Here is a 55751-nt window from a genome sequence, read left to right as displayed (position 1 = left end):
GCAGGTGGTGCAGCATCCGGGCCAGATCGAGCGCACGGCCGGTGAGATCCTCGCGCACGAGGTTCTCGCCGGAGTAGGCGGTGTGCCCGGACGAGTAGAGCAGGTGGATGGTGGTGAGCACCCCGTCCACGCGGTCGGGCAGCTCGGCCGGCGACGGCACGACGTAGGGAATGCGCGCGACCGCGATCTTCTTCTTGGCGCGGGTGAGACGGGCGGCCATCGTGGTGGGCGTGACCAGGAATGCCCGGGCGATGTCGGGTGTCGACATTCCGCACACCAGCCGCAGGGTGAGGGCGACCTGCGCCTCCAGCGCGAGCGCGGGGTGACAGCAGGTGAAGATCAGTCGCAGCCGGTCGTCATCGATGACGTCGGCCGCCGGATCGGCCTCGGGCGAGCCGCTGTCGGCGAGGTCCGCGAGCAGGGGCAGTGCGGTGTGCAGCGTCCGCCCGCGGCGAAGGGTGTTGAGCGCGGCGCGGCGGGCGACGGTGGTCAGCCATGCCCCCGGCCGCTCGGGCACCCCGTCGTCACCCCAGGTCCGCAACGCCTGGACATAGGCGTCCTGGACGGCCTCTTCGGCGGCGTCCAGGTCATGGGTCACCCGCACCGTCGCGGCGAGCACGAATGCCCATTCGCGACGGTGCGCTGCGGCGACTGCCTCGGTGACGGTGTTCAGCTGGTCTCCGAGATCTGGAGACCGGCCAGCGGGCGGACCTCGACGCCGCCGTCGAGGATCGGTGTCAGCCGGGCCAGAGCCAGGGCGTGATCGAGGTCGCGGGCCTCGATCACGAAGACTCCGGCCAGGGCTTCCTTGGTCTCGATGAACGGGCCGTCGGTCACCAGGCCACCACGGATCGCCGTCGCGGTCTCGGCCGCTTCCAGTGCCATACCGGCCACGATCCGGCCGCCGTGCTCGGAGATCCGTTCCGGCAGCCGCGTGTGGGCCTCCAGCAGCTCCGGCGGCAGTTCGCTGTTGCGACGCTCGAAGATCAGCACCGCGTACTGAGCCATCACTGTTCCTCCCGTCCGGCCGCATCCGCGGCGAACACCTCATCCAACCAGGCACGCCACGCCAGGGTGCCCGCCCGCTCCTCGGCGCCCTCGGCGAACAGGTGATGGGCGAGACCGACCGGCATGCCCCACGCGTCACGGCCGTAGAAGCGATACAGCGCGTCCGCACCGCGCAGACCCAGGAAATGCGCGGTGGCGTAGTCGACGACAGCGTCGATCGGCGCCAGTCCCGCGGGCGTGAGCCGAACCCGGTCACCGACCGTGATGTCCGCTTGCACCCCCAGCGCGTCACGCAGCCGCGCGAAGCCGCCGTCGACGGACCGGGCGGGCGCCTCGGCGCGGATGTACCCGGCGTCGCGCCCACCGAAGTGCCGTAGGTATTCGCCGAGCGAGTGGTAGTAGAACGCCGTGTGCTGCCGGCACGAATCCAGCAGCCGGTCGTAGTCGGCCCCGAACACGCCGATATGCGTGAAGCGCAAGTGGGTTCCCGTGCCCCGGGGCTCCAGCAGGTAGTCCAGTTCGTTGAAACCGTCTCCCCCACTCTCGGCCCGCGTCACGAAATGCCGTGGCGGGTCCCACGTGATCACCGACCCGCCTCCGCCGGGCGTGAGGCCCCGCTCGGTCCCACCCTGCCACGGCTGGTATTCGATCTTCCAATACCAGCCGGTCTGATGGCGGGTGAACGCCTCCCACACCTCCTGCGGGCCGGCGGGCAGCTCGCCCTCCCACGCCACTTCGAACCGCTGTCCCATGGTCTCTCCTTCCGCGCGAGCCATCGAAATACGGCTCGTCACAAGGACGACACACGGCACCCGCCGAAATCGACAGGATGTATCCGTGAATTCGCCCGGACGAGATCGGCGGATATGGTTGACACATGACTGGACAGATGTCTAGCTCGAGGCCCGGGGTCTGCGCTCCCCGACCTGCCTGCCCTGGAGGAGAGACCGGCCATGACGAAGATCCCCTCGCGTGAAGTGCGGCTGGCCCACGCGGCCAAGCATGCCGAACTCTGGAACTCCGGCAGGAAGGAGGAATGGATCGCGTCGTGGCGCACCATCGTTCCCGGCCACGTCCGGATGTTCGACCCGGTGGGGACGGAGGAGAAGGTCGGGTTCGACGCGGCCACCACGCACGCCTGGGATCTGTTCCAGCAACTGCTGCGGATCACGATGATCACCGTGCAGGTCAACGGCGACGAGATGGCCTGGGTATGCGAAAACCGTTTCGGCGCCGGGGACAACGTCGGGGTGGCGCACAGCATCGAGACCTTCGCCTGGGACGCCGCCGGTGATCTGCTGATCAAAACCTACTATCCGATGCCCGAACACATCGGCGCCGACCAGGACCCCTACGCCCACCTGCTCGGGACCCCGAACATCGAATCCTGAACCGAGGGCGGCGCTTTCGGTCCTCGCCGGACACTCGATCGGACCGTGCCGGGCACACACGGTGGGCGAACTCCCACGGCACGCGCGTCCTCGACGCGCTATGCTCGGCGGCGACCGATCGACGAATCGCGGGGAGGTGGTGCCGAATGTCGTTGTCGCGTAACGAATATGCGGCTCATGGAAGGCGATGCCGATGGTGACCGAGGGCGGTGACGGCCGGCCCACGGTCCCCGCACCGGCGCCGGAGGGAGCGCGTTCGCGCCGCGCGATGGTCAACGGCGTGCCGATACATTACGTGATCGCCGGCAGCGGCGATCCGGTACTGCTCCTCCACGGCTGGCCCGAGACCTGGTACGCATGGCGCAATGTCATCCCGGTCCTGGCGGATCGGTTCACCGTGGTCGCGCCCGATATGCGTGGCTACGGCGATTCCGGGCGTCCCGCCGACGGCTACGACAAGGTGACGGTGGCGACCGACCTGCACGAGCTGATGCGATCGCTCGGGTTCGGTCGGATTCACCTTGTCGTCCAGGACATGGGCGGGCCGGTCGGCTTTGCCTATGCGGCAAGCTTTCCGGCGGATGTGCGCGACTTCGTCTTCATCGAGAGCGCCGTGCCGGGGTTCGGTTTGGAAGCGGCGATGGACGTGGCCCACGGCGGCAGCTGGCACATGGGTTTCAACATGGCGGAGGGGATCAGCGAACTGCTGGTCGCCGGGCGCGAGCGGCCGTTCATCGAATATTTCTACCGCCGCGGCACCCTGCGCCCGGATGCGCTGACACAGGCCGACATCGACGAATACGCGCGCACCTACGCGGCGGGCGGCCTCCTGGCGAGCTTCGGCTACTACCGGACTTTGCTCGACGACGCGAAAGTCAACCGCGAGCGGCTCGCCGTGAAAAAGCTGACCCTCCCGGTACTCTCGCTCGCCGCCGAAGCGGGGTTCGGCGACTTCTCGCACGCCTCGATCGCGCAGGTCGCCGAACATGTCGAGCGGCAGACCATCGCGGGAGCGAAGCACTTCCTGGTCCAGGATCAGCCGCAGGCGGCGGCCGCGGCGATCCTGGACTTCCTGACGCGGACCCGATAGGCGCGTCGTGAGGATGGCTGCGGCGGAGCATTTTTCCGTGTGGCCGTTCGCGACGCCACCCGACCGCCCTCAGGCCGTCCGGGACAGGGTGTCACCGGCCGGAACCCGGTAGGCGGTGAGCAGGACACCGGCGGCGACCACCGCGAACGCTCCGGTGAGGGGTCGGCTGGGTGCCGGCGGTTTCGTGCGGGAGCCGACCAGTCCGGGCCCGCCGCACTGCCAAATGGTAGCCGTCAAGTAGCTATATCGGCTCTGGTCGCGACCTTGCTGGCGGCAGCGCCGATCGGTTCGACTCGGTTCGGGCCGGTAATCCGACTGCCTTGCGTGTCGGATGAGTGGCCACCGGCGTGTTACGCCCTATTTTCCGGAAGATTGCCACAAAGTTGCCAACGGTCGGTGATTGGCGTGCGAGGATGACCCGGTCGTGCAAGCTCGTCCACGTTCGGAATCCGATCCAACACTCCACACTTTCGGAAGGGAGCTCGGAATGGCAGTGCAGGACGCGAGTACGGAGAACCGGTCCATGTCGTCGCAGGGCCAGCGCGGGGATATGGCAGAGGTGCGGGGTGAGATCGAGATGCTGCGGATGCGCATGGACGAGGCGCGGCAGGAGGCCCAGAGCGCACGCCAGTACGCGATGCAGGCTGCCGGGCTGGCCCGCCAGGCCCAATCCCAGGCCCGCCAGGTGCAGAATCAGGCTCAGGCCGTGCAGCAGAACGCCAATCAGGCCAATCAGCAGGCGCAGCAGGCCCGCCAGGCCGCGATGCAGGCGTCGAACCAGGCCCAGCAGGCCCAGGGCGAAGCGGACCGTGCCCAGTCCCAGGCACAGCAGGCTCAAGGGGAAGCCAATCAGTCCCAGCAGCGTGCGTCCTCGGCGGCCGATCAGGCCGATCAGGCCACCCAGCTCGCGCAGCAGGCCGAGGACCAGGCCACCCGTGCCCAGGACCGGGCCGGGCAGTGGGAAATGCAACTGCATCAGATCCGTCAGCAGGCCCGTCACCTGCAGGGCAACTGACCGCGGTGAGCAGGGGCATGTGCCGTAGGTGACCAACGGCGCCGGTGCGGCGGTCGTGCCGGGAAACCGGTGCGACCGCCGCACCGCGCCGCCGTCGCAGACAACCGGGGAACGGAGGACGCACGGCCGTGAGCGATGACCCGGGCCTGCCCGGCCCCCACGACGGTGACATCGACGTCGAGGTGATCGTGCCCGACAGCCTGAATGCGGGGGTGTACGCCAACGGGTTCACCTGCTGGTACAACCGGACCGACTTCACCTTGGACTTTCTGGTCTACCTGCCCGCCGAACCCGCCGCCGCGGCAGAGCACGGGCCGGTGATGCGGCAACCGGTGCAGGTCACCGCTCGGGTGAAGTTCGCCCCCTCGTTGATCTTCCGGTTGATGCGCACCCTCGACGAAGCCATGAGCAACTACGAACACCAATTCGGCCAGATCACCTCCCTCGGTGATTGACCCGACCGAGCCGCGCAACGCGAGGACACAGTGATGATCAGCGCCACCGGACCGATCACCCTCATCGCAAGCCCCCACGACGTCACGATCGTGCCGGACCCGAAGGTGCGCTACCGGCCGGCGACCATCGGCGGCCGCCGCTACCGGCCCACACCTGTCGCCCCACGCCCACGACACGCCACCTGAACCAACCGGCGACGGGTTCTCGAACAGTCCGGCCCGGACACCGAATCCGCCACGCCTGTGGCCTGATCCGCATCCGTATCCCACTCGCCGGACCGGCCGAGACAAGGTTCGATCTCGTCATCGTTCCCTCGGACCCCGAACGCGGGGCGGTGACGGTCAGCCGCGGCCGAGCTGGATCGCTTTGACCAGCAACAGGATCGCCCCGACGACGAGGTAGCCACGGAGGGCGAGCATGCCGAGTTTCGTTCCGGCCGACCAGGTTACGGGCTCCAGCAGGGTCAGTGGCGGCATTCGCCAGTGGTCCTTGGCGGAGGCGTCGATGCGCGGGGGTGGTGGTGGCGCGGGGGTGCGGCGTTGCAGCCATTTCAGGACGGCGGCGGCGAGCACCACGAGCACGATCATCGCGACCGCGAGCCAGGCGGCGAGGGCGGTGACGTCGAGATCGGGGAACAAGGTGGTGGCCATCAGGATTCCCGACAGCAGCAGCAGGACGGCGACGATGAATCCGGCGACGATGTTGAGCCAGAGGCGATTCACCCACGGGCCGAGCACCTGCGGGTCGTTGCACAGCAGCAGCAGGAACACGCTCGCGCTGGGCAGCAGCAGGCCGGCCAGCGCCTGCACCGCGGTGGTGATCAAACCCAGTGGCGCACCGGGGATGAGCACGATGATCGCGGCCGCCAGCACCATCGCGATGTAGGAGACGTAGAACTGCTTGGCGTCCTGGAAACCGCGATGCAGCGAGTGTTTGATGCCGAAGACGTCGCCGAAGGCGTAGCTGGTGGCGAGGGTGACCGCCGCGGCGCCGATGATCGAGGCGTCCAGCAGCACGATCGCGAAGATCGGCCCCAGCCAGGAATGGACGCGGCCCAGTAGGTGCGCGATCGCCCCGGCGTCGCTGAACGTGCCGACGGCCCCGGTGGCGCGCGCCGCGTAGTCGGCGGTCATCATCAGCGCTGCCGCGCCGATAACCACCACGAAGGCGCCCAGGGTGGTGTCGGCGCGCTCGTAGCCGATGAACCGGGGGGTGATGCGTTTGTCGACGATGTTGGACTGCTGGAAGAACAGCTGCCAGGGGGCGACGGTGGTGCCGACGATCGCGATGATCAGCAGCACCGCGTCGGACGTCACGCCGCCGGAGATGCCGGGCACGACGAAACGGGTGGCCGCGCGGCCCCAATCGGGGTGCGACAGCAGCAGCATCGGGAGCTGCAACAGGGTAACGAGAATGAACAGCATCATCGCGCGCTCCCAGCGGCGGAAGCTGCCGCTGGCCATGATCGCCACCAGCGCGATCGCCGCGACCGGCACCACGATGTACTTCGAGATGCCGAAGTAGTCCGCTGCCAGGGAGACACCGATGAATTCGGTGACGATGGTCAGAAAGTTCAGGATGAACAGGTCGCCGACGGAGAACCAGCCCCAGCCGCGGCCGAAGCGCTCGTTGATCAGGCGCGCATGTCCGACGCCGGTGACCGCGCCGAGCCGCACGACCATTTCCTGGTTGACGATCAGCACCGGGATCAGCAACAGCAGCACCCACAGCAGGCTGTAGCCGTAGTTCTGCCCGGCCTGGGCGTAGGTTGCGACGCCACCGGCGTCGTTGTCGCCGACCATCACGATCAGGCCCGGTCCGACGATCGCGGCGAGCGTCGCCAGCCGGGTGCGCAGGGTGTGCGGGTGCTCGGTGTCGGTGACGCTGATCCGGCCGAACGCACCCTCGATATCGCCGAGATGCGCCGAGTCCAGCACCGCCGAGGCCCGCGGTGAAGGTGCCCGCTGGGGCGGATCGGGTTGCGGCCGTGCGGGTTCGGGGGTCGCGTCGTGCGCGGGGGTGGCGTGGTCTCCTCCGATGTTCGTCATGGCTACGCCGTACCGCTCGCGGTCTCGTCGTCGGTGGTCGCGGTGGGTTCCGAATCCCGCACCGGTCGCGGGGCGGGTTCGCGGCGCCGCCAGTCCTCGGGAATGGTGGCCTCGAGGGTGTCGTCGACGGTGACGACGCCGAGCACCTGGTCGGTGTCGTCGACGACCGGGATCGTGTAGAGGTTGTAATCGGCCATCAGCAGCGCGATGTCGGTGAGGTCGGCGTCGGGGGCCACCCGCACCGGATCGCCGTCCATGATGTCGGCGACGGCGGTGCCCGGATCCGCTTGCAGCAGTTGGATGACCGACACCACGCCGATCAGCCGCCCGGCCTCGGCCAGCACGTGCACCTTCAGCAGGGCCTCGGGTTGCAGGGTGCGGGCTCCAGAGATCACCGAGAGTGCCTGTGCCGCAGTATCGTCCGCTGTACACGAGGCGAAATCGACGTTCATCAGACCACCGGCGCTGTCGGGATTGAAACCCAGCAGGGTGATCACCTTGGTGCGCTGCCCGGCCGGCATCAGATCCAGCACCCGCCGACGGCGGGACTGGCGCAGATCGGTCACCGCGTCGGCGGCGTCGTCGGGCCGCATCCGACCCAGCAGCGCGGCCACCTCGTCGTCGGGCATGTCGTCGAGCAGGCGGCTGGCCTTGTCCGGGTCCAGTTCCTCGAAGACGTCGGCCTCCAGTTCGGGATCGCCGCGCACCCGGTCGAGGATCTCGCCCTGCTCGTGCTTGTTCGCATCCTCGAGCAGGTCCGCGATCTGGGCGGGCTTCAATCCGCTGACCCGGCCGCCGACCCGCCGCACCGCGATCGAGCCGCTGTGCCCGATCAACGGCTCGAACGCCTTCCAGTCCCGCGAGGCATGCCCGCCCTCGGACTTGATCAGACCGAAGAACCGCGCCGGCCGCCGGGTGTCCAGCCGCGCCAGCACCCAGCCCGAACCGGTGTCATCGAGTTCGACATCGTAGGCGCGGATCAGTTCGGCGGTCGCGACGTCGATGAGCCGGTGGCCGAGGATGTCGGCGCGCAGCAGCACCTCCCCCTCGCGGCGCTCGAACCCGCGCAGGTTCAGCTTGTCGACCGCCAGCACCACCCGATCCGGGGTGAACTCCTCGATATGGTCGGCGGCCACGAAGACCACGCGACCGCCGACACCCACGACCACACCGGTCACCGGCGGGTAGGCGTCGCCGCCGCTCAGGCGCACGATCAGATCGTCGACGCGGCCGATCGACTCACCGGAGCGGGCGTCCACCGGAGATTTCAGCAGCCGTGACAGATGGATCGTCGTCGCCGACGTCTGCGGTGATGTCGAGTTGGTCATCTGCGCTCCTGGGTCGATATCCGGCCGATCCCGACCGGCCACACCTTGCACGGTCGTCGGCACCACCACTCCAACTGCCGTCGAACAACAGACGGCCGGGAGGTCAACGGCGAACCACGCGGCCGGGAGCGGGCCGTCGAGCCGGAGTGCGGATCGCCGCCCGAGCGTTCCATTTCGATAGCCGGTAAGTAGCTGTTCCTGTCGATGCTGCCGCTCCCCTTCGCATTGTGGTGCGGGACCGCGGCGGCGCGCGAGTTCTTTCTCCCGTTGGGTGCCGATTCGGGATCGAGAAATTCACCCTGGGCATTCCGCAAAATTGAACATTCGCGGGTGTTTCCGCTGTTGGTCTCGCTGGGTAGCGTGCGAAATGTACCGGTGAAATCGACGCCTGGGAGGTCCCCGACCGTGACGAATCATCTCGTCCGTACCCACCGATCCGCGGGGTTTTTCCTCGCGAGGAGCACCTCGCCTGGCGGATCGCCGAGGTTGCTGGGGATGCCGTGGAGCTCACGCTGAACGGCGGTGAGGTGATCGTGGACGAACTCGCGGTCGCCGACGCGCATCCGCTGGGCGCGCGGTCCCGACCAAGCTTTCATCGGGACCGTCCCAGAATATGGGCGTGCGAGGGGTACCGGGATTGACCGGTTCAGGCAACCGCTCGTATCGTAATTCAGACGATACGTGTGGAATCCGGTGCAATCCCGGAGCGGTCGCGCCACTGTGAGCATCCCGGCAAGGCGGGTGCGAGTCAGACCCGCCGCGTCGTCGGTTTGCCCATGGGGACGCGAAATCCCCCGCTCAAAGGAGTCAACTGTGGCTACTTCCTACGCTCCCCGCTCCGGCCTCCGCGTCGGTTCCCTCTCCATCCCGACGCCTGTCCGGCTGATCGGCACCACGCTGCTGGCCCTGCTGGCCCTCTACTTCATCGGCGTGGACCAGGGCGCTGTCTCGATCTTCGGCAGCGACATGCACGTGCACGAGTTCGTGCACGACGGCCGTCACTTCCTCGGTTTCCCCTGCCACTAGCCGCGGGAGACGAGTCACCGATGGAGAAAAAGATCATCGGCCGAGGCGTCCTGCTGGGCGCGCTCGGCGGATCAATCGCGTTCATCTTCGCCCGGATCATGGCCGAGCCCATCATCGATCGGGCCATCGACTACGAGTCGGGCCGCGACGATGCGCAGATGGCGCTGGACAAGGCCGCCGGTAAACCCATGCCCGACATGGGACCGGACATCTTCACCCGCCACCAGCAACAGAACCTCGGCCTGCCCTTCGGCATGATCGTGTTCGGCGCGGCGATGGGTGCACTGTTCGCGGTTGTCTACTACCTGGCCATCCGCCGGGCCGGGAAGATCACCACGCGTAACCTGGCACTGCTGGTGTCCGGCGGCATGTTCCTGACCCTGTACGCCGTGCCGTTCCTGAAGTACCCGGCCAACCCGCCGTCGATCGGGCACCCGGACACCATCAAGGCGCGTACGGCCCTGTACGTGGGCATGATCGTGATCAGCGTGGTCGTACTGCTGGCGGCCGTCTGGCTCGGCCGCAAACTGGCTGCACGGCTGGACAATTGGACTGCCACCATCGCAGCATCAGTCTCGTTCGTCGTGGTGATGGCCGTCGTGATGGTGATCCTGCCGCCGCTGGGGCACCTCTCGGCCGACAGGTCCGCCTTCGGCAACTTCGACACCGAGACACCGCAACCGCTGAAGGATCCGTCGGGCACGATCGTCTATCCGGGCTTCCCGGCCGACGACCTGTTCCACTTCCGGCTGTATTCGTTTGCCGCACAGCTGATCCTGTGGGTGATCATCGGCGTCGGCTTCGCCTGGCTGGCCCCGCGCCTGCTCGGCGACCGGTCCTCCGAGGCGATCGCCGCCGAGGTGGCCGCATGAGGAGTGGGGTGCCCACCCCACCCCGCTGAAACACGCGATCCCGCAGGCCGCCCGGCTCCTTTCCGCCGACCCGATCCCCTCCGGGGCGAGGTTCGCACGAAGAAGTCCGGCGGCCTGCCGGTATCCGGTCTGGTACGAATGGCAGCACTCCCTCGCCGAGATCAGCACCGCCGTCGCCGACGCCGGCCCGCGCATCGACTTCGTCCACGAATTCCCTTGGGCGACATACCAACGCCTCCCGCAGATGCGGCCGGAACCCGACGGCCGCCGGCGCCTACCGGGAGACCCTCTCCCCCTGGCCTTCTCGATCCGAGCGACCAAACCCCGCCTTCAGGGGGCGATCAGTGCGGCAGATCCGGCGGGCCCGTGCGGCGGGACGGGCCGCGGGTCCGGCGGCGGCTGGGTGCCGGGGGTTTCGTGTAGAGGATCTCGACCGGTTCGGGCGGGTGGTTCGAGCCTGCGGCGGACAGTGCGCGGGCCTTGAAGGCCCGTGCCGCGAGGCTGGGGGCGTAGTCCACCGGTGCGGTCACGGCGCTGAGTTCGCCGGGCTGGGACCGGCCCCAGAACATCAGGTCGGAGCGGCCGCTGGTGAACGTGGCCAGGGCGCCTTTGTGGATCTGCGGGTTGTGCTCGAACAGGTCGATCGCGACCGCGACCGCATGGGGGCGGTCCGTCGGCGGTGGTGGCGGTGCGCCACAGGACAACTCGGCCGTGTAGGCGCCGGGGATGGCCAGCGGACGTGGGTCCGCGGCCTCGGTGAGGAATACGGTGACGTTCCAGCCGGCCATCACCTGGTCGAACACCCAGCCTCCGACGTGCTGGACCACGGCCGCCGGTGAGGGGCGACGATCGCCAGCCGGTATCGCAGCTCCGATTCGTATGCGATCATCCGTCAGTCCGATGCCGGCAGGGCTTTCGCCGCTTTCTGTGCCATCGGCTCCCCGTCGCAGCTCAACGTTCCCGAACCTGGAGCGACACAGAGCAATTCGACGGTTCCGGCGGCGTCGACATAGCGTTTGCCGACCAGTGTCGCCGTTGCCGCGCCGGGCGCCGGTGCGGTCGGCTTGCCGGGAGCCGCGGGCGCCATCGGCGCCCCGCCGCATTCGATCAGCGGCTGCCGATCGGCCGGGACCCGGACCACGACCACGCGAACCGAACACGTGGTGCTCGCGAGCTGGTCGCCGACGCGCAACGAAATCGCCATTGTGTCGAAACTCCTTTTCGCCCTGCCGTTCTCGGCATCGGACGATTCGATCGGAAGGGTGTAGTCAATTGATTACTTCGGAGGTATGGAGAGTGTGACGGATAAGTCAACGATCGACGACATTCACGGTTTGCGATGCCGGTCCCGACTCGTGGGTGTTCAGGCGCCGGTGACGGCCGAGGCCAGCCGGGTGGCGGGTGTGAGGGCGGTGCGGACGGCGGCGTTGCACAGGGTGGCGTTGCCGACCCCGGCGTACGAGCTGACCAGCAAGGGGATTTCGTCGAGCTGGGCGGGGGTGAATTCGTTGTTGGCCAGGGCGCCGTGGAGCTGGACGTCGAGCAGGTCGGTGCGGCCGAGGGTGGCGGTGATGCCGAGGACGAGCAGGCGGCGGTCGCGGACGGTGAGGTGGCCGCGGGCCCAGACGTCGGCGAACAGATGGGTCACGATGTCCTCGGTCAGCGGGCTGTTGCCGGTGGCGGGGATCCGCGCGCCGAAGCCGGGCCCGTAGACGCGGTCCATCATCGCCCGCCCACGCACGTCGCGGTCCCGCGGTGGCGGCGCGGCGACCGTGCCCGCATAGACCTCACCGACCTTCGCGCGGGTGATGTCGGTGAGCGGGACCTCCAGTCCGAGGTCGCCGGCGAAGTCCTGCACGGCGGCGAGGTCGTCGCGGGCGCGGTCGGTGACGCGGTCGAGCCGCTCGGTGGTGGCCGTGTCGGCCGTGGTCTGGGCTTTCAGCAGGCGCAGCGGGTCGGTGTCGCCGCCGGTGAGGGCTTGGACCAAGTGCTCGTCGGAGATGCCCGCGGCGGTGGCGAGGGACCGGGCCTCGTGGACCGCGGACTGGGTGACGTGGCGAATCATGGTGCGCGCCAAGCGGATCACCGTGGCGGTGCCCACCGGCCCGCAGTGCACGACCGAGGCGGCGACGTCGTCGAGTATCGGTGCGATCGCGCGCACCGCCTCGTCGGGGCCGCCGACGGCCAGGGCGAGCCCGGTCGGCGCGTCGGTGATGTCGGTGTCGAGCAGGGTGGCGTCGTGCTGCCGGCACAGCGCGGCCAGAGCGTGGACGTCCCGGACCGGCATGGTCGTCAGCAACACGACCACCAGGCCGGGGCGGTCGCCGGTGAGCAGGCCGTCGGCGCCGGTGAGCACGGCCCGCGCCTGGTCGGCGTCGCCGACGGCCAGCATCACCACGTCGCTGTCGGCGGCTACCAGGGCCGGTGACGTCGCATGCTCGGCGACCTCCGGCAGGCCGTGGTAGGCGGATCGGCGGACGTCGTACACGATCGGGGTGCGGCCGTGGCGCGCGAGGCAGGCGGCCACGCGCGCCCCGATCTCCCCCAGTCCGACGACTCCGCACCGCACAGCGCCGGTCATCGCGGAGCCGCTTCGGGGTCGATGCCGGTATCGACCGGCGACCCGGCACGAGCTTCGACGGGTGCGATGTTCACGGGCAGCCTCCCTCCGGAGAAATGGATATGCATAGTGCATATACCTATAGTATGCATAGTACATACGATTGGGATCGTGGCAAGCGAACGAGGTGAAGAGGCATGGACGAGGAGGCCGAGGTGTCGCCGAGCATGCGGCTGGCCACGGCGTTGAGCCGGTTGCAGCAACATCGCCGGTTCCAGGAACAGGAGCAGCGCCCGATTCTGGGGTCCGCGGAGATACGGTTGCTGTGGCTGTTGCGCGACGGCACCGCGCGCACGCAACGCCAGATCATCACCGAACTCGGGCTGGACCAATCGACAGTGAACCGGCAGGTCAACGCGGCGCTGGCCACGGGAATCCTGCGTCGGCACCGGCCCGAAGGCGCCACCGCGCACCTCGTCGAGGTCACCGAACACGGTTTCCGGACCCTGGAACAGGGCATCGGGGACATGCTGCGCTCCTACGATCTCGCACTGGCCGACTTCGACGACACCGACCGCGGCCGGTTGCTGGACCTGTTCGACCGGTTCGTCGACACCTACAGCCGGATCGTCCGCGCCGACACCGCCACAGTGCCTCCGACGACCGCCGGTGGTGTGTGATCCGGCATCGACCTCCGCCCCGGCACCGCCGCCGACGGCATCGGGAAAGGTATTGCGACACATGACCGATCGACACGGAACGACCGCGGTGATCACCGGTGGCGGGCGAGGATTCGGCGAATCATCACCGCGGCCGGTCTGGCGAGGACATGGCTGGGCCGGGATTCGGTCCGCCGCGCGATGGACAGTCTCACCGACCACGGCCCTGCACGTCGACGCCCTCCTCGGCGCCGCCGACCTCAGCCTCTACCGCGCGAAATCCAGTGGGAGACCTCAATGGGCCCTATGGCCCCGTCGAAATGTCAACCGAGACACCCATGAAGCCAGGTTATTCTGTTTCCGCGTCCGACTGTCCGGCCAACGCCGCGCGCGATCCGAGTTAGCACTTCGTGACGACGGGCCAGGCTTGGGTTGTGATCGAGTTGGTGATCTTTACCGGTACTCCACGAGTGCCCCCACCACCGGCCCGTTGATGTCCGATATCTCCGGGTGTAGCCCGAGGTAGCCGCAGGCAACCTTGAGTAGGTCCACCCGCCCGTCGCTGAAGTCCTCGGGTGCCGGGTCGTTCTCGTTCCAGGGGCCGAGGGCCTCGAAGGTCAGCTCGATCAGCCGTCCTGCCATTTCCGCGTCGCCGCTCTCGATAACCTCCGGTTCGTCGCCGGAGATGGATGCGACTCTTTTGCCGTCCTGGTAGATGCTCAGCTCCTCTACCTGGCTGGTGGGGCTGAGGTAGACGTTGAGGGTTTCGGTGCCCCTGGATACCGGCTCGGCCCACTCCGGTAGGCGACCCCAGTATCCGATGTCCTCGACCAGGACAACGTATTCACCCATGACGAACGCGGCGGCAACACCGGGGGTGAGGCGCCGCATCTCACGCTGAAGGTTCTGGGCCACGAACTCGGCCCATGTGGCGGTTCGGATGGCCGCATCGTCGACTCCCAGGCGCCGTAGCACCTCACGTGGTCCCACTCCTCGTACGAAGGTGACGCAATAGCCGGTGTCGAGGTCCAGCCCGGCCTCGTCGACCCAGTCCGAGGTGTAGCCGGCACCTGCCGAATCCGCCACCGTGTCTCCTTGACGATCTGCCCGATCCCGCGAGCAATTGTAGATGCCTGCGAATTAGTCGATGTCGAACGCTTTCACCGCCAGTTGCGCCTTGTCGATATCCTCGGCCATGTAGTGCGTCCGAAAGTTGCAGTCCGACAGAGAAGTTGAATTCGTCGCGGGCCAGCATCGCCTCGTCGGCGCCGCCGCGAGTTCCGACCGAGAACAAGGGCTCGGCGAGCTGCGGATTCGCGAGCACGACGCGACGGATGTGGGACAGAAACGTTCGTTGTCGACCCGTACAGGGGTCGGCTGTCAGGACCTGTCCGGGATGGTTTCGGTGTGTCCGGCGGTCGGGGTGTGGGCGTTCCAGCTGGCGAGCAGGCGGATCGCGTCGTGTTCGGGTGAGCCCGGTTGTGGGGTGAACACGGTCATGACCTGGTCCGAGGAGTTGTCGATGGTGAGGTTCTCGAAGGGCAGGGTGAGCGTTCCGATCAGGGGATGGCGGAAGACCTTGGTTCCCGCGCGGTGTGTTTTGACGTCGTGGGCGGCCCAGCGGGTGCGGAACGCGGAGCTGCGGGTGGACAGGTGACCGATGAGGGCTATCAGTTCCGGGTCGTCGGGGTGGCGGCCTGCCTCGATGCGCAGGATCGACACCGCGTCCGCGGCGACGCGTTCCCATTCGGGGAACAGGTTCCGGGCCGCGTGCTCGTCGAGGAACAGGAAACGCGCCGAGTTCACCGGGCCGTCGGTGTCGAGCATCGCCGCGTAGAGGGCGCGGGCGAGGTCGTTGGCGGCGAGCAGGTCCAGGCGGGGGTTGCACACCACGGCGGGCAGGTGGTCGATCGAGTCGAGCAGTACCCGGATTCCGGGGCTGATCGTGGCGGTGGCCGTGGGTGTGCGGTGCTTGCGGGCGTCGGGGGTCAGTGCGGAGAGCAGCCGGTCGAGGTGGGCGCGTTCGTCGTCGTCGAGTCGCAGCACCGCGGCGATGGATTCCACGACGCCTGGGGAGGGGCCGGTGGCCCGGCCTCGTTCGAGGCGAATGTAGTACTCCGGGCTGATCCCGGCCAGTAGAGCCACCTCTTCGCGTCGCAGGCCCTGCACGCGTCGCCGGGTCCCGGCCGGGGGCAGGCCCGCGTCGGCGGGGGAAATCCGGTCACGGCGGCTGCGCAGGAATTCCCGGACCGCCGCGCGCGCTGCCTGCTTCTCGTCCATGGTTTCGAGCGTAGCTACTGGTAGGGCGGGTAGCGGGACACTGTGAGTACCCCTCTCGCCAGAGCCTGTCGCGCGGTCCGGCCACGGTGTTGGCTGAAGCCGGGGGAAACACCGCGACGGTGATGCCGCGCCCGGCGGGGCGTCCCGTGTGCCGGCCACCGGCGAAACGACGAAGGAGTAATTCGATGAAACCTGCTCTACTCGGCACTCTCGAGGTGTCACGGATCGGCCTGGGTGCCATGACCATGGCCGGCACCTACACCTCCGGCGGTGGCCTGGACGACGACGAGTCGATCCGTGCCATCCACCGTGCACTGGAACTGGGTGTCACCCACATCGACACCGCCGAGATCTACGGTCCCTTCCACAGCGAGGAGATCGTCGGCCGCGCCATCGCCGGGCGACGCGACGAAGTCGTGGTCGCCACCAAGTTCGGGCTGGTCTCGCATTCCGGTGGCGGGCCCGGCACCGTCGACAGCAGCGCCGCGAACGTGAAAGCCGCGGTCGAGGGTTCGCTGCGGCGGCTGGGCACCGACCGGATCGATCTCTACTACCAGCATCGCGTCGACCCGAACACTCCCATCGAGGAAACAGCCGGCGCGCTCGCCGATCTGGTCGCCGAGGGCAAGGTCCTGCACATCGGGCTCTCGGAAGCGTCCCCGGAGACGATTCGCCGTGCCCACGCGGTGCACCCGCTGGCGGCGTTGCAGACCGAATACTCCCTGTGGACACGTGACCCCGAAGACGAACTGCTGCCTCTGCTGCGAGACCTGCGCGTCGGGTTCGTGCCCTACTCCCCGCTCGGGCACGGATTCCTCACCGGGCAGCTCCGTTCGCCCGCTGACATCCCCGACGACGACTGGCGCAAGACCAACCCGCGGTTCGTCGGAGCAGCCTTCACCCGGAACCTGCGCCTGGTCGACGAGGTCCGCGCCGTCGCCGACGAGGCCGGTGCCACCCCCGCGCAGGTAGCGATCGCGTGGCTGCTGGCCCAGGGCAACGACATAGCACCCATCCCCGGCACCCGCCGCGTCGCCCGCGTCGAGGAGAACACCGCCGCCGACACCGTCGAACTCACCACCGGCCAACTCGCGCGCCTGGACCGGCTCACACCCGCGGTCGGAGCCCGCCACGACGACGCGAACATGGCCAGCATCGACCGCTGACAGGGCCGCGACCTCACCACGCAGGGGATCTCCGGCCCGGTGGTCAGTCAGAACAAGGTGTCGCGCACGCGCAACGGCCGGGACCCGGTAGGGGCCGAGTTCGGCGTCGATGTCGACTTCGATCGCGCCGAAGAAATTGATGTTGTGCGCCGGGGAAATGTGGGCGAGCACGTCGTCGATGCGGCGACCGGTCCGGCGCATCTGCTCGACCGTGAGCCCGTAATACTCTGTGGTCCAAGCGATCACCGCGTTGGTGGCGAGGGTCGAACAGCCCGAAAACTCAGCCCTGCCGGCGAGTTACGGCATATCCGCCCGAAATTCGGCTGATGCTGCGGCTTACCCCGAGCTGCTGGGTCATCCGCTCACCGAGCGCCGACCGGACATCGAAGTGGCTCTGCCGGCCCGCGCGCAGTTGGGCCTACCCCCGCCCCTGAGCGGCGTGTGCTACGAGGTCAGACGTGGCGGCTCCCGTGGGCCTGCCGAATCCCTCAGGTTCCGAATGGACCGCCGATGTGGACAACCGGATACGGGCGCGGCCTGGCCGAGATCACAGAATGTGGTCTAGACCAGGCCGAATCGGTGTGTCCGGAGGGGGACTTGAACCCCCACGCCCTTAAACGGGCACTAGCACCTCAAGCTAGCGCGTCTGCCATTCCGCCACCCGGACCGGTGATGCTCAGAAAGATTATCCGATTGATCGATGAGGACCAAATCGCTGGCATATGCCCCGGTCCGGGCGGGTTTTTCAGTGGCTCAGCGCATCCAGGAGAGCGGCACGCTGGCGCGTGCCGAGGCCACCGATGCGGCGGTCCACCGGGATCTCCGCTTCGTCCATCAATTTCGCGGCCTTGACCGGTCCGATGCCGGGCAGGGCCTTGATGACGGCGGCGACCTTCGTCTTCTTGACCAAGTCCTCCTTGTCGGCGCGCTTGAGCACCTCGGCCAAAGAGACCGAGCCCTTGCGGATCTGCTCGATCAGCTCCGACCGGGCCTTACGCACCGCGGCCGCCTTGGCCAGCGCTTCGGAGCGTTGCTCGGCGGTCATGGTGGGAAGAGCCATGTCAACTACCTTTCACTCGTTCGCTGGTACCTCAACGGCACCGATTGAACATCACCGATGCCCGGGGCGTGCTCCGACACACCGCTGTGAAAATCCGGGGCATATGCGGGGCGGAGGCGGTGGCGGGCGGGTTTGTGGGCGGTTTGCCGGAATCGGTGGCGGGGTGGATATCGGCGCGGTCGAGGGGTGGAAATGATATTCTCCGTTTGGAGAATTTGAATCTCACGATGGGCTGTGGTGATGGACGGGTTGGACATCGGCGTCTACGTGCCGCAGATGGGGTTCACCTTTTCGGACGTGCTGCATCGGGCGATGCGGTGCGAGGAGCTGGGGATCGGGTCGGTGTGGTTGTACGACCATCTCTACGGGCCGGGGGCCGCCGCGCTGCCCTCGCTGGAAGGGTGGACGCTGGCCACCGCGCTGCTCAGCCGGACCGAGCGGCTGCGGGTGGGGCATCTGGTGCTGTGCAATCAGTTTCGGCATCCGGTGTTGCTGGCGAAGATGGCCACCACGCTCGATCAGGTGTCGGCGGGGCGGCTGGAACTGGGGCTGGGTAGCGGGTCGATCGAGGACGAGCATCTGCGGGCCGGAATGCCTTGGGGTAGTTTCGCGGAACGGTCGCGACGACTGGCCGAGACGCTGGAGATCCTGGATCAGGCGTTCGCATCGGGGGTGATCGACTTCGCCGGGGAGCACTACACCGTGCGGCAGGTGCCGATCGCGCCGGGGCCGGTGCAGTCGCCGCGGCCGCCCATCGTGGTGGGTGGTGTCGGCGAGAAGTTCACGTTGCCGCTGGTCGCGCGGTATGCCGACGTGTGGAATGTGCCCACCTACGCACTCGGGGAGCTGGAGCGGAAGCTCGACGTGGTGCGGTCGTTGTGTGCGGAGATCGGACGTGATCCGGCGACGTTGCGGTTGTCGGTGGAGGCGGTGGCCGCGGTGGCCGCCGACGACGCGGCGTTGCCGGAGGTGCGGGCGCTGGCCGAGAAGCGGTTCGGGGCACCGGGTTTCGGGTTGCGCGAAGGGGGGCTGGTGGGGACCGCGGCGCAGGTTGCCGATCGGTTGCGGCAGTTGCGGGAGCTCGGTTTCGATCAGGTGGTGCTGTTCACCCACGACCGGGCCTCGGACCGGACACTGGAACTGCTCGCCGACCGGGTGATCGCCGCGTTGTAGCGTCGGAAGGCGAACTGTCGCAATCGAGAACGAGAGGGACGCCATGACGACGCAGCATGAGGCGGGCCCCGCGACGGTAACCCCGCCGCGCCGGCCCGGATCGGTCCGGCGCACCACCACCCACGATTCGGTGCGGCCGGACGGGCTGCTCGGGCTGGTGACGGTGACCGCGCGGGGGCGTGATCTGCGGACCGAGCCGGACGGCGGGCACACCGTGCTCGACGCGGCCCGGGTGCAGCTGGTGGTGGATCATCCGCGGCGGCAGGTGCACCGGATCGACGCCGAGCCGGGCCACCCGAATCTGGGTGAGCTGGTCGGGGCGAACGTATCGGCCGGGTTCCGGGGTGCGGTGGCGGCGGCACTGCCGGGGGAACGGGAATCGGGGTCGGTGCGGTTCCAGCTGTTCGACGATCTGCCGACCGCGTTGCTGGTCGGCGGGTACGCGGTCGCGGTGGGACAGCCGCAGGTGGCGAAGCCGGTCCCCCGGCCCCGGTCCGGCCTGCAATACCCGGATCTGTGCGCGGGGTGGATCGCCGAGGGCACGCTGATGTCGCGGCTGAATGCGACGGGTGTGGTGCCGACCTCCGAGGGTCCGCTCGCGCCCGAGGTGGAGCTCGAAGATCTGCTGGGCTGGCACGAGCACGATCCCATGCCGCCGCACGGGATGCGCCGGCGGCGGCGCCTGGACGTGTGGCGCGACGGCGATATCGTGCGGGTGGAGGGGTTCTTCCGTGACAGCCATCGCAGCGGCGAGGGAGTCGAGACCGTGGTGCACGAGTACACCGTGCACGCCACCGTCGACCCGGGCACACGGCGGTTTCTCGCGGCGGAGGCCGTGATCGGGGCGCTGCCGTGGCCGGAGTGCCCGGTCGCCGCGGCCAGTGCGGGACGGCTGGCGGGGATGCCGGTGGCGGGGTTGCGGGCCGAGGTGCGCCGGAACTTCACCGGGCCGAGCACCTGCACCCATCTCAACGACACGCTGCGGGCGCTGGAGGATGTGGACGTGTTGCTCGACAAGATGCCGTGAGTGCAAAACCGCACGTGATGAATCGGCGGTGGGGCGGGCGCCGGGTCCGCCCCGCGCCGTTCTACTGCGGGGGCTCGACCCCGTCCTCGTGTGCCATCCAGTGCACGAACCGATGCAGCGGGTACATCGCGTCGTGCGGATTGCCGATGGTGCTGGGGCCCGCGTCGCCGAGCCGGACGATGCGCTGAGCGCCGCCGCTGGCCAGCCGGTCGCGGTAGTCGGCCATCCGGTCGAAGGGGTAGAAACCGACGGTCTGTGTCGCGACGTTCACGTACTTCACCGCGTCGTCGAGCGAGTCGACCCGGACCACGTTGGCGGTCTTGTTGATCGGGTGGAAGTCGACCGGTTCGTCGGAACGGACCACCAGGCCGGTGCCGTCGGTCTTGCCGAACACCCGGAACTCGTCGTCGAGCAGGGTCAGCATGTCGATCTGTTCACGCAGGTCGCGATCCAGCGGACGGGTGTCGCCGGAGGCGGCGGCCTTGGCCACGATGCGGGCGTGCAGCCGCTGCCCGAACCGGTCCACCTGGTCCGCACTCGCCTCCACGAACACGAAACGGCTTGCGACACAAGCCTCCTGGTTGAGCACCATGACATCGGAGGCGGCCAGTTCGGCGGCGGTGTCCAAGGCCTCGTCGGAGTCGAACGCCTGGCGGCCGACCATCGAGATCGAGGTCTTCGGGTCGAAGGACACCAGCTGGAAACCGGGGCCCAGGTACTTGATCACGTTGTTGATGGCGTCGCCACCACCCCAGGCCACGATCTTGTCGAAGTACTGCGGCCGGTACAGGGTGCGCTCGACCGCGTCGTCGCCGCCGCGCCAGTAGACCGCCGACATCGACCTCACGATGGCGTGGTCCGGATCGAGATCGGCCATCGTGCGCAGGATCGCGACCGTGGTGAACGGATCGCTGGACGACATCTTGAACAGGTTGACCGCCTTGACCATCGCACCCTGCGCGATCGACTTCACCGCCACGCCGGGCGAATTGCCGGGCAGCACGTGGATCAGCCGCGGCGCGAAGGCCCGCACGAAACTCTTGCGGCCGGTGAAGTCCCGCTTCGGGATCCACTGGTCCAGCGCGCGCGGATCGGGGAAGTTCTGCTCGACGATGGTTTCCAGCAGGCGCTTGTCCAGGAACGACGCCGCGCCCTTGACCTGGGCTTCCAGCACGCCGCGCGGCAGGATGTGGGTCGAGGACATGCGGTCGATGCAATCCTGCACGAAGGGATTGCCCGGATCGCGCAGCCGCTCGCCGGTCTCGACCAGGAAGTCGATGATCTCGGCCAGTGGCACGTTCAGCAGCGGCGGCACCTCGTGGCGGGGGTGCACCGCCTTGTCCATGTCGATGGTCGGGGTGGCGAAGCTGACGCCCAGGTCGCGGGAGCGGTGGACGACGTCGGCGCGCTCGACCAGTTCGCCGCGCAGGAAGAACGGGGCGGACACGATCTGGTCCGCGTCGATCGCGGGCTTCTGAATATCGGCAGTGGTCACGACAGTCCTCGCACATAGGCATCGACGGTGCCGGCGCAACCGATCTTGTCGTCGCCGGTGATGTCCGCGTAGCGGACGATGTTGTTGCGGATCGAGGCGCCGGCGTTGCCGCAGGCACACGGGCTGAAATCCAGGGAGACCTTGTCGCCGGTGATGACGCCACCCCAGCGGCCGTCCAGGGACAGGTCGAAGAAGCCGGCGCGGCCCTCGACCTCACCGGTCTCGTGCGGCAGCAGCGCGTCGCCGGCCTCGTCCAGGATGAACGGCACGATCCACGGCGGCACGTGGTAGCGATCGCCCTTCTGACATTTCGGCATGCCGGAGTTGAGTTCCTGCATGGAGTAGTTCTGGAAGTCGCGGTTGTGCGGGATGTTGAAGGTCTCGTGCACGAACTGCTGGTAGTCGTCGGGCAACTGCGCGCGCTTGAGGCCGCCGCCGACGTAGATGCAGTTGTCGGGGTGGAAGTCCTTCGCCGCGTAACCGCGTTCGCGGACCAGCTTCGCCACCTGATACAGCGCATTCCACATGCCGGCGAGATACAGCTTGTCGCCGCGGTATTCGATCAGCGCGTCGGCGGCGGCCACCAGCGCGTTGTCGAGGGTGGCCTGCCGCTCCTTCGAGGTGCGCTCGAAATCCGCGAGTTCGTCCGGACCGGCGGTGCCGTCGGCCATCTTCTTGCGCAGCACGACCATCTTGGTGAGCGCGCCGACGGTCAGCGGCGGGATCGGCAGCCGGAAGCGCTGCTTGTCCGGATCGCCGAACGCCGCCTCCTGCGCCTCGCCGCTGATCAGGTTCTTCGGCACCGCGGCGGTGGCGGCGATGCCCATCATCCGCCGGTCCCGGGCCGGGACGACGCCGGAGCCCCAGGCGAACACGTTCACGGTGTCCTTGCGCGACCAGGCCATGTCCTGTTCGGAGGCGAGCAGCATGGCCGATTTGCCGGTGGTGCCGCTGGAACAGGAGACGTAGTGGCCCTCGGCCTGCAACCGGGCGATCCACTCGTCGATACCGTCGATGTCGGCGGTCTCGATCGGGGCGATCGGATACGGGGAGATGGTGCCGAGCCACTTGCCCAGCCGATCCCAGCGCTCGTCGATCAGGAAGCTCTCGGGGTAGCTCTTGTAGGCGGTGTGCGGGAACAGCAGCGGCACCACGTCGTCGAAGCTGCGGACCTCGCTGACGCCGGCCTCGGCCGCGCGGTGGCCGAGCAGCTTGATCCGGTCCTTGCGGTCCTGGAACCGCTCGTTCACGGCCTCGATCTGGACCTCCCGGAGGTCCGCGTGGGAGTGGTCGAACCGGTCGTCGGCGTCGACGAGCCGTGTCAATTTTTCTCTTGCTGAGCTCACCAGGAGCGTCCTTCCACCAGGTTTTCCAACGGCCTCGACAAATGGCGACCCGTGCGTATCATTATTCGTGATTCGGGTCACGATGCAAGTGGCGACGGAAAGAACGAGGTCAGCGAGTTGTCTGGAGCACACGAGGCCGTGCCGGCGCGGCGTGGCGCGGGCCGGCCCACCCGGGAGCAGGCCGAGGCGCGGCACGAGGAGCTGATCGACGCCGCGCTGGACCTGTTCCTGGAGCGTGGTTTCGAACTGGCGACCGTGGAGGCGATCGCCGCGCAGGTCAACATGACCAAGCGCACCGTCTACGCCCGCTACCCGGACAAGGCGTCGCTGTTCCGGGCCGCGGTGCGGCGCGCCACCGAACGGCAGATCGTGCCGAAGGACGTCCTCGAGGCGATGGACGACGGCGACCTGTGCGACACCCTGGAACAGGTGGCGCGGCTGCGCATCGGGCAGGTCATGACCACCAACGGCCTTCGGCTGCAACGCATCCTGAACACGGAGAGCTACCGGTTCCCGGAGATCTTCGTCGAGAACTACACCCTCAGCGCCGGGCCGGTGGTCGATTTCGTGGCGGGCGTGCTGGACCGCGCGATCGCCACCGGCGCCCTCGCGCCGACCGACAGCGATCAGGCCGCCCGCGCCTTCATGGCGATGGTGGTCGGCGGCCAGGTGCGCTCGATCGTGGCGGGGCGCCCGCCCACCCCCGAACAGCTCGAGGAGCGGGTGCGGTTCACCGTCCGGCTGCTGCTCGACGGGCTACGACCGCGCTGAGGTCCGCTTGCTCATGTCCTTCCGAACAGATTGCGAGACAATGTCTTCCACACCTGCTGCATCGCCCGCGCTCGATCCCGCCCGGCCCGTCGCGGTGGTCACCGGCGCCAGTTCGGGCATCGGCAAGGAGACCGCGCGGAAGCTGCTGGCCCGCGGCTGGCAGGTGATCGGGGTGGGCCGCGATCCGCAGCGCAGCGCCGCCGCGGCGGCCGAACTGGGCCCGGAGCTCACCATGCTGCGCGGAGATTTCACGCTGATGGCGGAGGTGCGCCGGGTCGCCGACGAGATCCGTTCTCGCACAGAGCGTCTCGATGTGCTGATCAACAATGCCGGTGGCGTGCGGGACCGGCGGATCGTCACCGCCGAGGGCACCGAGGCCACCTTCGCGGCCAACCATCTCGCGCCGTTCCTGCTGACCCGGGAACTGTGGCCGCTGCTCACCGCGACCGCGGCGGCGAGACCGGCGGGGACGGTCCGGGTGCTCGCGGTGTCGTCGACCGCGCACCGCAGCAGCCGCGGCCTGGACTGGGACGATGTGCAGAGCCTCGGCATCGAGCATCCCACGGTCGCCTACTGCCGGGTGAAACTCGCCAACATCCTGTTCACCCGCGAGCTGGGCCGGCGTGGCGCTGCGGAAGGCGTTGTGGCACAGGTCATGCACCCCGGCGTGGTGGCCAGCAACTTCGCCACCCACGGTGACGCCACCATGCAGGCCCACATGGCCGCCGCCGACACGGTCTCCCCCGACGAGCCGGCCGAGACGCTGACCTGGCTGGCCGCCGATCCCGAGGGCGGTCACACCCCCGGCCGCTACTTCCACCGCCGCGCCGAGGAGACACCGTCCGAGATCGCCCGCGACGACACCGCCGCGGCCCGGCTGTGGGTGGAGAGCGAAACACTGCTGGCTGCACTCGGTTTCGAGCCCGCGGTGCGCTGACACGGCTGCGGGCTTGACCCTGACGTTGCGTCGGGGTTGCACCCTTGCCGCATGACGAGCAACATCACCGCACCGCCGATCGGCGGGTTCCAGGAGATCGACGGCCGCCGCCTCTTCGTGCACCGGGTGGGCAGCGGCGGACCGGTGGTCGTGTTCCTGCCGGGCGCGGGTGCGGTCGGGCTGGACTATTTCGCTGTGCAGCAAGGGGTTTCGAGGTTCGGCACCGCAGTGGTGTACGACCGGGGCGGCACCGGGTACAGCGATCCGGTGCCGTTGCCGCGCAATGCCGCCGCGGTCGCAGGGGAACTGCGCGAGTTGCTGCTCGCGCAGGACCTCGCGGGCCCGTATCTCCTGGTCGCGCACTCGCTCGGCGGGGCCTACGCGCATCGGTTCGCACAGCTGTATCCGAGCGAAGTGGCCGGGCTGGTCTGGGTCGACGGCTTCCATCGCGACCACGCGGACTTCATGCTCGCCGCGGGGCAGGCACCGGCGCCCGATCCCGCGCTGATCCGGCCGGTTCTGCGCGCGATGTACGCCGAACTGCTGGCGGACTATCCGCTCCATCTGCGGCAGCCGTTGATCGATGCCCATGCCGGCGACGACTGGCTGCGGGCCGGGGCGGCCGAGCGGAGCAGTGTGGGCGCACTGGTCACCGAACTGCGTGCCGGGCGCGACATTCCCGATGTGCCGGTGGTGGCGCTCACCACCGCGGGCGTCGATCCCGGGCCGTCGGCCGCGATGCCGGAACAGGCGATTCGTGTGATCCACGAGGGTATGCGCGCGATGGCCACGGCATTGGTGAGTGCGGTCTCGGCCGGGGAACATCGCGTCGTCTCCGGCGTCGGCCACCACCAAGTATGTTGCACGCGAGCCGATGTCGTCGTCCAGGCGATCCGCGATGTCGCCGATCGGGCAGTCGGCGACATCGCCGATCAGGCGATGCGCGCCTGACAGCGCGGCCCGGATACCGACGTGGCGTCGGCGCTCGGGACGATGGATCGACCACTCGGGACCGGACGGTCGCAACTGCGACCACAGTGACCGCCGCCGATCCGAGATCTACTGTCTCGGTTGGCCTCTGCCGCCACGTCTCGCCGGCGGCGTTCGCGGGGCCGTCGTCGCCCGGTGGCGCTCGTGTGTTCTCAGCGGCGGTTGGGCAGATGCCCACCATGCCCGCGGTGGCAGGTGCGGTTCCCCGCGCGTGATGCCGGCCATGGTGGTCGACGCGGCACCGGCGACAGCTGGTGCCCTGTCATAAGGCGTGTTCGCCAGTGCCACAGGTTCTAGACTCGAGGTGGCCGCGTTTCCCGGGAGATTGGAGGCACGGTGCTCACGATCGGCCAACTCGCTGCGACGGCCCGGGTCACCGTGCGTACCGTCCGTCACTACCATCAGGTCGGGCTGTTGCCGGAGCCGGAACGCGATGCGTCCGGGTATCGCCGCTACAGCGCGCAGGCGGCGGTGGATCTCGTCCGGATCCGGACATTGGCGGAAGCCGGTGTGCCACTGGCCCGTATCGAGGCGCTGCTGCGCGCGGAACCGGCCGAATTCGCGGCCGCGATCACCGACATCGACACCGCGTTGCAGGCCGAGATCGATCAGCTCACGGAGCGTCGACGCCGCCTCGCCGAATTGGCCGGCGGCGACGAACTCGTCCTGCCCGCCGAGGTGGTCGCCATCCTGAACCGGCTGCGCGCACTCGGCGTCAGCGAACGGACGGTCCGGCTCGAGCGCGACTGGGCGATCCTGACGCAGGCATCCGACCCGTCGGCGATGCCGCAGTGGATCCGGGACAAGAACGCCGGTTTCGACGACACCGAGAAGATGCGGCTCTACCTGGCCTGTGACCGATCCATAGACTGGGATCCGTACGATCCACGCGTGGACCGGCTCATCGACGACCTGGAAACCTGGGAGATCGACTACGAAGGCAGCCGCCCGGTGAGCCCGACGCCGATCTTCGCCCTGATCCTCCGGGAGTCACCCACCTGGTCCCGCGTCCTCGACGCACTCGCCCACCGCGCCGCGCGGCGCGACCGGTGAGCCTGTGTCACAGTCGATGTCGCGGCCCGAGCGGCAACCGCGGCCGGACGCGACGGCCACCGCACGCCCGGGCCGGACTGTCCGGGCGGTCAGCCTGTGCCGCAGTCGATGTCGCCCCCGCCGGTAGTGAACGTGTCGCGTCGATGCTGCTCGCGTGCGGCGAGGCGGGCTCAGTCCAGGGCGGTGGCCGCCGCGTGTAGTTCGCGCAGGGCGGTCAGGGTGTAGTCGGCCAAGGGGGCGGCGTCGGCGCGGTCGTCCGCGGACCATTCGGCGAAGCCGCGTTTGAAGGCGAGCACGCCGAGTTCGCTCGCCAGGTGGGCGGTGAGGTCGGGGACGTCGCGGGCGAGCAGGGCGGCGGTCATCGCGGCGGCCAGGCCGACGGTCTTGAGCGCGTCGCGCTCCTGGAGTTCGGCGCTGGCAGCGACGGCCGCGGCGAGGCGGGGGCCGAGTTCGCGGTTGACCGGGCCCATGGCATTCGACGCGCGCTCGAGTCCGGCGGCGACGGCCTGGAGTGGGCCCGCGTCGGCGGGCGCCTCGGCGATGCCCTCCGCGAGCAGTCTGCTCAGGGTTTCCTGGCCGGCGACCAGGACTTCGCGTTTGTCGGAGAAGTGCCGGAAGAACGTGCTGCGGGTGACGCCGGCGCGTTCGGCGATCTGTGCCACGGTGGTGTCGTCGTAGCCCTGCTCGGTGAACAGGTCGACCGCCGCGACGACAAGGCGTTCCCGCGCCCCCGGTTCCCATCGAGCCATACCGGCATCATAGGCGATGCGACATGTGTCGCATCAGTGCTACGGTGGTGATGCGACACAAGTCCCATCACTTTGGCAGGAGAAGTCATGCACGTCTTCGTCACCGGCGGTACCGGCACCATCGGGTCCGCCGTCGTCGCCGAACTGCTCGGCAACGGTCACACCGTCCTCGGCCTGGCCCGGTCCGACGACTCCGCGCGCACTCTCGCCGCGGCGGGCGCCGAACCGCTGCGCGGAGACCTGGCCGATCTCGACGTCCTGCGGGCCGGGGCCGCGCGGGCCGATGGCGTGATCAGCCTGGCATTCGGCCGCGACTACGCCGCTCCGGACGCGCTGGCCCGGGGCATCGCCGAGGAGAGCGCCGCGCTCACCACCCTGGGAACGGCGCTGCTCGGCACCGACCGGCCGCTGGTCACGGTCTCCGGCACACCGTGGGTGCCCGGCCGGGCCGCCACCGAGGCCGATCCGCTGCCCACCGACGGGCCGGTGGGTGGCCGTGGCCGGTCGGTCAACGCGCTGCTGGAACTGGCCGATCGCGGGTTGCGCAGTGCGGCCGTGCGGATGCCGCGCACGGTCCACAACCAGGGCAAGGGCGGATTCGCCGGACTACTGGTCGAGCAGGCCCGCCGCAGCGGCGTGTCCGGCTACCCCGGCGACGGCGCTCAGCGCTGGCCCGCCGTCCACGCACTCGACGCCGCCGTATTGTTCCGGCTGGTCCTGGAATCGGCGCCGGCGGGCACCTCCTGGCACGCGGTGGCCGACGAGGGAGATGCGGTGCGCGACATCGCCACCGTGATCGGCACGCGGCTGAACCTGCCGGTCGAGCCGGTCGCCGCGGACAGTTTCGGCCCGTTCGGCCCGATCTTCGCGATGGATCAGCCCGCGTCCAGCGGCTACACCCGGGAAACCCTGGGCTGGAAGCCCATCCAGCCCGCACTGCTCGATGATCTCACCACCATCCGCCCCTGAGCGGGGTGCTCGCCACACCTCTCGTCCGGTGAGGCGCGGGCGCCCCTGCGGCAGCGTCTCCCACGCCACAGGTCACCACGTGGAGATGGGATCGCCGCCACCGTGAGCCCCCGCCTTACAGCGGAAAGTCGCGCTCGCAGTGTACGACCGGCGGGCCGGGCCCGAATCAGCGGTGGGCGGCCGCGTGTTCGGCGGTGATCCGGGCGAAGTCGAGTTGGCGGCGGGAGTTGGAGACGGCGGTGACCACGCAGGTGCCGACGCGGCCGAGGCGGTCGTAGAGGGTGGCGGTGCCGACCGAGATGCCGTCGTGGGCAACGTGATCCGCGGCCTGGAGGCCCAGTTCCGGGCCCTCCGGCAGCCGCGACAGGGTGAGGGTCATGTCGGAGTTGATGTAGCCGACGCCCTGGGATCCCCAGTTGCACACCATGTTCGTGGTGTCGCCGACGATGGCGGCGCGCTGGAACGCGGAGGTCGGCTCGCCGGCCACCAGGGGTGGCTGGTGCTGCCAGATGGTTTTGCGCTCGGCGTTCTGGCAGGCCCCGAAGTCCGGGGTCCAGTCGTCCGCACCGGTCTGCACCACCAGGTGCATGTCCCGGTCGGTGGGCTCGGGCGGGTCCGGCAGGGTGTGCGCCGAGCGCCAGATCCGGCCGGGCGGGGTGTCGCCGGTCCTCAGGAACACCGCGGTGGCGCGGGCCCGGACCTCGCCGTCCTGTTCGATGCGGGCGTCGGCCACCACGATCCGGTTACCCCGGCGCACCACCTCGGCGCGGACCGCGATGGGATCGTTGACCACCGGCATGAACAGGTCCACGGTCAGCCGGGCTGGGACGAATTCGGCGTCGGGACAATGCTTTTCCAGCTCCCGGGCCAGCAGCCCGCACACCGCGTGGCCACCGATCTGCCGGGGCGACCACCGCGCCACCGCGAACGGCGATGCCTCGTACCGGCCGTCCACCGCTGTGAAGAACGCGACCACCGCGCCGACTCCCTCCGTATGTAACCCGAGAACTAGAGTAGAACACGTTCCATTCGCGCGTGGCGGGGTGGTTGCCGGGGCCCGGCCCGGCCGTGCGGCGCTGCCCGCCGAACCGACGGGCCGCCACCGTGCCATGGGCGGCGCACACGACGCCGTGGCGGACCCGGCCCGGACGGCCTGGTCCGGCGGTATCCGGCAACTGCTCCACCGGCCCGGAATAGGGTGGCCGTGTCGATTCATTCCGAATTCGAAGCCGGAGGCGAGCGTGAGGCGATGGGCGGCAGGGGCGATCGGGCTGATGGCTGCGGTCACGGTGATCGGCTATACAGGGCCGGCGCGGGCGGCCGATCCCCTCTTCTTCAGCTATCAGGGGTTGAACTGCGCGGTCTCGCCCGACGGCCTCCTCGGGTGTGATCTACCGGGCGACATGGTCGTCACACAGCGGCCGGAATTCCTGCCGCCCGGCAGCGGGGAGGATCTGTCCGTGCCCGTGCCGGGGCGGCAGATCACACAGGACGCGGTCGATGGGCCGATGCACGGGGCCACCCTGCCGGGGACCCCGTTCACCGTCGCGGGCGGCAATCCGCCCCCGGTGCTCGCACCGAACGGCTGCCCGGGACAGGCGTGTACACCCGACCCGCCTCTCCTGGGAACCGAGATCGTCTGCGGCGACGGCCATTACCGCGCCTTCGGCTGTACCACCGGCAACGGTCACGGATTCTCGCTGTCGCAACCCGGCCGGGTCCGCGTGTTCTGACGGCGGACGGCCCGCGTCACACCAGCGTCGCGGCCAGTTCCCGCAGCACCGGCAGGCTCAGCGAGCCGGAGCTCAGCACGGTGTCGTGGAAGGCCTTGACGTCGAAGCGATCTCCGAGCCGCTCGGTCACCAGGCGGCGCTGTCGGCGGATCTCCAGCTGCCCGACCTTGTAGGCCACCGCCTGGCCGGGCATCGCGATGTAGCGGTCGACCTCCACCCGGATCTCCGGAATCGCCACCGGCGCATGGGCGATCATGAAATCGACCGCCTGCTGCCGGCTCCAGCCCTTGGCGTGCAGGCCGGTGTCGACGACCAGCCGGCAGGACCGCCAGGAATCCGCCGCCAGCATTCCGATGCGCGCCAGATCGTCCGGGTACAAACCCATTTCGTCGGCGAGCCGCTCCGTGTACAGGGCCCAGCCCTCGACGAACGCGGTGTTGGCGAAGGACTGCCGCTGGAACCGCGGCAGATGCCCCAGCTCGTTGGCGATGGTGAGTTGCAGGTGATGGCCGGGGATGGCCTCGTGGAAGGCGACCGCGGCGCTCTCGTAGCGGTTGCGGCTGGTCGGCTCGTGCTGATTGACGAAATAGACGCCGGGCCGGGAGCCATCCGAGGCGGGCGGGAAGTAGTACGCCGCCGGGACCGCGGAGGCCAGGAAGTCGGGCACCGGCACGATGGTGCAGGACTCCTGGGGAAGCCGGCCGAACCACTGCGGCATCGCGGCGGTGGCGGCCGCCAGCCAGCGTTCGGCGTCGGTGAGGATCTGCTGCTCGTCGGCGTAGCGCAGGGTGTCGTCCTGCCGCAGCCGGGCGAAGATCTCGGCCTGCTCGGTGATCCCGAACAGTCGCGCGCCCACTTCGGCGTATTCCGCACGCAGCGAATCGAGTTCGGCCAGGCCCAGGTCGTGGATGGCGTCGGCGGTGAGGTCGGCGACAGTGGTGTGGCGGCGCAGCTGCCGCTGGTAGATGTCCTCGCCGTCGGCGCCGAGCCAGCACAGGCCCGCCCGGTCGTCGGGCCGGGCGGCGGGCAGCAGTTCGTCGGCGAGCGCGGTGCGGTAGCGGCCGAAGGCGGGCCGGATCACCTCGCGGACCAGCTCCGACAGGGTTGCGCGCCAATGCTGTTCGCCGTCCCAGTCGGCCGGGCCGGGGAAATTCGCGAACGGGTCGGCGGCGGGATCACCGGCCAGATAGCCGTCGAGCTGGTCCAGTGAGCGTTCGATGGCGAGCCGGGCGGGGGTGCGGCCGGCGGCGAGCCCGGCCCGGAACCGTTGCACCGCTTGATCGATCAGGGTGCCGAACTGCTCGAACCGCTGCACCAGGGCGAGTGCGTCAGTGGGCGCGGGCGCGTTGAGTTGCGGTGCCACCGTGAGCAATTCGGCGTGCACGCCGGTCATCTGATCGGAGGCCAGTTCCACCGGCCGCCAGGACAGGTAGTCGACCGCCGATTCCAGTTCGGCGCGCAGCAGGCTGCGGGTGACCCGGTCGGCGGCCGCCAGCCGGTCCGCGTCCAGCGCCTCGGCCTCGGCCAGCAACCCGCGCAGCGTGCCGAGATGACGCTGCTCGGCGGCCTCGGACAGATCCTCGATCCGGTCGTCGAACCGGCGGTCGCCCAGCAGGGTGGCGGTGCTCGGCGAGGCCTCCAGCACGCTGTCCCAATATCGCTCGGCCAGCTCGATCAGTTCCTCGTGCGCGTCCATGCCGATCATCATGCCGTGCGCCGGGCGGCGGACGCGGCGGCGGGCCGGTCGCCGTGGCGACCGGCCCGCCACGCTGTGCTCAGGGCGCCGGTTGCAGGACCTGACGGGTGCCGGAGTCGTAGAGTTTGCCGTCCCAGCGGGCGGTGCCGTCGGCCACGTGGACGACCGTGTAGGCGGGGTTGTAGATGCCCGGATACGGCAGCGGGCTCTTGGCGGCGAAGGAGATCGCCGGGGTCAGGCCGCCGGTCTTCACCGCGGTGAGTTTGTGCAGGCCGTCGAGCACCGCGGCCCGGTCCACGGTGTGCAGGGTGCCCGCGACCTGGGCGAACATCTGCACGCCGAGCCAGCTGGTCAGCGCCAGCTCGGTGATCTTGCCTTGCGGGGCATAGGCTTTCATGTCGTCGTTGAACTGCTTGCCGTAGGCAGTGGAGGTGTCCCAGGCCGGCGGGAAGACCGTGCTCAGGGTGACCGGGCCGCCCGCGCCCATCGTCTCCATGGCGTGCTTCTCGAATGCGACGCCCGCGACGGCGACGGTGCCCTTGAATCCGGCCTGCCGCAACGCGTTCACCGCCACCGGGGTCTGCGCGGTGAACGACAGCCAGATGATGGTGTCGGGATTGCCCGCGATCGCCTGCTGCACCGGGGCGCTGAGGTCCGCGGCGGTGGCCGACAGCCGGACGTCGGCGGTCACCTGCACCCCGGCCGCCGACAGGATCTGCGTGATCGCCTTGCGGTTCACGTCGGAGGTGGGCAGGTCCAGGGTCACCAGCCCCACCTTCTTGGCGCCACTGGCCACGACATCCTGGGCCATGCCCGGGAATCCGACGACGGTGCCGCCGTTGACGTTGAACGCCAACGGGTTCGTCACGTCGAAGGTCGACACCGGCCACTGTCCGACGACCGGCATCTTCGCCGCCTCCAGCTGCGCCTTGTCGGCGTCGAGGAAGATGTCGGAACCACCGGCGAGCGCCACGATCTTCTTGTCCGACAGGATCTTCCGGACGCAGTTCGCGGAATCGGTGGCGTTCTGGTGCATATCGCAGGTGGTCAGCTTCAGCTGCCGGCCGTTGACCCCGCCGTGCGCGTTGATCGACTGGACCGCGGCCTGGGCGCCGTCGCCGTACTCCGGGTTGGCGCTGACGCCGCCGGACAGCGCGGCGATGGCGGCGATCTCCAGCGGCCCGTCGCCGCCGGAGGAGCCACCGCTGCTGCTGCACGCGGTCAAGGCCAGGGCCAGCGCCGCCAGGGGCGCCAGCAGCTTCGCGACGGGTCTCGACATGTACGAACCTCTCGGAGGGGTGAACGGCGAAGAATTACGACAGGTACAGCGCCGCGAGCTCTTCCAGCTGCGGCAGCCAGGCGGCCGCGGGGCGCTCGTCGACGAGTTCGCCGCGGCGCAGCACACAGGCCCGGTCCGCGCGGGCCAGCACGGCTCTCGCGTTCTGTTCCACCAGCAGCACCCCCACGCCGGTGTCGGCGGTGGCGCGCACCGCGTCCAGCAGTCGCTCGCGCACCTGCGGGGCCAGGCCCAGTGACAGCTCGTCGATCAGCAGCAGCCGGGGCCGGCGGGCCAGCGCCAGGGTCAGGGCCAGCATCTGTTGTTCGCCGCCGGAGAGCAGGCCCGCGCGGTGCCGCAGTCGTCCGCTCAGTTCCGGGAACAGGTGCAGCGCAGCGGAATCGGCGCCGACCAGGCGCAGCGACTGGCGCACGGTGAGGCCCGGGAAGATGTGCCGCTCCTCCCCCAGGAAGGACACGCCGCGGCGGCAGCGCCGGTAGGCGGGCAGCGTGGTGCAGGTCTCGCCGAACAACCGCACCTCACCCGCGGTGGGCCGCAGATAGCCCGCGAGGGTGCGCAACAGGGTGGTCTTACCGGCGCCGTTGGGGCCCAGCAGCGCCACCACCTCGCCCGGCCGCACCGTCAGCTCGATCGCGCGCAACACGTCCACCGCGCCGTAACCGGCCGCCAGCCCGGTCGCCCCGATCGCGACCGGCAGCTCCGCCCCGGCGCCGGACGTCGGCGAAACGTCCACTCCCGCACTCACACCCATCGGAATCCACCGCATTTCCGCAACTGCCCTGTTGCCCAACCCTTGCGAGTAGGTGCTCACAAACATACAGTCGGCACGAGCGCTTCGCCAGAGAAGCGCCGACTACATCGGGAATACGGCGAAGGGGTCGTGATGGATTTGACCCTGCGGTTCGCGCTGCTCGGCCTCGGCATCGGCGGTGTGTACGCGGTGAGCGCGGTGGGGATCGTGGCGATCCACCGCGGCTCCAGGACGATCAATTTCGCCCACGGCGGCATCGCGCTCTGGGGTGCGCTGCTGTGTTACTGGCTGCGTGACGACGCGGGCTGGCCGTTCGCGGCCGCGGCCGCGGTGACGCTGGCGAGTGCGGCGGTGTTCGGGGCGCTGATCTACCTGGTGGTGATCCGGCCGATCCGCGGTGCCACCCAGCTGTCGCGGATGGTGGCGACCCTCGGCCTGCTCGGATTTCTGACCGGGCTGGCGCACACCGTGTTCCCGGATGTGCCGCGAGTGCCGCGCAGCGCGCTGCCCTCGTCCACGACGAGCATACTGGGCCAGCCGATTCCGACCGAGCGGGTGGCGATCCTGATCATCGCGGTGGTGGTGGTCGCGGTGCTGGCCGGCTGGTCGGCGTGGGCGCGGCTGCCGCTGATGACGAAGGCGATGGCCGAACACGAGTCCGCCGCACAGGCATTGGGCGCCTCACCGCATGCGCTCGGCGGCCTGAACTGGGCGCTGGGCTCCGTACTCGCCGCTGCCGCGGGCATTCTCGTCGCGCCGATCGTCGGCCAGTTCGACACCACCATGCTGACGGTGACGGCCTTCGCGCTGGCCGCCGCGCTGCCCGGCCGCTTCGACGGGTATCTGTCCGCATTGGCCGGTGGTCTGGTGCTCGGCGTCGGCGAGAGTGTGGTGACCCATCTGGTGGCCGACCACGTCCCGCAGCAGTGGCAGCTGGGCTGGCCGCAGACGGTGCCGTTCGTCGCGGTGCTACTGGTCCTGGTGCTGCGCCGGGACCGGGCGGGCAATCGGTTGCCCGCGGTGCCCGCACAACCGGTGGCGGCCGGGCTGTTCCGGCCGATTCCGGTGGTGATCGCGCTCGCCGCGGTGCTCGCGGCGCTGTTCCTCGGCGCCCAGGACTGGCGGGACGCGGCGACGGTGTCGATCATCTTCGCGATCCTGGTGTTGTCGCTGGTGCTGCTGGTCGGCTACGCCAACCAGATCAGCCTGGCGCAGTTGACCGTTGCCGGGCTCGGCGCGTATGTGGCGGCGCGGCTGGACATCTCGTCCGGGCTGCCGTTCCTGTTCGCGCCGCTGGTCGGCGCGGTGGTGGGGGCGCTGGCCGGACTGCTGGTCGGGTTGCCGGCGCTGCGGGTGCGCGGCATCAATCTGGCGATCCTCACCATGGCGGCCGCGATCGCGGTCTCGGTGGTGCTGTTCGAGAGCTCCACCTTCACCGGCGGATTGGTGGGGCTGCAACCACATTCGCCGAGCCTGTTCGGCTTCGACATCGATGCGGCGCTGTATCCCGAACGGTACGGGGTGTTCTCGCTGTGCTGGCTGGTGCTGGCGGGTGTGGTGGTGGCCATGGTGCGGCGCTCGGCGCTGGGCCGGCGGCTGCTGGTGGTGCGCACCAACGAACGCGCGGCCGCGGCCGCCGGAATCAGCGTCACCCGTGCGAAACTCGCCGCCTTCGTGATCTCCTCGGCGCTGGCCGGAGCCGCGGGCGTGCTGCTGGCCTTCCGCAGTTCGACGGTCACCTTCAGCCAGTTCTCGTTCATGGACTCGATCAATCTGGTGAGCCTGGCCGTCATCGCGGGCGTGACCTCGATCGCCGGTGGAATGTTCGGCGGCGTGATGGCGATGGGCGGGCTGGTGTATCTGGCCGTCTCGGATCTGAACATCGGTGTGCTGACCGACAATTACGGCACCATCTTCGGCGCCGGGCTGGTGCTCACCGTGCTGATCCATCCGAACGGGGTGACCTGGCGTCAACGCGCGCAACTGGATCCGGCCCCCCTGCCCGACGGAGTCGCGGCCCCGCGTCCGGGCGCCGAGCTGGCCGCGGCCGAGGTGTCGGTGCACTTCGGTGGCGTGGCGGCGGTCCGGTCGGTGTCCATGACGGCCCGGCCCGGCCAGGTGACCGGCCTGGTCGGCCCCAACGGCGCGGGAAAGACCACGCTGCTCGACGCCCTCGGCGGCTTCGCCCCGATCGATACCGGCCGGGTGCTGCTCGGGGAGCAGACGCTGACCGGCCGCAGCCCCGACGCGCGGGCCCGCGCCGGGCTCGGCCGGGTGTTCCAGGGCGGCGAGCTGTTCGAGGATCTCACCGTGGCGCAGAATCTGCGGGTGGCCGCCGAGAACGCCGGGCACACCGACGGCCGGCTCCCGGAACCGGCGCGGACCGCGGTCGAGAAGTTCGGGCTCACCGCCGATCTCGCCCGGCTGCCCGCCGAATTGTCCATGGCGAAAAGGCGTTTCACCGGCATCGCCCGCGCCCTCGCCACCGACCCCGCCGCCGTGCTGCTCGACGAGCCCGGCGCGGGCCTGTCCATCACCGAGATCGGCGAACTGTCCGCTGCCCTGCGCGAACTCGCCGACGACACCGGTCTGGCGGTACTCGTCGTCGACCACGACATGGCGCTGGTGATGTCCGCCTGCGACCGCATCGTGGTGCTGCACCAGGGCGCGGTGATCGCCGACGGCACTCCCGAGGAGATCCGCGCCGACGCCGGCGTGCAGGAGGCATATCTGGGGTTGTCGGCGGCCTACTGAGGACCGTGAAGTTGGCGGGGAACGGGTACAGGTCGGCGGCGCAGCGGTAGCCCGCCACCTTCCCGCACTGATGGTATGGAAGCAGTTCGGAATCGCCTCGGCGAACGCCGAAATCCGTACCCACAGTGCATCGGTCGCGGGCCTGCCACGCGATCGAGAAAGAGGGAGACCCCCATGGCAACATACGTTCTGGTCCCCGGCGCCTGGCACGGCGCCTGGGCCTTCGAGACGGTGGTACCGCTGCTGGAACGCGCCGGTCATACCACGCACGCCCTGACCCTGACCGGTCTGCGGCCCGAGGACGACGACGCCACGGTCGCGACGGCCAACCTCGACACCCACGCCGCCGACGTCCTGGCACTGCTGGACCGCGCCCACCTCACCGACGTGACCCTGGTCGGCCACAGCTACGGCGGCATGGTGGTCGCGGCCGCCGCCGACCGGGCCCACGGCCGGATCTCACGTGTGGTGCATCTCGACGCCTACGTACCCCACGACGGCGAATCGTGCTGGTCCGCCACCACCGAGGCCTACCGGCAAGCGTTCGTGGCCGGCGCGGTGACCACCGGCTACGCCGTCCGTCCGCCCGACCGTCCCGGCCGTGACCCCCGCCGCCGTCCGCACCCCCTCGCCTCGCTGGTGCAGACCATCCGCCTCACCGGAGCGTTCGATCGAATCCCCCGGCGCGAGTTCGTCTACTGCTCGGGTTGGGAGGGAACGCCTTTCACCGACCTCCGCACCCGCCTCGCCGCGGATCCGCACTGGCGGGTCCACGAACTCCCCACCGCGCACGACGCGATGCGCGAGGCCCCGGCCGCGGTCGCCGACCTGCTGCTCCGAGCCGCCTGAGGCCACGTACGGCTCGCACCTGCTCGCTCGGTATGCCCTGCGCAACAACACATTCCGATCGACCGACCGCGCCCGGTCAGCACTGATCGGGGCGGGGCATCCGGCGAGGCGGTCGGCGGCGTCGTCGCCGTGCCGGAATCCTTCGAGTACGTGCTCGACCTGGACGGTGGCTCCCTGTTCGCACCGCCAGGATCGGCTGGTCGCGGGAATCGTTGCCGCGGAACGCTATCTGCCAGGTGGCGACATCATCGGTCCTCGGCCCGGGGCGGCGGGAGCAACACGGATACGCTGCCGGGCTCAGGGTGCCGTGAGATGAGCGCGGCGGACCCGTTGCAGGAAGTCCTCCAGTGGGGCCTCGTTCGGGGCCGCAGGCAGCACGGTGGCCGAGTCGTCGAAGCGGGATTCGCACTGCGCCAGCAGTTCCTGGGCCACCACCGCGTCCGGGTCGGCCATCACCTGCTCACCGAAGGCGAAGTAGGCGTCGGGATCGGTCACCCGCACCGGCAGGACACCGGTGGTGTACAGCTGGTGGCCCTGCCACAGCAGGCGCATGGTGTGGCGGGCGTGCTTGGCGCGGCGGGGATCTCCGGTGCGCGGGTGGCGGGCCAGCCGGACCACCTGGGCGGTCGCGTAGCCGTAGAACGCCTTTCGGACCCGGGACGCGGACAGGAAATGTTCGCGCAGTGCGACCAGTTCCGCCCCGAAGTCGGTGAGGCACAGGTACTCCTCGAGCCACAGCACCTCCATCGCGGAGGGGTTGCACGCCAGGATCAGGCCCATCGCCTTACCCAGTTCGTGGTAGGTGGCGTCGGCGCCGTCGCGGCCGGTGCGGGTGGACCGCTGCCGGTCGGGCGGGTGCAGGCCCAGCAGATTCGCGGTCGGCTCGACGTAGACGCCCGCGTAGTCGAGATCGCTGGTGGGGGTGCTCAGGCCGTAGGCGGTGGATCCGACCACACCTTCGAGCAGCAGATGCGTGGTGGTGGTGTTCACGCCCTCCCCTTCCTGCGGAACTCGCTGTGCGGCAGCGGAATGCCGTGCGCACCGCGCTTCGCCCCGCCGATTTCACCGGGGCCCGTCTGGTTTAGCATCAGCCGGCGGTTACCGGCCAGCGGTTTTCGTGCCGCGCCTGCCACGGCAATCCCGGTGGGGATGCGGCAGCCGGGCCCGCGGCCCTCACGGCAGCGGGCGCCCGGGTGAGGTCCGCCTTCGTGGTGGCGTCACCGGCCGGTGGTGATCCGCTCGGCGAACCAGCGGGTCAGGATCGCGTCGACCGCTACGGCGGTCGGCCGCGGCGGGGCCGGTTCCAGCCCCGGTTCGTCGGCCAGCGGGTGCGCCAGATCCGGGACCGAGACGTGTTCGACGGCGCCGGGATCCGGGTATCGCGCGCGCAACGCCGCCACCAGGTCCGCGGCGTCGGTCCGGAACTCCGGGTGGTCGATCTCCCCGCTGATCAGCAGCACCGGTGGCCGAGCCGTGAGTTCCGTTGCCCGGGAAACGAAGTCGAGCCCCGCCGCGACCTCGCGGGACCGCGCCGTCCACTGGTACGGATGTCCGGCCATCGCTTCGACCAACGGGACCGCGGAACCCACCCGCACGGCGGGATTCACCAGTGCGACCGCCTGCACCGGTGTCCGCGCCGCATACAGCACCTCCAACGCGACGGCGCCGCCGAGCGAGGCGCCGAGCACACCGATCGGCGCGTCGCCGACGGGCAGCCGATCGCGCAGCGCGCCGAGCGCGTCCGGGAATTCGGCCACGGCCTGCGCGACGAACGGCGCCAGGAACGCGGTCAGCGCGTCGTCGCGGGCCAGTGCGAGGACGGCCTCGACACCGGCGGCGGGCATCCGCGCGCCGCACATCGGCATGCCCAGATGCACCCGCCAGGCCGGCACTCCCGCCATGGGCAGGGCGGCCGCGAACGCGGCGTCCGTGCGAGGTGCGTCGAGCATGTGCCAGGTGATGATCAGTGGGGCCGGACCGTCGATGGGCTGTGTGGGCGGCAGTGCCGTGAACGGCACCCCCGCCGCGAGGCCGCTGATCGTTTCCATGAGGCTCCTCGAGTCGGCGATACGACCCCACCACCGTAGATCCGTCAGCCGATCGGCGATGGAAGTGCCTGCCAGGCTTGGGCATTCGGCAGTCGATCACGGTATGAGGCATCGTGGCGCGGCGCGGAGCGGGCGCCGCCGTCCCGATCGGGCACCCGCACCACGCGCCGATCGGGGCAGCTGGGTGGGCCGGGCGCCGGTCGGCTGGGACAAGTCCCGGCTGCCGGTGGATCGGCGTCCGTACGGGTCGTTCCGCCTTATAGTCGGGGGCGTGAGGGCAGACGACCGGCCCGGCCTCCCGGCCGAGCGCACCCGCGAGCATGTGCTGGCCTGTGTCCAGGAGATTCTGGTGGCGGAGGGACCGGAGGCGGTCACGTTCACCGCTGTCGCCCGCCGTGCCCGGGTGTCCCGCAATACGCTGTACCGGCACTGGTCCGCGCGGGATCAACTGCTCGCCGACGCCGCGGTGCGGTACCACCGGCTCGACGAGGCGCCGGGCGAAGCGACGCCCGCCACCGTGCTGGAATTCCTGCGGGCACTGCGCGACGCCCTGGCGACGCCCGGCACCGCGGCCGCGTTCACCACACTCGCGGCCCACGCCGAACACGATCCGACCGCCGACGAGGCGCTGCGGCGGATCACCGAGTTGAGCCGGGTCCGGCTGGCCGAGATCACCGGCCCGCTGTCGGACGCGGCCTTCGCGCGCATTCTCGGCCCGCTCTACTTCCAGGCGTTGGTGGCCCGCCGCCCGGTCGACGACGATTTCCTGGCCGAACTGGCCGCCGACTGGCGACCGGTCGACCACTGATCGGTCGTGGCCGAAGCTCCGGGCGGACCCGGTCCGCTCGTTTGACGGCGCTCTCCCGCATCTGCCACGATGGCGGCGGCGAGTTCCGCGCCGCCCTCTTCGGCTGTCCCAGCAGGCCGTCTCCGGAGGTAAAGGGGATCATGTCCTCGGTTTCGTTGTCCGTACCCATTCCGAGGGTGTCGCTGGGGCGCCGATCGGAGTGTGCGAGACCGGATGACGACGAAGAAGCACCTCAAACGTCGGGTCAGATCGACTGCTGCTCGGACCGGTGAGCCCTATGCGACCGTCCTCCGGAGACTCCGCCAGCAACAGGAGAATCGTATGTCCGTCGAAGTCGAGCAGTCGTGCTCGTTCTGCACCAAGCCCTCCAGCGCCGTGCGACGCCTCGTCGCCGGTCCCGGCGTCTACATCTGCGACGAGTGCGTGGCGCTGTCCGCGACGATCATCGCGGATGTGGAGGCCGGAACCACTCCGGAGCAGGAGGCGGCCCGCCGATCCCGGCATCCCGACTACTCCGCCGGCGAAATCCTGACGTTGCTGCCCGCCGTGGCCGCCAACGCGGCCCGGGTGCAGGCCGATCTGGCGGGCTGGATCGGCCGGCTCCGAGCGCACGGCGTCGACTGGCCGATGATCGCCGACACCCTCGGCCTGGATGTCGACACCACCCGCCGGCGTTTCGACGGTGACGTGTAGCCGTCGCGGGCCGGAGCGGACCGGCTGAACCGGCCCCCGGAATCGAGTACGGGCTGTGGCCGATCGAATCGGCCACAGCCCGTAGCTGTTTCAGAAGGCGGTGCCGCCCGTGGCCGGGGTGCGCCCGTGCCGCATGAACAGGGCGACGATCAGCCCGATGACCGAGGTGATCACCGCGAACCAGAAGCCCAGCACATAGCCGTGCTCACCGAAGACCTGCGGAATCGGGGCGGTCTGGGTCTGCCCGGCGACCGTCACCACCGCGTGCAGCGGATTGTTGGTGAGGAAGGCGGTGATGGCGGCGGTGCCGATCGCCACGCCCATGCTCTGCATCACGCCCAGCACGCCGAGGCTGATGCCCTGTTGTTCCTGTGGGACCGCCTCCACCACCAGGGTCGGCGCGGCGGCGTAGTAGAGCCCGAACGCGATACCGAACGCACCGCTGGTGATCGCGAACAACCCCCAGGTGTGCGGCATCAGCGCCTCGGTGATGCCGACCCCGGCGAAGATCAGCGCGGCGGCGATCAGCGGATACCAGGGGCCGATCCGCCGGGCCACCAGTCCCGCGATCACCCCGAAGATCATCCCGAGAATGCCCTGCACCAGCGCGACCCGGACGGCGAACTGCAACAGTGTGAGCCCGTCGCCGTAGCTGTAACTCGGGTCGATCACCACCCGCACCGCCTGCGGCAGCAGATGCAGTTTGTACTGCTGGGCCGCGGTGTCGACGGTGGCGTTCACGATGGTGCCGCGCAGCATCTCCTGGCTGGGGGTCTGCACCATGTAGGCGATCGCGTACCCCTGGATCCCCACCATGCAGGAGCTGAACAACGCGGTGATCAGCATCAGGCTCACCCGGGGGTGGGCCAGCAACCGGATGTCGACCACCGGTATCCGCACCCGCAGTTCCACCAGCACGAACACCACCAGCAGCAGGATTCCGGCGAGCAGCCACAGCAGCGTCATCGGACGCGCCCAGCCCCAGTCCTGGCCCTTGTCGATGTAGATCAGCACCAGCGCGGTGCCGCCGGACAGCAGGGCCGCGCCCGCGATATCGATCGGTTCCCGCACGCGCAGTGTCGAATCCGGCACCACCAGCGCCACGATCGGCAGCATCAGTACGGTGAAGCCGAACAGGAACCAGAACATGGCCCGCCACTGGTAGTTGTCGACCAGCCACCCGGCCAGCAGCGGCGCCAGCGCCGCGGAGAAGCCGAACCCGGTCGCGGTGAGGCCGAGTCCGACGGGAACGAGCCTGCGCGGCAACAGATCCCGGATCAGGCCGTAGGAGACCACGGCGGTCGCGATGGCGGTGGCCTGTAGGCAGCGGCCCAGCAGGAACACCCACCAGTTCGAGGTGAGCGCCGACAGCAGGCAGCCCACCGCGAACAGCACGCCGCAGATCAGGAACAGCCTCTTCTTGCCCCAGACGTCGCTCATCTTGCCGATCAGCGGCGAGGCCGAGGCCCCGACCAGGCCGAACGCGATCATCGTCCAGGTGATGTTGGCCCCCACCCCGGGGAACGACGGCGCGATCTTCTGGAGTGCGGCCGCGACCATCGTGTACTGCGTGGGCGCGATCTCACTGAACAGAACGATAACCAGTAGCACCGACCAGATCCGTGCCGGTGAGGCATCGTCGAGACGACCGGTGTCGGTCGGCGCGTCGGGTACACCGGCGCCTTCGACGGTGGAAGCCGTGGACATGGCAACCCCTTTCGGGATTCGAAGCGAACTCGAGTGCCGTGAAGCATGACACCGATTCGCCATCGCCGTGACCGTTTCACCAGCGCGCGGGGCAACTTTTTTGCAACGTGTTCCACATGACTGGGCGCGCCGCCGGAACCGGACGGCGCGCCCAGTCGAGCGCGGATCAGTCGTCGGTGACGGTGATGGTCACCGGGATGTTGCCGCGGGTCGCGTTGGAGTACGGGCACACCTCGTGCGCCTTGTCGGCCAGCGCCTGGGCCTCGTCGTGCGACAGGTGCGGCAGGGTGATCTCGAGGGTGACCTCCAGGCCGAAACCGCCGGCGTCGTTGGGGCCGATGCCGACCTTGGCGCCGACCGAGGAATCGTCGACGTCGGCCCCGGCCTGGCGGGCGACCAGGCGCAGCGCGGAGTGGTAGCAGGCGGCGTAGCCGATGGCGAACAGCTGCTCCGGGTTGGTGCCCTCCCCGGAACCGCCCATCTCCTTCGGCATCGCCAGGTCGACGTCCAGCCGGCCGTCGCTGGTGCGGCCGTGACCGTTGCGGCCGTCGCCGGTGGCGAGGGCCTCTGCGGTGTACAGGACTGCCATGATCAGTTCTCCTTCGAATGGATATGGGCCGTGAGCGCCCGGGTGAGACGCTGCAACGAATCGCGCAGGGTCTCCATGTCCTCCCGTGACATGCCGGTGGATGCCGCGATGCGCAGCGGTACCTCGCACGCGTCCTCGCGCATCCGGCGGCCGGTCTCGGTGAGGGTGATCGCGACCCGCCGTTCGTCCTCGGCGCTGCGCCGCCGCTGCACCAGGCCGGCCGCTTCCAGCCGCTTGAGCAGCGGCGACAGCGTGCCGGAATCCAGCGACAGCGTGCCGCACAGCTCGCCGACGGTCAGGCCGTCGTGCTCCCACAGCGCGAGCATCACCAGGTATTGCGGGTAGGTGAGCCCGAGTGCGTCCAGCTCGGTGCGGTAGACCGCGGTCATCGCCCGCGATGCCGCGTAGAGCGGGAAGCACAGTTGCAGGTCGAGGGCCAGCGGGTTGGTCACGTCCAATACTGTAGTACACAATTAAGTTGTGCGCAATATATCTACCGAGCGGTGTGCGGCGGGGACTGCGGGGGTCGGCTCACTGCGGGACGGCCGGGAGCACCTCGGCGTCGAACCAGCGCAGGAAGTCCAGATATTCGGACTCGCCGCCGACGCCGGGCGGGGTGACCACGGTGACCCGGGTGATGCCCAGCGGCGCGAAGCGGTCGCGGTAGGCGGCCACCAGCTGGTCCCGGTAGGCCGCCAGCTCCGCGAGGGTCGCGGTGCGGAAGGTGGCCGGCGGCGTGACCCCCTCCGGCGCCTCCAGCCAGTTGATATCGAAATGGCCGGCCTTACCGGCGAATTCGGGCCGATCCCGCAGATAGTCCAGCAGCGGCGGCAGTTCCGCGACGGTGAGGCCGGTCGGATTCGGCTGCCAGCCGTCGTGCCGGGCCGCGCGGCGCAGCGCCGGGCGCGAATTACCGCCCACGTACACCGGCGGTCCCGGCCGCTGCACCGGTCGCGGCGCCACCGCCAGACCGGTGATGTCGAAGTGCGCGCCGCGGTGTTCCGGCTCGTCCTCGGTCCACAGGGTCGCCAGCGCCGCCAGGATCTCGTCGGTCAGCGCGCCGCGCTGCGCGAACGGCACCCCGAGCGCCGCGAACTCCGCCTCGGCGTGCCCGACCCCGACCGAGACGTTGAGCCGCCCGTCCGACAGCACGTCGATGGTCGCCAGCGCCTTGGCCAGCCGCAGCGGATGGTGGTACGGCAGTACCAGCACGGCCGCGTCGATCCGGACCCGTTCGGTGACCCCGGCGGCGAATGCCATGGCGCTCAACGCATCCTGCCAGTACGCACCGAGCCGGGGCACCTCGGCCAGCGGGATCCCCGGATGCTCGGACACGCTCACCGTCGTGAAGCGCAGCCGATCGATCTCGCGCAGGACGCGGCGGAAACCGGCCGGGGCCAGCGTCCGCGCCCACTCGTCGTGACCGGGCAGATGCCGGGAGCCCGGCAGGATGATGTCGAATTTCACCCCCCGATTCGAGCAGCGCGAACCCGCGCTCCGGGGCCCGATTCCGGTCAGTGGACATTCGCTCGTACCGGTGTGCGGGGCGTCCTACGGTCGGCTGTGACAGCCCAGCGCCGGTATCGGCTGGGGCGATCGGTTCGAAAGGGTATGCGATGGCGCACGAGGTGGTGGGGCGGATCGAGGAGATCGCCGGGAAGCTGGCCGGGGCCGCGGCGGAGACCGAGCGGCTGGGCCGGTTGTCCGACGAGAGTGTCGCGCTGATCCGGCAGGCCGGGGTGATGCGGATGTTGCAGCCCGCCGAATTCGGCGGGTACGCCGCCCATCCGCGCGATTTCGCGGAGGCGGTGATGGCGGTGGCGACGGTGTGCGGGTCCACCGGCTGGGTGTGCGGCGTCGGCGGCGTGCACCCGTGGGAGATGGCGCTGATGGACCGGCGGTTGCAGGGCGAGGTGTGGGGCGAGAATCCGGACACCTGGATCGCCTCGCCGTACGCGCCGCAGGGCGTGGCCACCCCCGTCGACGGCGGGTACACCCTGAAGGGGCGGTGGAACTTCTCCTCGGGCACCGACCACTGCGACTGGATCTTCCTCGGGGCGCTGGCCGGCGGCCCCGACGGCAGACCGGCACAACCGATCCGCAGCCTGCACGTGGTGCTGCCGCGCGGCGACTACACCATCGTCGAGGACTCCTGGGACGTGATCGGGCTGTCCGGCACCGGCAGCAAGGACATCATCGTCGACGGCGCGTTCATCCCCGACTACCGGACCATCGACGCCGGTGAGGTGGCCGAGGGGGTCGCGGCGGCGGAGCGGGCCGGACGCACCGAGACGGTGTACAAACTGCCGTTCTGGACCATGTTCCCGCTGGGCATCACCGGCGCGGTGATCGGTATCTGCGAGGGCGCGCTGGCCGCGCACCTCGACTATCAGCGGGAACGGGTGGGCGCCATCGGCGGCCCGGTGCGCAGCGATCCGTATTCGCTGTACGCGATCTCCGAGGCGGCCGCCGAGATCGCCGCCTCGCGCACCCAGTTGCTCGACGGGATCAGCCGACTCTACGACCGCGTCGAATCCGGCGGCGAGATCAGCTTCGAGGATCGATCCCTGGTGCGGCGCAACCAGATTCGCTCGGCCTGGCGAGCGGTGACGGCGGTCGACCAGATCTTCGCACGCTCCGGCGGCAATGCGGTGCGGCGCACCAATCCGGTGCAGCGGTTCTGGCGTGACGCGCACGTCGGATTGCAGCACGCCATCCATGTGCCCGGCCCCAACTACCATTCCTCGGCGCTGTCGCTGCTGGGCGTGGAGCCGGAGGGGCCGCTGCGCGCGCTCATCTGATCGGAATCGGTGATCGGTCCGCGCGCGCTGCGGCCCTGTCACGCTTGCGGTATCACCGGCGGATCGGAACAGTGGTAACCGGAGCCGCAGCCCCGGGTTGCGGCCCGTTCCGATCACGGGTGAAGGAGACGGTGTGCGCTTCGGCATATTCATTCCGCAGGGTTGGCGACTGGATCTCATCGATATCGATCCGGCGGCGCAGTGGCAGACCATGCGGGATCTGGCGCAGCACGTGGACGCCGGTGACACCTGGGAATCGATCTGGGTGTACGACCACTTCCACACGGTGCCGCTGCCGACCGAGGAGGCCACCCACGAGGCGTGGACGCTGATGTCCGCCTTCGGGGCGTCCACCTCGCGGGTGCGGCTGGGCCAGATGTGCACGGCCATGAGTTACCGTAATCCGGCCTATCTGGCGAAGGTGGCGGCCACCGTCGACATCGTCTCCGGCGGCCGGGTGGAGATGGGTATCGGCGCCGGCTGGTACGAACACGAATGGCGTGCTTACGGTTACGGCTTCCCGTCGGCGGGCGAGCGGCTGGGCCGGTTGGACGAGGGCGTGCAGATATTCCGGCAGGCGTGGACCACCGGGGAGGCCACTCTGGCCGGCAAGTACTATCAGGTGGACCACGCCCTCGTGCGGCCGTTGCCGTTGCAGGAGGGCGGAATTCCGATCTGGGTGGCCGGCGGCGGTGAGCAGAAGACGCTGCGGATCGCGGCGAAGTACGCGCAGTACACCAACTTCGCGGGTGGCGCGGACGTCTTCACGCACAAGTCGGAGATCCTGCGCAAGCACTGTGCCGAGGTGGGTACCGATTTCGACGCCATCACGCGCAGTTCCAACTTCAACGCGGTGATCGCCGCGACCGAGGCCGAGGTGGACGAGCGGCTGGCCGCGCTGGCCGCCCGATACGAGAAGGTCGTCGGCGCCGACACCGCCAAGGGGTACGTCGAGAACTTCCTGCGCGCCCCGGGGCAGGCGATCGGCACCCCGGAACAGGTGGTGGCGCACCTGCAACGGCTGCGTGACCTCGGACTGGGCTACGCGATCCTCAACTTCCCCGAGGCCGCCTACGACCGGTCCGGTATCGACCTGTTCGAACGCGAGGTCGCCCCGGCGCTGCGCTGACCGCTCAGGCGAGCGGGCGCACGGTCCAGTGCTCGGCGCGATCGGAGAGATTCCACCAGGACACGAAATCCGGATCGGCGCCGGTGAGTTCCCAACCGGTGCCGAGCATCTCGAAGAACGCGTCGTCACCGGTCCGTCCGCCGCGCGGCTCCCCGATGTAGACCACATCCGCGCCACCGGCGGCGGCGAACCGGGCCAGCGCCCGCGAGGCCATGGGTGACCCCCATCCCGGTGGCCAGCACAGCAACAGCACGCTGCCACGCCACTCGGCCGGCCCACCGACCTGCGATTCCGCCGGCCCGGTGCCGCGCGACTCCGGCAGGATGCCGCCCCGCGCGTCGGGCAGCCTGTCACCGGACTCGGATGATTCACTGCTGTGCCACTCCCCCGGGAGCTCGTCCGGATGCGCGATCGGATGCCAGGACACCGGCAGCCCGGACACCGCCGGGAACGACGGATTGTCCTGCCACTGCGGCGGTTGCGAGTCCACTGCCACCACATGCAGCCCCTGCCGGGTCAGCTGATGGGCCCAATATCCGCGCCCCGCACCGATTTCCAGCACCGGCCGGCCCGCGCACACCGCCGCCACCCAGGCCAGCGTCTCCGGCGCGGGGATCGCGTAGGCGTAGGCCGCCTGCAACACCGTCTGCGCGTACCCCAGCCGGGCGCTGCCGGTGGGTGCGCCGCCGGTGACCACACGCCGGCCGTTCCGCTCGGTGACCGCCGGGGCGACGACGTCCCAGTACGGATTCGCACTGTCGCCACCGGCCAGATAGTGCAGCATGCGCAGATCGAAATCCCGGTCGGCCGACTCGTCGCCGCTGCCGCCGAGTCGCGGCGCGACCGTGAGATAGTCGGCGGCACTCGGGTATTCGGCACCGAACCGGATGCCGTCGGCCAGTAGCGCCGCCAGTTCGCGGCGGCGGTCGGACGGCAGGTCGAATCCGGTCACGGTTACCATTCTGCGGTGTACGTGCCGATCGGGCCGGTCGGCGCGCGTCGGCGTAGCGGCGGAGATGTCAGCGCCGCCCGCGGAAGGTGCGGCGCAGGTCGTCGACCCACTCGTCCGGCACCTCCCAGGGGATGAAGTGGCCGCCGTGGTCGTGCGCGGTCACGTTCACGAGGTTGTACCACTGCGCTCCGTAATCGTCGACGAAGTGCCGCACCCGCCGCTCGGTCGGGACGCCGGGCGGATTCTCGTAGCCCACGAAGGTGATGCCGGTGGGCGCCTCGATCACCGGCGACCGGTCGTGCGACGGCTGCCAGGGATAGCGATTGTTGTTGGCGTAGGTGCGGATCGAGGTGCCGATGGAATTGGTCACCCAGTAGATCGTGGCGTGGGTGAGCAGGTCGTCGCGGGTGAACACCGATTCCACGTCGCCGCCGCACTCGCTCCAGGCGCGCCAGCGTTCCAGGATCCAGGCCAGCATCCCGGCCGGTGAGTCGGACAGGCCGACGGCCAGCGTGCTGGAGTCGAGCATGTGGGCGGCGAGGTGGACCGCGAACCGCCGCTCCCGGTCGACCAGTTGCGCTCGCGCCGCGGCGGGCATGTCGTCGGGGATGGGCCGGCCGCCGCTGAGATCCCAGGCCCGGTCACCGGTGAACATCGACAGTTTCCGCGCGGACCCGATGTGGATGCCGTACAGCTCGTCCGGATACTTGTGCCCGAGCTGCCCGGTGGCCAGCGCGCCGACGTCGCAGCCCGCGGCGGCGTAGCGCGCGTGGCCCAGCACCTCGGTCATCAGCACGTGCCAGAGGTCGGCCACCTTCCAGTAGTTCATGTCCGGCGCGAGCAGCGGGGTGGAGAAGCCGAAGCCGGGGAACGACGGGACGATCACGTCGAAGGCGTCGGCCGGATCGCCGCCGTGCGCGCCCGGATCGGCCAGCGGGTCGATCACCTTCGACCAGTGCCAGAACGTCCACGGCCAGCCGTGGGTCAGGATCAGCGGTTTCGGATCGGGGCCGACGCCGGGCTTGCGCAGGAAGTGCACCGGCACGCCGCCGAGGTCGACGCGGTGGTGCCGGTAGGCGTTGATCGCCCGCTCCGCGGCCCGCCAGTCGTAACCGGTGCGCCAGTACTCGGCCAATTCCTGGAGATAGCTCCGCTCGACGCCGTAGTACCAGTCCTCGTTGCCCGCGTCCAGTGGCCAGCGGGTCAGCGCCAGGCGTTGCCGCAGGTCGGCGAGGACCTGCTCGGAGACGTGGATCGGGACCTCGGGGACGTCGATCGGTGCGGCTTCGTTCATGGTGACCTCCTTCGCGCCCAGATTTGCATAAGCAACTTATATAAGCAAGTGATATGTTTCTGCGGTGACCGAGGACTGGGACGACCTCGACGTGGACGACTTCGCCGCCGCGATCGAGAACTTCAACCGCTTCTACATCCGGCTGCCCACCACCGAGCAGCTGCCGTTCACCACCCTGTCGGTGCTGGACACGCTGGTCGTCGCCGAGGGGCCGCTGCGGCCGACCGACCTGACCCGTACCGAGCAGATCAGTCAGCCCGGTCTCACCCAGCTGATCGGCCGGCTCGAGCGCGACGGCCTGGTGCAACGCCGTCCCGATCCGACCGATCGCCGCGCGGTGCTGGTCCACCTCACCGAAGCCGGTCACACCGTGATGGATTCGCGGCACGCCGACCGGGCCCGGCAGCTGGCGCCACTGGTGGAGCAACTGGCCCCGGAGGACCGCCGGGCGCTGGCCGCCGCCCTGCCCGCGCTGGCGCGACTCGCCCGGCTCGCCGGGAACCGCCCCCGGACCTGACATTTCGCCCGCCGGGACCGCGTCGTGATGTCACTATGAGGTGACTCGAGGAGGAGGCCCCGGCGGTGAATGTGCACCTGGTCCGGTCGGTGGCCGCCGCGGCACTGCTGCCGATCCTCGCCGCCGCCGCGCTGGCCTGTTCCGGCGCACCGGACGCCGAGTCCGAATCCCGTTGTCACACCGGCGAACTCAGCGCCGCGGTGGCCACCAGCACCTCCACCGGCCGGACCAACGCACTGCTGGTGACCGTGCGCAACATCGGCGTCCGCGACTGCGTGGCCACCGGTTTCGCCGACGTGGAGCTGTCGGAACTGCCGCAGGTGGCGATCGGCCGGGCCACCATGACGCCGCGCCCGGTGCCGTTGTCGCCCGGCGGCGCGGCCGAATTCGTGGTCCGCGTCGAATATTCCGGCGATCTGGTGGTGGGCTGCCCGCAACCGGGGGCCGCGCGGGTCACCCTGCCCGGTGAGACGACGCCGCTGACCGCCCCGGTCGCCGACGGTGGCGGGCCCGCGGACGAACTGCACGTGTGCCGCGGCGACCGGCTGGTGGTGCAGCCGTTGACCCGGCCCGCGTACACCGCCGGGACCGGGACCGATCCGGCCGCCGTCCTCCCGCACTGCCGGGCGGACGACTTCGCCGCGCAGGCCTTCCACAGCATGTCCGGCGACGGCGCCGGGCATCGCGGCGTCGAGGTGTGGCTGCTCAATCGCTCGGATCAGGAGTGCGCGGTGCACGGCCCGTTGCGCGTCCGGCCCGACGACGGGCACTCCGCCGCCGGGCCGGACTGCCCGGCCTGCCAGCCGACCCCGGACGCCGCGCTGGTGGTACCCGCCGGTGCGGTGCTGGCCGCCGGGGGCCGCACGGTCGCCGGCATCGGTACCGAATCCGCCTGCGGCAAGGAGGAACCGGTGCGGGCGGTGGCGGTGGTGGTGTATCTGCCCGGCGATCCGGCGCCGGTGTCCGGCCCGTTCGGCGGCGCCCTCTACTGCCACGGCAGTCTCCAGCTGAGCGGTTTCGGCCCCTTGTAAATTGCCCGGATAAGGCGAACAATCCGTTTTTCCGAATTTGTTTGTTTGCACCGCATTCCGGCGCGACGCATCGAATGCGGGCGGCGACCCGGCACAATTCATCGAATTTTCCGGCGCGGACGCGATACGGTATTGCGACAGCCAGCGAATCGGCTCTCCCGAAAGGCGGATCACGATGACCCGGCCGTCCTCGATCGATACATACGACGAGCCGGCACTCGCCCAGCGATATGCCGGAATCGAACCGGTCGACTGGAACGGCGCCACGGTCCATCCGCTGTATTCCGAAGCGCTGGGCGCGGATCCGACGGTGATCACGCTCGTCATGCACGAGAGCGCGCCGCCGCCGGGGCTGCTCGGCCTCGGCATCGGCCTGTCGGTGATCGGCGGGCACGTCCTGCTGGGCGAACGTCGCCTGCTCGGCGTCGACGTCTGGTCCGACGCCATGGCCGCCGGCATCGCCGTGGACGTGTGCGCCGCGGGCCCGGGGGCGGCCGTCACGCTCACGCCGGTATGGCTCGAGGTCGGCGGCGAGATCATGTCCTGGTCGGGCAATTACGGCGTTCTGATCGAACGCAGCCGCGCCGGAAATCCGTTGTTGCGTTGCAGTGTCGGTGTGGGCCCGGTCGATTTCTCCGATCTGGTCGTCGAGGTCGCCGTTCGGATCGCGCCGACCGGAGAGAGTCGTTATCGCGGCGCGCTCTACGACCTCGGCGTCGGCATGCACAATCGGGGTGAAATGGACGAAGCGTGCGAATTGTGGACGCAGGCCGCGGTTCTCGGGCACGCCGGCGCCGCCTACGATCTGGGTGTGCTGCGCTACCGCCGCGGCGAACTGCGCGAGGCCGAGCACTGGTGGCGGGTGGCCGCCGAACACGGCGACGTCCGCGCGATGGCGGGGCTGGCCGCGATCCTGGACCGCCAGGGCAATCTCACCGAGGCGCAGGCCTGGCGCACCCACGCCGTCGGCCTGCGGGCCTGAGCCCGCTCACGACACGTACACGCCGTCAGGCGGTGCCGACCGGCGGCCAGGACCCGATCAGCAGCCGGCCGCCGAACACCAGCGCCGCCAGCGCGACAGCGCCGAACAACAGCACCCACAGCAGCGGTGGCAGCCGGGTCAGCCCGGCCAGCTGATCGGCATCCGAGCCGTCACCGCGGGTGTGCACGCGCTGCAACTCCACCACCGCGCGCGCCCCGCCCAGCAGCAGGAACCAGGTGACGGCGTAGCCGAACACGCTCTGCTGCACGGCCGTGCCGAACCACGACACCGCGAACACCACCGCGCCCGTGACCACCACCGCGAGCAGTCCGAACAGATTGCGGATGAACACCAGCAGCACCACCAGCGCCGCGACCACCAGCCACAGCATCAGCGTCAGCCGCCCGGCGGCCACCAGTGCCGCGCAGCCCAGCCCGAGCGCCGACGGCGCCGGATACCCGGCCATCGTGGTCAGGATCATGCCCAGTCCGTAGGGCTTTCCCCGCGAGACCGTCACCCCGGAGGTGTCCGAATGCAGTCGCACCCCGCGCAGCGTGCGACCGGTCAGCACCGCCACCACCGCGTGCCCGATCTCGTGCGCGATCGTCACCCCGGTCCGCAGCACCCGCCACACCGGCGGGTAGCCGACCAGCAGCAACGCCGCCACACCCGTCACGATGACCACCCACAGCGGTGGTGGCGGGGACACGGCGTTCAGGCGATCGGAGATCTGCGACAGGTCCGGCAACTGTGAAGCGTTCACGGCCCCGAAGGGTAATGGCAGACGCTGTGCCACGCCCGGATGTCGGCGTGACCCGGGCTGGGAACGCCGAACTCGGGCGAGCCGCACCGCACGCCCTAGGCTGGCGGTGACAGTCCGGACGAACGAAGGAGAAGGCCTCGATGAGGTTGCTGCGATGGCCCGTGGCGGGTGCTGCCGTCATGATCGTGGCCGCGGCACTGCTCAGCGGATGCTCCGAGGTGCAGCAGGTGCTCAACAAGGGTGGCGACACCCCGTGCAGCGACTACGTCAAGCAGGACCAGGACACCAAGCGCATGACGATCACCAAGTTCGTCAAGCAGCAGACCGGCGACCAGCACGAACCGGCGGGCACGACCGTCGACGCGACCATGGTGTCGGTCGACTTCCTGTGCAGCGCACAGCGCAACGCCGCCACCCCGATCAAGAACGCCGACGTGGCGGGGATCTTCCTCAACAAGTAGCGGCCCCGGATCGCCGGTACCGCAACGGTGTTGCCGGTACCGGCGGCGGATTCCGGGCCGTCCTCGCGCCTACCGGCCGGGCAGGAATCGGATGGCGCGGGCCATGGTCATCAGGGCGGGCTGCCAGGCGGATTGCGAAATGCCGTACGGCGCATCGAGAGTGAACAGGCGGGTGACCACCACGCTCTGCGCCTCGGTGAACTTCAGCAGGCCGTCGGGCCCGTGCCGGCGGCCGACGCCGGAGACACCCATACCGCCCATCGGGCCCGCGGTGGTGCCCCAGGCCGGTGCGTAACCCTCGTTCACGCAGACCGTGCCGGTGCGCAGCCGCGCGGCGATCGCCTCGCCCTCGGCCGAACTACCCGCCCACACACTGGCATTGAGCCCGTACTCGGAGTCGTTGGCGCGCGCGATCGCCTCCTCGACGTCGGCGACCGGATAGATCGACACCAGCGGGCCGAAGGTCTCGTTGCGGCCGCACTCCATCTCGTCGGTGACGTCGGCCAGCACCGTCGGCTCGAAGAACAGCGGGCCCAGGTCGGGCCGGGCGTTGCCGCCGGTCAGCACGGTCGCGCCCTTGGAGACCGCGTCGGCGACGTGTTTGGTCACCGTCTCCAACTGGGCCGCCGAGATGAGACTGCCGATATCGGTCGAGAAGTCGTATGCCGCACCGAGTTTCGCCGCTCGCACGGCGGCGGTGAACTTCGCGGTGAACTCCTCGGCCACCGCCTGCTCGACATACAGCCGCTCGATCGAGATGCACAGCTGCCCGGCGTTCGAGAAGCAGGCCCGCACCGCCGCTTTCGCGGCCTTGCCGAGGTCGGCGCCGCGGGTGACGATCATCGGATTCTTGCCGCCGAGTTCGGCGGCGAAGCCGATCAGCCGCCGCCCGCACTGCTGGGCCAGGGTGGCGCCGGTGGTGGAGGAGCCGGTGAACATCAGGAAGTCACAGGCGTCGACGATCGCGGAGCCGACCACCGCACCGGGGCCGGGCACCACCTGCAACAGCCCCTCCGGCAGCCCGGCGCGGCGCAGCAGGTCGACGTTGATCAGCGCCGAGTACGGGGTCTGGCTGTCCGGCTTCACCACCACCGCGTTGCCGGCCAGCAGTGCGGGGACGGCATCGCCGATCGCGAGCAGCATCGGATAGTTCCACGGCGCGATCACGCCGACGACGCCCTTGGGCTGATGCCGGACACTCGCGCGGTTCAGTACCGGGAAGGCGCCCGGGACCTTGTGCGGCGCCAGCAGTTTCGGCGCCACCCGGGCGAAATAGCGCGCGGCGAAGATCATTCCGATGATCTCCTCCTGGGCCGCCCAGCGTGCCTTGCCGGTCTCGGCCTGGATGACGTCCATCAGCCGGTCGCGCTCGGCCACCAGCAGCGCGCGGTACCGCTCGAAGACCGTGGCCCGCTCCCGCACCGGCCGCCGCGCCCACTGCCGCTGGGCCGTCCGCGCCGTCGCGACCGCGGCGGCGACGTCCTCGGCGGTGCCCACCGGCACGGCGCCCAGCGCGTCACCGGTGAAAACCTCGGTGATGGTGCGTGCGCCGCGCTCGCCGGGCGACCCGATCGACGCATAGGAACCCAATCGTTCGAACGTGGCAGCATCGGGTGCGGGCACGGTCGCGCCTCCTATGTATCGGTTACCGACGGATACACACAATCTACCCCTTCGGTCCGGTGCCCGATCCCGATTACTCGCCACCGCGTCGGCGGCACGCGATTGTGGTCGTGCACAGCCGCGATGGTGCGGTGGGGTGCCCTCAGTTGGCGGCGACCGCGATCCGCAGGCCGAGGGCGACCAGGACCGTACCCATGGCGAGGTCGGCCGCGCGGCGGACCCGGGTGCGGGTGAACACGTGCCGCAGCGTCGCGATCCCCATGACCAGCACCACGAACCAGCCGCCGGTCACGATCGCGGTGAGCGTGCTCAGCTCCAGCGTGTCCGCGACAGCCGGTGCGGCAGGCAGGAATTGGGGCATCAGGGCGAGGAAGAAGACGGCGGCCTTCGGATTGAGCAGGTTGCTCACCAGGCCCTGCCGGAATCCGGCGCGTGCGCCGACCGGACGGACACCGGCCGCGTCCGGGGTCTCATATGCGCCACGCCGGGCGGCCAGCAGTGCGCGAACGCCCAGGTACACCAGGTAGATCGCGCCCGCGAGCTTCACGATCGTGAAGGCTCGCGCCGAGGCGGCGAGCAGCCCGGCCACGCCGAATCCGCTGAGCGCGGCCCACACGAATACGCCGAGACCGATTCCCGCTGCTGAAGATACGCCCGCACGTCGGCCGGACAGCATGGTGTTCCTGGTCACGATCACGAAGTCCGGACCTGGCGCCATGGCGCCCAACAGCATTGCCCCGCCGATACCGACCAGTTGCGCTGTCGACATCACCGGGCCATTCTACAAGCGGCGGACGAGCTGTC

At 69.6% G+C, this 55751-nt stretch carries 57 protein-coding genes, 1 tRNA gene, 1 pseudogene and 1 riboswitch (1 of these 60 cut by a window edge); of the genes and pseudogenes, 27 read left to right on the top strand and 32 right to left on the bottom strand.

Features of this window, described 5'->3' with window-relative positions:
* The 3 genes in view from LBW94_RS06150 to LBW94_RS06140 are tightly spaced (at most 50 nt apart) and all read right to left on the bottom strand, a layout consistent with a single transcriptional unit that may run on beyond the window.
* Window positions 1–619 carry the 5' portion of an RNA polymerase sigma factor gene (locus tag LBW94_RS06150; protein WP_225060842.1) on the bottom strand. The gene continues 590 nt to the left of window position 1, outside the view, so only the first 619 of its 1209 coding nucleotides appear in the window; its start codon is at window positions 617–619; its stop codon lies off the left edge, out of view.
* Between the two features lie 50 nt (window positions 620–669).
* The gene (locus LBW94_RS06145; protein ID WP_225060843.1) at window positions 670–1008 is read right to left on the bottom strand and encodes a YciI family protein; all 339 of its coding nucleotides are present in this window, start codon (window positions 1006–1008) and stop codon (window positions 670–672) included.
* Window positions 1008–1760 carry an SRPBCC family protein gene (locus LBW94_RS06140; protein ID WP_225060844.1) on the bottom strand — a complete coding sequence of 251 codons (753 nt, stop codon included), beginning with the start codon at window positions 1758–1760 and terminating at the stop codon, window positions 1008–1010. The genes LBW94_RS06145 and LBW94_RS06140 overlap by 1 nt, the downstream gene beginning before the upstream one ends.
* Before the next feature lie 201 nt (window positions 1761–1961).
* Between LBW94_RS06140 and LBW94_RS06135 the strand changes: the two genes are divergently transcribed.
* Both LBW94_RS06135 and LBW94_RS06130 read left to right on the top strand, forming a co-directional pair.
* Window positions 1962–2399 carry a hypothetical protein gene (locus LBW94_RS06135; protein ID WP_225060845.1) on the top strand — a complete coding sequence of 146 codons (438 nt, stop codon included), beginning with the start codon at window positions 1962–1964 and terminating at the stop codon, window positions 2397–2399.
* A 193-nt stretch (window positions 2400–2592) separates the two neighbouring features.
* Entirely contained in the window at window positions 2593–3489 is an 897-nt protein-coding gene (locus tag LBW94_RS06130) for an alpha/beta fold hydrolase (protein ID WP_225060846.1), read from the top strand.
* A gap of 69 nt (window positions 3490–3558) precedes the next feature.
* On the opposite strand, the gene LBW94_RS06125 is transcribed toward LBW94_RS06130, so the two are convergent.
* A complete protein-coding gene (locus tag LBW94_RS06125) occupies window positions 3559–3726 on the bottom strand; it encodes a hypothetical protein (RefSeq protein ID WP_225060847.1) in 168 nt (55 codons plus the stop codon).
* A 250-nt stretch (window positions 3727–3976) separates the two neighbouring features.
* Between LBW94_RS06125 and LBW94_RS06120 the strand changes: the two genes are divergently transcribed.
* From LBW94_RS06120 to LBW94_RS06110, 3 genes are all read left to right on the top strand, one after another.
* The gene (locus LBW94_RS06120) at window positions 3977–4504 is read left to right on the top strand and encodes a hypothetical protein (protein WP_225060848.1); all 528 of its coding nucleotides are present in this window, start codon (window positions 3977–3979) and stop codon (window positions 4502–4504) included.
* A 128-nt stretch (window positions 4505–4632) separates the two neighbouring features.
* Window positions 4633–4959, top strand: coding sequence for a DUF3467 domain-containing protein (locus LBW94_RS06115; RefSeq protein WP_225060849.1), 327 nt, complete (start codon window positions 4633–4635; stop codon window positions 4957–4959).
* A 33-nt stretch (window positions 4960–4992) separates the two neighbouring features.
* Window positions 4993–5145 (top strand): hypothetical protein, encoded by a 153-nt coding sequence (locus LBW94_RS06110; RefSeq protein WP_225060850.1) that lies wholly within the window; start codon window positions 4993–4995, stop codon window positions 5143–5145.
* A 156-nt stretch (window positions 5146–5301) separates the two neighbouring features.
* Here the strand turns inward: LBW94_RS06110 and LBW94_RS06105 are convergent, their stop codons facing one another.
* Window positions 5302–6897, bottom strand: coding sequence for an NRAMP family divalent metal transporter (locus LBW94_RS06105; protein WP_225060901.1), 1596 nt, complete (start codon window positions 6895–6897; stop codon window positions 5302–5304).
* A gap of 113 nt (window positions 6898–7010) precedes the next feature.
* A complete protein-coding gene (locus LBW94_RS06100) occupies window positions 7011–8336 on the bottom strand; it encodes a magnesium transporter MgtE N-terminal domain-containing protein (RefSeq protein WP_225060851.1) in 1326 nt (441 codons plus the stop codon).
* A 637-nt stretch (window positions 8337–8973) separates the two neighbouring features.
* A riboswitch (cobalamin riboswitch) is annotated at window positions 8974–9113 on the top strand.
* Window positions 9114–9200: 87 nt separating this feature from the next.
* Between LBW94_RS06100 and LBW94_RS06095 the strand changes: the two genes are divergently transcribed.
* Together LBW94_RS06095 and LBW94_RS06090 are read left to right on the top strand one after the other, a co-directional pair.
* Window positions 9201–9362, top strand: a complete 162-nt coding sequence (locus LBW94_RS06095; protein WP_225060902.1) for a CbtB domain-containing protein — start codon at window positions 9201–9203, stop codon at window positions 9360–9362.
* A 20-nt stretch (window positions 9363–9382) separates the two neighbouring features.
* Window positions 9383–10234, top strand: coding sequence for a CbtA family protein (locus tag LBW94_RS06090; RefSeq protein WP_225060852.1), 852 nt, complete (start codon window positions 9383–9385; stop codon window positions 10232–10234).
* A gap of 341 nt (window positions 10235–10575) precedes the next feature.
* Here the strand turns inward: LBW94_RS06090 and LBW94_RS06085 are convergent, their stop codons facing one another.
* The 3 genes from LBW94_RS06085 to LBW94_RS06075 form a co-directional block, all read right to left on the bottom strand.
* Window positions 10576–11037 (bottom strand): hypothetical protein, encoded by a 462-nt coding sequence (locus LBW94_RS06085; protein WP_225060853.1) that lies wholly within the window; start codon window positions 11035–11037, stop codon window positions 10576–10578.
* Window positions 11038–11126: 89 nt separating this feature from the next.
* Window positions 11127–11438: a hypothetical protein gene (locus LBW94_RS06080; RefSeq protein WP_225060854.1), complete on the bottom strand. Its 312-nt coding sequence runs from the start codon at window positions 11436–11438 to the stop codon at window positions 11127–11129.
* A 159-nt stretch (window positions 11439–11597) separates the two neighbouring features.
* Window positions 11598–12929: an NAD(P)-binding domain-containing protein gene (locus LBW94_RS06075; protein ID WP_225060855.1), complete on the bottom strand. Its 1332-nt coding sequence runs from the start codon at window positions 12927–12929 to the stop codon at window positions 11598–11600.
* Window positions 12930–12991: 62 nt separating this feature from the next.
* Between LBW94_RS06075 and LBW94_RS06070 the strand changes: the two genes are divergently transcribed.
* On the top strand, window positions 12992–13474 hold the full coding sequence (locus LBW94_RS06070) for a MarR family winged helix-turn-helix transcriptional regulator (protein WP_225060856.1): 483 nt from the start codon (window positions 12992–12994) through the stop codon (window positions 13472–13474).
* Window positions 13475–13906: 432 nt separating this feature from the next.
* Here LBW94_RS06070 and LBW94_RS06065 read toward each other — a convergent pair whose 3' ends face one another.
* Together LBW94_RS06065 and LBW94_RS06060 are read right to left on the bottom strand one after the other, a co-directional pair.
* Window positions 13907–14539: a DUF6461 domain-containing protein gene (locus tag LBW94_RS06065; protein WP_225060857.1), complete on the bottom strand. Its 633-nt coding sequence runs from the start codon at window positions 14537–14539 to the stop codon at window positions 13907–13909.
* A gap of 294 nt (window positions 14540–14833) precedes the next feature.
* The gene (locus LBW94_RS06060; RefSeq protein ID WP_225060858.1) at window positions 14834–15733 is read right to left on the bottom strand and encodes a helix-turn-helix transcriptional regulator; all 900 of its coding nucleotides are present in this window, start codon (window positions 15731–15733) and stop codon (window positions 14834–14836) included.
* 185 nt (window positions 15734–15918) lie between these two features.
* On the opposite strand from LBW94_RS06060, the gene LBW94_RS06055 reads away from it, so the two are divergent.
* A complete protein-coding gene (locus LBW94_RS06055; RefSeq protein WP_225060859.1) occupies window positions 15919–16899 on the top strand; it encodes an aldo/keto reductase in 981 nt (326 codons plus the stop codon).
* A 47-nt stretch (window positions 16900–16946) separates the two neighbouring features.
* Here the strand turns inward: LBW94_RS06055 and LBW94_RS44370 are convergent.
* The 3 genes and pseudogenes from LBW94_RS44370 to mihF all read right to left on the bottom strand — a co-directional run.
* Window positions 16947–17172, bottom strand: a pseudogene (locus LBW94_RS44370) (Tn3 family transposase); the annotation flags it as partial.
* Between the two features lie 309 nt (window positions 17173–17481).
* A tRNA-Leu gene (locus tag LBW94_RS06045) sits at window positions 17482–17566 on the bottom strand.
* A 78-nt stretch (window positions 17567–17644) separates the two neighbouring features.
* Window positions 17645–17959, bottom strand: coding sequence for an integration host factor, actinobacterial type (gene mihF, locus LBW94_RS06040; RefSeq protein ID WP_225060860.1), 315 nt, complete (start codon window positions 17957–17959; stop codon window positions 17645–17647).
* A 240-nt stretch (window positions 17960–18199) separates the two neighbouring features.
* On the opposite strand from mihF, the gene LBW94_RS06035 reads away from it, so the two are divergent.
* Window positions 18200–19132: an LLM class flavin-dependent oxidoreductase gene (locus LBW94_RS06035; RefSeq protein ID WP_225060861.1), complete on the top strand. Its 933-nt coding sequence runs from the start codon at window positions 18200–18202 to the stop codon at window positions 19130–19132.
* Between the two features lie 43 nt (window positions 19133–19175).
* The gene (locus tag LBW94_RS06030; protein ID WP_225060862.1) at window positions 19176–20159 is read left to right on the top strand and encodes a DUF2889 domain-containing protein; all 984 of its coding nucleotides are present in this window, start codon (window positions 19176–19178) and stop codon (window positions 20157–20159) included.
* 61 nt (window positions 20160–20220) lie between these two features.
* Here LBW94_RS06030 and LBW94_RS06025 read toward each other — a convergent pair whose 3' ends face one another.
* Both LBW94_RS06025 and LBW94_RS06020 read right to left on the bottom strand, forming a co-directional pair.
* Window positions 20221–21654 (bottom strand): acyl-CoA reductase, encoded by a 1434-nt coding sequence (locus LBW94_RS06025; protein WP_225060863.1) that lies wholly within the window; start codon window positions 21652–21654, stop codon window positions 20221–20223.
* Window positions 21651–23000, bottom strand: a complete 1350-nt coding sequence (locus LBW94_RS06020) for a hypothetical protein (RefSeq protein ID WP_225060864.1) — start codon at window positions 22998–23000, stop codon at window positions 21651–21653. Before LBW94_RS06020 ends, LBW94_RS06025 begins: the two co-directional genes overlap by 4 nt.
* A 117-nt stretch (window positions 23001–23117) precedes the next feature.
* On the opposite strand from LBW94_RS06020, the gene LBW94_RS06015 reads away from it, so the two are divergent.
* From LBW94_RS06015 to LBW94_RS06000, 4 genes are all read left to right on the top strand, one after another.
* On the top strand, window positions 23118–23771 hold the full coding sequence (locus tag LBW94_RS06015; RefSeq protein ID WP_225060865.1) for a TetR/AcrR family transcriptional regulator: 654 nt from the start codon (window positions 23118–23120) through the stop codon (window positions 23769–23771).
* Between the two features lie 40 nt (window positions 23772–23811).
* Window positions 23812–24708, top strand: coding sequence for an SDR family NAD(P)-dependent oxidoreductase (locus LBW94_RS06010; protein WP_225060866.1), 897 nt, complete (start codon window positions 23812–23814; stop codon window positions 24706–24708).
* A gap of 51 nt (window positions 24709–24759) precedes the next feature.
* The gene (locus LBW94_RS06005; RefSeq protein ID WP_225060867.1) at window positions 24760–25659 is read left to right on the top strand and encodes an alpha/beta fold hydrolase; all 900 of its coding nucleotides are present in this window, start codon (window positions 24760–24762) and stop codon (window positions 25657–25659) included.
* 375 nt (window positions 25660–26034) lie between these two features.
* Window positions 26035–26751 carry a MerR family transcriptional regulator gene (locus LBW94_RS06000; protein ID WP_225060868.1) on the top strand — a complete coding sequence of 239 codons (717 nt, stop codon included), beginning with the start codon at window positions 26035–26037 and terminating at the stop codon, window positions 26749–26751.
* 170 nt (window positions 26752–26921) lie between these two features.
* On the opposite strand, the gene LBW94_RS05995 is transcribed toward LBW94_RS06000, so the two are convergent.
* Complete coding sequence (locus LBW94_RS05995; protein ID WP_225060869.1) at window positions 26922–27500, bottom strand: TetR/AcrR family transcriptional regulator; 579 nt, start codon at window positions 27498–27500, stop codon at window positions 26922–26924.
* 87 nt (window positions 27501–27587) lie between these two features.
* Here LBW94_RS05995 and LBW94_RS05990 point away from each other — a divergent pair, with 87 nt between their 5' ends.
* Entirely contained in the window at window positions 27588–28469 is an 882-nt protein-coding gene (locus LBW94_RS05990; RefSeq protein ID WP_225060870.1) for an SDR family oxidoreductase, read from the top strand.
* 166 nt (window positions 28470–28635) lie between these two features.
* Here the strand turns inward: LBW94_RS05990 and LBW94_RS05985 are convergent, their stop codons facing one another.
* A complete protein-coding gene (locus tag LBW94_RS05985) occupies window positions 28636–29445 on the bottom strand; it encodes a thioesterase family protein (RefSeq protein WP_225060871.1) in 810 nt (269 codons plus the stop codon).
* 265 nt (window positions 29446–29710) lie between these two features.
* Here LBW94_RS05985 and LBW94_RS05980 point away from each other — a divergent pair, with 265 nt between their 5' ends.
* The gene (locus LBW94_RS05980) at window positions 29711–30202 is read left to right on the top strand and encodes a hypothetical protein (RefSeq protein WP_225060872.1); all 492 of its coding nucleotides are present in this window, start codon (window positions 29711–29713) and stop codon (window positions 30200–30202) included.
* 16 nt (window positions 30203–30218) lie between these two features.
* Here LBW94_RS05980 and LBW94_RS05975 read toward each other — a convergent pair whose 3' ends face one another.
* The 3 genes from LBW94_RS05975 to LBW94_RS05965 all read right to left on the bottom strand — a co-directional run bounded on the left by LBW94_RS05975 (window position 30219) and on the right by LBW94_RS05965 (window position 33946).
* Window positions 30219–31898 (bottom strand): DUF885 domain-containing protein, encoded by a 1680-nt coding sequence (locus tag LBW94_RS05975; RefSeq protein ID WP_225060873.1) that lies wholly within the window; start codon window positions 31896–31898, stop codon window positions 30219–30221.
* Window positions 31899–31977: 79 nt separating this feature from the next.
* Window positions 31978–33177: an ABC transporter substrate-binding protein gene (locus LBW94_RS05970; RefSeq protein ID WP_225060874.1), complete on the bottom strand. Its 1200-nt coding sequence runs from the start codon at window positions 33175–33177 to the stop codon at window positions 31978–31980.
* A gap of 34 nt (window positions 33178–33211) precedes the next feature.
* The gene (locus LBW94_RS05965) at window positions 33212–33946 is read right to left on the bottom strand and encodes an ABC transporter ATP-binding protein (RefSeq protein WP_225060875.1); all 735 of its coding nucleotides are present in this window, start codon (window positions 33944–33946) and stop codon (window positions 33212–33214) included.
* 132 nt (window positions 33947–34078) lie between these two features.
* Here LBW94_RS05965 and LBW94_RS05960 point away from each other — a divergent pair, with 132 nt between their 5' ends.
* Window positions 34079–36700: an ABC transporter permease subunit gene (locus LBW94_RS05960; protein WP_225060876.1), complete on the top strand. Its 2622-nt coding sequence runs from the start codon at window positions 34079–34081 to the stop codon at window positions 36698–36700.
* Window positions 36701–36874: 174 nt separating this feature from the next.
* The gene (locus LBW94_RS05955) at window positions 36875–37549 is read left to right on the top strand and encodes an alpha/beta fold hydrolase (RefSeq protein WP_225060877.1); all 675 of its coding nucleotides are present in this window, start codon (window positions 36875–36877) and stop codon (window positions 37547–37549) included.
* 297 nt (window positions 37550–37846) lie between these two features.
* On the opposite strand, the gene LBW94_RS05950 is transcribed toward LBW94_RS05955, so the two are convergent.
* Both LBW94_RS05950 and LBW94_RS05945 read right to left on the bottom strand, forming a co-directional pair.
* On the bottom strand, window positions 37847–38539 hold the full coding sequence (locus tag LBW94_RS05950) for a DNA polymerase beta superfamily protein (RefSeq protein WP_225060878.1): 693 nt from the start codon (window positions 38537–38539) through the stop codon (window positions 37847–37849).
* A gap of 227 nt (window positions 38540–38766) precedes the next feature.
* Window positions 38767–39597 (bottom strand): alpha/beta hydrolase family protein, encoded by an 831-nt coding sequence (locus LBW94_RS05945; RefSeq protein WP_225060879.1) that lies wholly within the window; start codon window positions 39595–39597, stop codon window positions 38767–38769.
* Between the two features lie 271 nt (window positions 39598–39868).
* Between LBW94_RS05945 and LBW94_RS05940 the strand changes: the two genes are divergently transcribed.
* Together LBW94_RS05940 and LBW94_RS05935 are read left to right on the top strand one after the other, a co-directional pair.
* The gene (locus LBW94_RS05940) at window positions 39869–40405 is read left to right on the top strand and encodes a TetR/AcrR family transcriptional regulator (RefSeq protein ID WP_225060880.1); all 537 of its coding nucleotides are present in this window, start codon (window positions 39869–39871) and stop codon (window positions 40403–40405) included.
* A 321-nt stretch (window positions 40406–40726) separates the two neighbouring features.
* Window positions 40727–41098, top strand: coding sequence for a ClpX C4-type zinc finger protein (locus tag LBW94_RS05935; RefSeq protein WP_255634937.1), 372 nt, complete (start codon window positions 40727–40729; stop codon window positions 41096–41098).
* A 90-nt stretch (window positions 41099–41188) separates the two neighbouring features.
* Here the strand turns inward: LBW94_RS05935 and LBW94_RS05930 are convergent, their stop codons facing one another.
* The 4 genes from LBW94_RS05930 to LBW94_RS05915 form a co-directional block, all read right to left on the bottom strand.
* The gene (locus tag LBW94_RS05930; RefSeq protein ID WP_225060881.1) at window positions 41189–42805 is read right to left on the bottom strand and encodes an MFS transporter; all 1617 of its coding nucleotides are present in this window, start codon (window positions 42803–42805) and stop codon (window positions 41189–41191) included.
* Window positions 42806–42971: 166 nt separating this feature from the next.
* The gene (locus tag LBW94_RS05925; protein ID WP_225060882.1) at window positions 42972–43394 is read right to left on the bottom strand and encodes an organic hydroperoxide resistance protein; all 423 of its coding nucleotides are present in this window, start codon (window positions 43392–43394) and stop codon (window positions 42972–42974) included.
* A 2-nt stretch (window positions 43395–43396) separates the two neighbouring features.
* Window positions 43397–43846 carry a MarR family winged helix-turn-helix transcriptional regulator gene (locus LBW94_RS05920; protein WP_225060883.1) on the bottom strand — a complete coding sequence of 150 codons (450 nt, stop codon included), beginning with the start codon at window positions 43844–43846 and terminating at the stop codon, window positions 43397–43399.
* Window positions 43847–43925: 79 nt separating this feature from the next.
* Entirely contained in the window at window positions 43926–44861 is a 936-nt protein-coding gene (locus LBW94_RS05915; RefSeq protein WP_225060884.1) for a TIGR03619 family F420-dependent LLM class oxidoreductase, read from the bottom strand.
* A gap of 149 nt (window positions 44862–45010) precedes the next feature.
* On the opposite strand from LBW94_RS05915, the gene LBW94_RS05910 reads away from it, so the two are divergent.
* Both LBW94_RS05910 and LBW94_RS05905 read left to right on the top strand, forming a co-directional pair.
* The gene (locus LBW94_RS05910) at window positions 45011–46195 is read left to right on the top strand and encodes a hydroxylase (protein ID WP_225060885.1); all 1185 of its coding nucleotides are present in this window, start codon (window positions 45011–45013) and stop codon (window positions 46193–46195) included.
* Between the two features lie 133 nt (window positions 46196–46328).
* Window positions 46329–47324: an LLM class F420-dependent oxidoreductase gene (locus LBW94_RS05905; protein WP_225060886.1), complete on the top strand. Its 996-nt coding sequence runs from the start codon at window positions 46329–46331 to the stop codon at window positions 47322–47324.
* Between the two features lie 4 nt (window positions 47325–47328).
* Here the strand turns inward: LBW94_RS05905 and LBW94_RS05900 are convergent, their stop codons facing one another.
* Window positions 47329–48276, bottom strand: a complete 948-nt coding sequence (locus LBW94_RS05900; protein WP_225060887.1) for an SAM-dependent methyltransferase — start codon at window positions 48274–48276, stop codon at window positions 47329–47331.
* 67 nt (window positions 48277–48343) lie between these two features.
* Window positions 48344–49570, bottom strand: a complete 1227-nt coding sequence (locus LBW94_RS05895; protein ID WP_225060888.1) for an epoxide hydrolase family protein — start codon at window positions 49568–49570, stop codon at window positions 48344–48346.
* A 64-nt stretch (window positions 49571–49634) separates the two neighbouring features.
* Here LBW94_RS05895 and LBW94_RS05890 point away from each other — a divergent pair, with 64 nt between their 5' ends.
* The 3 genes from LBW94_RS05890 to LBW94_RS05880 all read left to right on the top strand — a co-directional run bounded on the left by LBW94_RS05890 (window position 49635) and on the right by LBW94_RS05880 (window position 52100).
* Entirely contained in the window at window positions 49635–50087 is a 453-nt protein-coding gene (locus LBW94_RS05890; protein ID WP_225060889.1) for a MarR family winged helix-turn-helix transcriptional regulator, read from the top strand.
* A gap of 65 nt (window positions 50088–50152) precedes the next feature.
* Complete coding sequence (locus LBW94_RS05885; protein WP_225060890.1) at window positions 50153–51118, top strand: DUF4232 domain-containing protein; 966 nt, start codon at window positions 50153–50155, stop codon at window positions 51116–51118.
* A 175-nt stretch (window positions 51119–51293) separates the two neighbouring features.
* Window positions 51294–52100, top strand: a complete 807-nt coding sequence (locus LBW94_RS05880; protein ID WP_225060891.1) for a hypothetical protein — start codon at window positions 51294–51296, stop codon at window positions 52098–52100.
* A gap of 25 nt (window positions 52101–52125) precedes the next feature.
* Here the strand turns inward: LBW94_RS05880 and LBW94_RS05875 are convergent, their stop codons facing one another.
* Window positions 52126–52863 carry a M50 family metallopeptidase gene (locus LBW94_RS05875; protein WP_225060892.1) on the bottom strand — a complete coding sequence of 246 codons (738 nt, stop codon included), beginning with the start codon at window positions 52861–52863 and terminating at the stop codon, window positions 52126–52128.
* A gap of 140 nt (window positions 52864–53003) precedes the next feature.
* Between LBW94_RS05875 and LBW94_RS05870 the strand changes: the two genes are divergently transcribed.
* Window positions 53004–53324 carry a hypothetical protein gene (locus LBW94_RS05870; protein ID WP_225060893.1) on the top strand — a complete coding sequence of 107 codons (321 nt, stop codon included), beginning with the start codon at window positions 53004–53006 and terminating at the stop codon, window positions 53322–53324.
* A 69-nt stretch (window positions 53325–53393) separates the two neighbouring features.
* On the opposite strand, the gene LBW94_RS05865 is transcribed toward LBW94_RS05870, so the two are convergent.
* Entirely contained in the window at window positions 53394–54947 is a 1554-nt protein-coding gene (locus LBW94_RS05865) for a succinic semialdehyde dehydrogenase (protein WP_225060894.1), read from the bottom strand.
* A 142-nt stretch (window positions 54948–55089) separates the two neighbouring features.
* Window positions 55090–55716, bottom strand: a complete 627-nt coding sequence (locus LBW94_RS05860) for a LysE family translocator (protein ID WP_225060903.1) — start codon at window positions 55714–55716, stop codon at window positions 55090–55092.
* Window positions 55717–55751 lie beyond the last annotated feature (35 nt).

This window comes from Nocardia sp. alder85J (assembly GCF_020176955.2).
GTDB lineage: Bacteria > Actinomycetota > Actinomycetes > Mycobacteriales > Mycobacteriaceae > Nocardia.
This window is presented reverse-complemented; position numbering and strand designations above follow the sequence as displayed.

Excerpts from the sequence above, each read along its gene's own strand:
- LBW94_RS06010 (WP_225060866.1), top strand. The coding sequence starts at position 23,812 with ATGTCTTCCACACCTGCTGCATCGCCCGCGCTCGATCCCGCCCGGCCC.
- LBW94_RS05990 (WP_225060870.1), top strand. The coding sequence starts at position 27,588 with ATGCACGTCTTCGTCACCGGCGGTACCGGCACCATCGGGTCCGCCGTC.
- LBW94_RS06100 (WP_225060851.1), bottom strand. The coding sequence starts at position 8,336 with ATGACCAACTCGACATCACCGCAGACGTCGGCGACGACGATCCATCTG.
- LBW94_RS06055 (WP_225060859.1), top strand. The coding sequence starts at position 15,919 with ATGAAACCTGCTCTACTCGGCACTCTCGAGGTGTCACGGATCGGCCTG.
- LBW94_RS05880 (WP_225060891.1), top strand. The coding sequence starts at position 51,294 with ATGACCCGGCCGTCCTCGATCGATACATACGACGAGCCGGCACTCGCC.
- LBW94_RS06030 (WP_225060862.1), top strand. The coding sequence starts at position 19,176 with ATGACGACGCAGCATGAGGCGGGCCCCGCGACGGTAACCCCGCCGCGC.
- LBW94_RS06035 (WP_225060861.1), top strand. The coding sequence starts at position 18,200 with ATGGACGGGTTGGACATCGGCGTCTACGTGCCGCAGATGGGGTTCACC.
- LBW94_RS05975 (WP_225060873.1), bottom strand. The coding sequence starts at position 31,898 with ATGGACGCGCACGAGGAACTGATCGAGCTGGCCGAGCGATATTGGGAC.
- LBW94_RS05965 (WP_225060875.1), bottom strand. The coding sequence starts at position 33,946 with ATGGGTGTGAGTGCGGGAGTGGACGTTTCGCCGACGTCCGGCGCCGGG.
- LBW94_RS06075 (WP_225060855.1), bottom strand. The coding sequence starts at position 12,929 with ATGCACTATGCATATCCATTTCTCCGGAGGGAGGCTGCCCGTGAACAT.
- LBW94_RS06140 (WP_225060844.1), bottom strand. The coding sequence starts at position 1,760 with ATGGGACAGCGGTTCGAAGTGGCGTGGGAGGGCGAGCTGCCCGCCGGC.
- LBW94_RS05930 (WP_225060881.1), bottom strand. The coding sequence starts at position 42,805 with ATGTCCACGGCTTCCACCGTCGAAGGCGCCGGTGTACCCGACGCGCCG.
- LBW94_RS06060 (WP_225060858.1), bottom strand. The coding sequence starts at position 15,733 with ATGGACGAGAAGCAGGCAGCGCGCGCGGCGGTCCGGGAATTCCTGCGC.
- LBW94_RS06110 (WP_225060850.1), top strand. The coding sequence starts at position 4,993 with ATGATCAGCGCCACCGGACCGATCACCCTCATCGCAAGCCCCCACGAC.
- LBW94_RS05895 (WP_225060888.1), bottom strand. The coding sequence starts at position 49,570 with ATGAACGAAGCCGCACCGATCGACGTCCCCGAGGTCCCGATCCACGTC.
- LBW94_RS05935 (WP_255634937.1), top strand. The coding sequence starts at position 40,727 with ATGTCCGTCGAAGTCGAGCAGTCGTGCTCGTTCTGCACCAAGCCCTCC.
- LBW94_RS06145 (WP_225060843.1), bottom strand. The coding sequence starts at position 1,008 with ATGGCTCAGTACGCGGTGCTGATCTTCGAGCGTCGCAACAGCGAACTG.
- LBW94_RS06080 (WP_225060854.1), bottom strand. The coding sequence starts at position 11,438 with ATGGCGATTTCGTTGCGCGTCGGCGACCAGCTCGCGAGCACCACGTGT.
- LBW94_RS05925 (WP_225060882.1), bottom strand. The coding sequence starts at position 43,394 with ATGGCAGTCCTGTACACCGCAGAGGCCCTCGCCACCGGCGACGGCCGC.
- mihF (WP_225060860.1), bottom strand. The coding sequence starts at position 17,959 with ATGGCTCTTCCCACCATGACCGCCGAGCAACGCTCCGAAGCGCTGGCC.
- LBW94_RS05995 (WP_225060869.1), bottom strand. The coding sequence starts at position 27,500 with ATGGCTCGATGGGAACCGGGGGCGCGGGAACGCCTTGTCGTCGCGGCG.
- LBW94_RS05910 (WP_225060885.1), top strand. The coding sequence starts at position 45,011 with ATGGCGCACGAGGTGGTGGGGCGGATCGAGGAGATCGCCGGGAAGCTG.
- LBW94_RS06070 (WP_225060856.1), top strand. The coding sequence starts at position 12,992 with ATGGACGAGGAGGCCGAGGTGTCGCCGAGCATGCGGCTGGCCACGGCG.
- LBW94_RS05945 (WP_225060879.1), bottom strand. The coding sequence starts at position 39,597 with ATGGAAACGATCAGCGGCCTCGCGGCGGGGGTGCCGTTCACGGCACTG.
- LBW94_RS05960 (WP_225060876.1), top strand. The coding sequence starts at position 34,079 with ATGGATTTGACCCTGCGGTTCGCGCTGCTCGGCCTCGGCATCGGCGGT.
- LBW94_RS05870 (WP_225060893.1), top strand. The coding sequence starts at position 53,004 with ATGAGGTTGCTGCGATGGCCCGTGGCGGGTGCTGCCGTCATGATCGTG.
- LBW94_RS06135 (WP_225060845.1), top strand. The coding sequence starts at position 1,962 with ATGACGAAGATCCCCTCGCGTGAAGTGCGGCTGGCCCACGCGGCCAAG.
- LBW94_RS06120 (WP_225060848.1), top strand. The coding sequence starts at position 3,977 with ATGGCAGTGCAGGACGCGAGTACGGAGAACCGGTCCATGTCGTCGCAG.
- LBW94_RS05955 (WP_225060877.1), top strand. The coding sequence starts at position 36,875 with ATGGCAACATACGTTCTGGTCCCCGGCGCCTGGCACGGCGCCTGGGCC.
- LBW94_RS05860 (WP_225060903.1), bottom strand. The coding sequence starts at position 55,716 with ATGTCGACAGCGCAACTGGTCGGTATCGGCGGGGCAATGCTGTTGGGC.
- LBW94_RS06005 (WP_225060867.1), top strand. The coding sequence starts at position 24,760 with ATGACGAGCAACATCACCGCACCGCCGATCGGCGGGTTCCAGGAGATC.
- LBW94_RS06090 (WP_225060852.1), top strand. The coding sequence starts at position 9,383 with ATGGAGAAAAAGATCATCGGCCGAGGCGTCCTGCTGGGCGCGCTCGGC.
- LBW94_RS05970 (WP_225060874.1), bottom strand. The coding sequence starts at position 33,177 with ATGTCGAGACCCGTCGCGAAGCTGCTGGCGCCCCTGGCGGCGCTGGCC.
- LBW94_RS06130 (WP_225060846.1), top strand. The coding sequence starts at position 2,593 with ATGGTGACCGAGGGCGGTGACGGCCGGCCCACGGTCCCCGCACCGGCG.